Below are 57,671 nucleotides of genomic sequence, written 5' to 3'. Positions count from 1 at the left end.
AGGACTGACTCACCATAGGCCCCTGCACGACTATCTCGCCGATTTCACCGTTATTCAGCTGTAAGGCATCATCCCACTCGGGAATAACCTCTTCGCTGATAGCAATAATGCGAATCGTCACGCCATCGATAGCGCGACCGACACAGATACCACCGCCGTTATCTGTGATGTTAGTCGTGGCAAATAACGCATCGCTGGCAATCATACTAATAGGTAAAGATTCGGTCGCACCGTAGGAATTTAAAATCGGCACGCCTTGGCTCAGCATCTTGCTAAATCGGGCGATGGAAGCAATGGTGGCTGGCGCACCCGCAGAAATGACCCGCTGCACGCTAGGCAATTTATGCTGTTTTTGTTCACCTGCGCGGCCTAAACGTTCAAGCAAGGCGGGATTAACAAAGATGTTGCTGCATTGATATTTCTCAATCGCGGCAAATAGAAATTCAGGATTAGCAGTAATCGGTTTGCTGGCATCCATTTCTGGAACGATAGACGCCATGCCAAGTGCGGGGCCAAAGAGTGAAAACAGCGGAAAAGTGGCTAAATCGCGCTCGCCATGGCAAATGCCATAATCGTTTTTTAGCGCTTGAATTTGTGCCTCAAACATACCATGGCTATACACCACCCCCTTAGGCGTGCCAGTGCTGCCACTGGTAAATAAAATCGCCGCTATCTCATCAGATTTAAGCATCACCATGGGATATTCAGACTTTGGAGCAGAAGATTGCACTGAGGTGCTTTGCAGCAGAGTCGATAAACTTATCGCACCAGTACCGATACGGATTAACTTTGCCGCTAAGCCTGTTTTGCCGTCATCAACATTGAGTAATGACTTAATACTGCCCTTTCCCCAACCAAATAGACGTCTAGCAATATGAGCCTTGGGAATACCGATAAAGGCATCGGGTGCGGCTTCAGCAAAACACTGTTTAAGATTGCGGATCCCCATGCCGGGATCAACTAAGATAGGAATAATCCCCGCTTTAAACAGCGCAAAAGTAAGTGCAAAAAAATCCAAACTCGGCGTGACCATAAGCACAGCCTTCATGCCGCGCTCAATGCCATGGGCGTTAAGCGCAAAAGCTATCGCATCGCTTTGTCTATCCAGATTAAGGAAGTCCAACTCGCTGTAACGCAAATTCGCCACAGAAGCGCCCTGAGCGCTTTGTACTGCTACAGCAAGATGATGGGGAATGGCATGGGCGGCTTGCTTGAGATGACGACAAATATTGGCATCATTGATTGTTGCTGACGCAGAAGTGCCACTTAAAAGTGACTTTTCCAACTGCGTCACTAAAGGAGCAACTTCAGTCTCAAGCAAGGTCGACATTAACCTGCGGCCTGTTCGGACTGCGCCGCTTCTACGTGGTCGTCAGCCATAAAATCTTTGATATGGGCAATCACTTCATCGCTGGCATCTTCCAAAATGTAGTGACCACAATCGGCAAATTCGTGCACTGTCGCATGGGGCATGTGCTGACGCCATTTTGCTAAAAAGTGCTTATCGAATACAAAGTCCTTGAGGCCCCAGCAAATCAGGGTCGGCACTTTAGCAAATTTAGGTAAACTCGCAGCAATATCAGAGACTAATTGATAATTTCTATCGCCTTCACGCAGTGGAATATCCTGCACAAAACGCAGCGTCGAAATGCGATTGGCCCAAGAGTTAAACGGCGCGACATACGCCTCACGAATGTATTTCGACATCGGCTGACGCTTAACTCCCACATAGGAAGCAATAGACGAAAAGGCATTGAAACCGCGTACCAACACTGTGCCTAGCAGGGTATTACGACAGATCCACAGCGGCCAAGGAAACGGTTTAGTCTCGGGCAAATGGAAAGCGCCCGTGTTCAATATCACTAGGCGTTTAATGCGCTCAGGATAACGCGCCGCATAACCCATACCTATCATGCCACCCCAATCGTGTACGACTAAGGTAATGTTTTCTTTCACATTCAGGCTATCGAGCAGGGCTTCGAGATCGTCGATACGGTTCTTAAGGGTATAGTCATAACCACTGTCGTCTGGCTTATCCGACAGGCCACAGCCGATATGATCCGGCACTATGCATTGGTGAGTGTCTTTTAAGGCGCTAACAAGATTGCGGTAGTAAAACGACCAGCTAGGATTACCGTGAACCATCACCACAGGCTCGCCTTGACCCTCGTTGATATAATGTAGCTTGTTGCCATTACGGCTAAGAAAATGACGTTTAAAAGGCAACAGAGTGTCTAACATGACGCTTCCTATCTTGATTCTTTATGAGAGCGAATAACGGGTTATGTACAGCTGGCTTAGCTTATCGACTGAACTAAAGACTGAGCTATCAACTGAATCATGGACTTACTGGGTTGACTCGAATGTATTCCAGCCATCAAGCAAAGGCGTGAAAAGGTGCAATGCACCCTACCACTTAATACCTAACATCATGCAATTCAATCCACTGCCTATGCCTAAAAAGCTCACTTGATCGCCCGCTTGTAAAAAGCCTTGATCGTGCGCCATCGCAGCGGTCACAGGTAACGACACTGTGCCCATATTGCCCAGTAGCTGATACGTTGGAAATTCTTTTTCGGGGGGAATATTGAGCGCACTCAGTACTTGCTTACGATTTGAAGCGCCTACTTGATGGCAAATCACTTTGTCCACTTGCTCAACCAGCCAATTACGCTGCTCAAGGAAATGCTCCCAAGTGTGCTTCGCCAATTCAACGCCTTCTTTAAGCAAGGTAACGGCATCGGTACGCATAAACTCGCGGTACAGATTGTGCCCCACTTCCTGCAGACCCCATTGACACAACTGGTGATGCTCAGGCGCCGATAAGTGCGATGCACCCAGCAATTGATGCTGACGCACATTTGTCAGCGGCAAGCTGCCGTCGGTAAGGATCACCGCCACGGCACCAGAACCACCGGTTAAGGTCGCCAGTGACTGGGCAAAATTCTGCATGGTCGGATCGGCCAGCATGTTATCGATAGTGACATCGACAATATCCCGCGCCGACTCACAGGACACCACCATACCCGCCTTGATTTGACCCAACTCAATACGGTTTGCGATATCTAAAATGCCCGATAACACCCCAAGGCAAGCATTGCTGATATCGTAAATCGCAGTGTCTTTTGACACCCCCAATTCGGCAGCAATACGACACGCGGTCGCGGGCTCATGTTGGTCTCGGCACACGCCGGTATAGACAACAGCACCTAAATCGGCGACATCAATCCCAGTTTCAACCATGGCTTTACGGGCAGCTTTAATCGCACCGTCGGACAATTGATGTCCTTTTGGCCACCAGCGGCGTTCGGTAATCCCAGTCAATGCGGCAAGCTGTCCCATAGGAATACGGAACTTTTGATACAAAGGAGCAAGACGAGACTCTAGCTCACTACTGGAAACCACAACAGGCGCCAGTTCATAGGCCAGGCTATTAATAAATACGCGGGAATATTTCATGAAACTGTTTTATTCGCTCACTAGAATGACTGACCAGCAGGTCAGCTTTCAGTTGTTATTCGTCATTAATGCGACATTTGAACAAGAAAAGCCCGATGATTCAATAAAAAACCATCTTGAGTGTAAGACTTGTCTCACAGCGCAGGTTCCAAACACGACGGCCCTGAATTCACTATCACTAAACTTAAATGCGCTAATATAGAAATAATTCATAAAAAACATCACAGTACAGCATATTTTTAGACGCGCAAAATTATACCGCCATTTTTTGCGCTAAAATCAGCGTATTTCTTGGTGTGACGCTGTTTGGACAAAATTCACCCACGCAAACACCATATCCTTGTTCCTGCAAAAAACAAGCGCGATCTAAGATCAGCCACTGCTCCAGTGCGCTGCGGAATAAATGCGCGACTAAATCAATACGGCGAGTTAATTGTTGTCTTTGTCGCCCAACGTCAAGCCAAGCTTCAAAATCCCTGTTTTTTGCAAGATTAACGGCCTTAGTCTCGGCCGCCCACAGGCAAAAATCCGTAAAACTGCCGCTCAACTGGCTCTGTTTTAACGAGGGTAAAGGCAAATATTCGTCGATTTGTCGACATTCACGTTGCAGTGCATCAAAGCCTAAGCGCCACGCGATTTCTTGATGGCGTAGCGCCTGCTGTTTGGGATTAGCTATCACACTCTGCTGCAGCGGTAACTGTAAATCATGGCGACTGAGCTTTAGGCTGCTCTGCTGAGCAAGAGCCGATAACGGCTGATAATGGCTCGCTTGAATTAAATGATAGCAACAAGGAGAAATCGCCAATGCCTGCGTGCCCGCCTCGGCCGCCAATGTTAACAGCCGAACATGCAAATCTCCGCAGGCATGCAAAGCAACCGCTTGCTGCCGTGCAGTTAACGGATTGGCATTTGAGGCATGTTCAGCTTGTGCTTCAACTGTAGTTGTAGATGTGTTTGTCACAGCATGTTCTGCACCAATAGCAAAGGCATCGGCGCAAATAAAGGTCTGCGATAACTGCCACTTATCAGCAAAGGCCTGTCCTGCTTCACACAGCGGCGCCTGCCACTCTAAACTCAGCACATCGGCGCCGCGGGCTTTAGCAATCAAGCGGCCCAAATGCCCTTTACCCGCACACCATTCCAGCACAGGTAAATTAAGCTGGGGTAAATGCTGCACAAAGGCGGTAATTTGCTGCCATTTTCGGCCTTTAATGTGAGCACTAAAGTGCGCTTCATCATCAAAGGACAAACCGCGGTCCTGCGCTGTATCTACCTTTGTGGTATCGGTAATCGCAATATCAGCAATGGCTGCGGTAAGTAATGACAAGTCCCAATCTTGGCCTAATGCCCTAAGATCTTGGCTTAATGCCGGTGACAGTGCCTTGACCAGCAAAGATTGTTCGGCATCGAGTCCATCAAGCTCATCGTCAGCCAGCGCCCACACAGCTTCGGCCAACTGCGGAAAATCCTGTGCCCAAGGCAAAGCGTTCACTTCAAATGCACGCACTAGCCACAGGGCAGCACTCTTTTCAAGCAACTGATTAAGCTTGCTAAATTGCTGTGAGTAAGTGAATTGTTGCTGCAGATTATCTTGGTTCACGTCATGCCCAGTGTAAAAAATACTTGTCTCGTATTAGGCTGAGCAAATCTGCCCTACGGATGACTTTATGCGAAAAAATGTTAGTATCGCGGCCTTTAAACACTCAATCATATCGGCAACTGAGAAGACTCGGTTAACTAGCCATAAGGCTCCAGAGGACACCTATGCTTTCACCTTGCGTCGCACGCTGCGGTTTAAATAACGAAGACTACTGCATGGGCTGCTTTCGACATATCGATGAAATCGTCAGTTGGCGTACGAGCAGCGAAGCACAACAAGCAGCCATTTGTCAGCAACTTCCCGCCCGTAAAACGTTATTTGAAGGCAGTGAAAACCAGCATATTTTAAGTCGTGATAAATGGTTAGCTGCCGAAGCGCGTTTAACCGACAAAGACTAAACCCCATCCGCTAACGCCACCCTCTGCGCAAGCTCATCCTGCTAACAGCCTACAAGACTATTTTTTCAGCATTGATTTCAAGTCAGCAAAGGGATTGTAGGTCGCCGCCGCTTGCTTGGTTTCTGTGGTGCTACCGTAACGGATCAATTCTTCAAAGCGAGAATGTTCGTTGTCATGGCAATAAAGACATAATAATTCCCAGTTTGAACCGTCTGACGGGTTGTTATCGTGGTTATGATCCCTATGATGCACAGTCAGTTCACTTAAGTTTTTTGGGGTAAATTCGCGTGTACAGCGGCCACACACCCAAGGATAGAGTTTTAACGCTTGTTCACGGTAACCGCTCTCACGCTTAGCTTTGTACTCCCGCGCATCGGCTAATACTTTATCTAACTTACTCTGGCCTGGCACTGATGACATAGTGTAATCCCTAAAACAAACCCTAAAAAAATTGCCCCAAGGATAATCCGAGTTATCACTTGGGGCAATATCTCCCGCACTTTGCGGGTTAATGGTGCGCGATTTGTAGACGTAAATGGTTAAGCCGACCTAGGTTACTGGCTTAGTTTACTTAACTTACGTTACTTAGCTTACGTGGGCATGATCGGCATTCGACAGATGCAAATAATGTAAGTATTTTTCATACTGAGTCACCACATCCGCGAGGATTTGCTCTTCGGTATAACCCATCACATCGTAATGCTGACCACCTTGTTCAAGGTACACTTCGGCGCGGTAATACAAGGTATTGCCCTGCTCGATTTCAGTCCCTATTGGGTTAGTGATGTCAAAACAACGCGTTCGTACACCGTAAACAAAGGGCAAATTCACCTCATTGCTGATCACTAATCGCACGCGGCCATCTAAGTATTCAAGATCGGCCACTATGCCTTTAGCCATAAAGTGTTGACACACCTTAGATAAAGCTGGCGTAGCCACATTATTCAAGAACACTTGCGCTTCTTCATGGGTAGGATGCGAGACTAAAACCCCAATACGCTCTTCCCAGCTCATATTAGTTTTGGCGTATTGCACACTGGTATTGTGTAACTGCACGCTATTAATCTTAAGCCAATCATTTTTCAGGGCTTTAAATAGGCCCAGACACATGAATAGCATCACCACTAAGAACGGCATGGCACTGGCGATTGCCGCCGTTTGCAGCGCCTGTAACCCACCCGCTAACAACAATACCGAAGCCACAACCCCTTGCAACAGTGCCCAAAAGATCCTCTGCCATACGGGGGCATTGTTATCACCACCCGAGGTTAGATTATCAATCACTAAGGATCCCGAATCAGACGAGGTCACAAAGAAAGTGACGACTAAACAAATCGCAATCCCGGAAAGTAACGTAGGAAACGGCATGTGCTCGAAAAACACAAACAAGGCCACTGACACATCGGTATTCACCGCCTCGGCAAGATAGGTCGCGCCGTGATTCATAATCGAATCAATCGCCGAATTACCAAATACCGTCATCCACAGAAAGGTCAGCGCCGATGGCACAAATAACACACCAATCAAAAACTCACGGATGGTACGACCGCGACTCACACGTGCAATAAAGGTACCGACAAAAGGAGACCAGGAAATCCACCAGCCCCAATAGAGCAAGGTCCAGCCTCCGAGCCAATCTTCCTTATGTTCATAAGCGTACAAGTTAAAGGTTTTGCCCACTAAATCACTTAAGTAACTACCGGTATTCTGCACAAAAGCCTGCAACAGCATAACCGTAGGGCCAAGGATCAAGACGATAAGCAATAAAATAATCGCGAGACCCAGATTGAGTTCGCTTAAGCGCTTCACGCCTTTATCGAGACCAGAAAATACCGACAGGGTCGCGAGCAAGGTAATGCCAATAATCAAACACACCTGCACTACAGCATTATTGGGTAAGCCTTCGAATAAATAACTCAACCCAGAATTGACCTGCAACACCCCAAAGCCCAGTGAGGTCGCCACCCCAAACATAGTGCCAAGCACAGCAAAGGTATCCACTGTATGGCCAATAGGACCATAAATGCGTTCACCAATTAAGGGATAAAGCGCACTTCGCGGCAATAACGGTAACTTATGTCGATAAGAGAAATAGGCCAGACTCAATGCCACCACAGCGTAAATCGCCCAAGCATGCAGTCCCCAATGGAAGAAAGTGATCTTCATTGCCTCTTTTGCGGCAATAAGACTCTCTGGAGTTGCATCCGGCGGCGCCAGATAGTGCATCACAGGTTCGGCTACCCCAAAAAACATCAAACCTATGCCCATACCCGCCGAAAACAACATGGCGATCCAGCTTTTATAGCTGTAGTCAGGCACTGAATGATCTGGTCCTAGTTTGATATCGCCGAAGCGACTGACCATGACAAATATGATAAAAATCAGGAAAAACGCCACACTTAGAATGTAAAGCCAACCGGCTTTCATTTCTATCCATGACTGCATTGATCTAAAAAAGGTGTTTGCCTCTGTGGGCCATACTGCGCAAATCATCACCATCAAGATGATGAAAAAGACCGACGAATAAAATACCGGCGGATTAATACTAGACTTGATTGACATTGACTCTCCCTATTTCTAGCGGGTTCACACTCCAAATATCTCAACATACCAACGGCGAGATAGGACAAAACTTATACTTAAAATTTGGTTAATACTGCGTGGCTCATCTATGACCAGTATGGGGGAAATCCCAAAGATCATGGCAACGACTCGCTATGGCTAAACGCGACAGGATCTGAACAACGGGATTAACAACACTCGACTTTTTTAAGCCAATGATTGATGGATAAACAGAATTAACACCACTAAGGCAGCTAACGTCCACCTTTAGCATAAAACAAATATATTACTAGAATATTCAGCATAAAAAATGGCGACCATATTGGTCGCCAAAAAATTATACCACAAAAATCATCAAATTTAATTTTAAACGCTAAAACGCACAAACCTTCATCAGATTACTTAGTCGGTGACTGCGAGATACCAGCAGTTAAATTGAAGCGCATCGCCTCCTCAAACGACCAATCAACCATAATTAAATCATCCCGCTTAACTAAGCTCGTCACGCCCGCCATTTGATAGCTCAATTGGAACAACACAGGCACCCAATCGCCCTCAGGCAACGCATCTAACAAGGGCTGCGGCGGCGTATCTGTCATGATAAATCCCACCACAAAACTGCCATTCGCCTGTTTCACTAACACTGTCTTTTGGCTTGTTGGCTTACCGTCACGATTCATCAAAGAGGCGATATCACGGATACTGCCATAAACTGATTTAAACAATGGGAAACGCATCAACTGGCGCTCAAGCCAACCATAAAGCCACACAATCGGGCTGACCGAAAACAGCAGGCCCACGGCAAAAACTAATGCCACCACCAGCATAAATCCCGCGCCGACAAAGTGTTGGTTAATCCCTACCAACTCTAAAATTACAATTCCCAAACCATCTAACGATACAAACAACGACCAAAACAGCCACAAACTCAAGGCCATAGGTAATAGATTCATTAAGCCGCGGGCTAAGGTTTTTTTCATCACACTCTCATTAAGTCATAGGGATACAGAAGGCACAAAATATTTACGTAAAAAAACGCCACAAATGCTACCACAGAGTCACTTTTGCACCAGCACATGATGTAAGGTATCTGGCAGTAATAGTCTCAAGCATAGAGACAGCGTTCAAATTCAGGGCCCACTCTGAGCCATTCTAAGGAAAGTAAAATGCGCGTAACCCGCTTAGATCATTTGGTCTTAACCGTAAAAGACATCGCTATCAGCGTCGAATTTTATCAAACCGTGCTCGGGATGAAGAAAGTGGTATTTGGCAATCAGCGTATTGCGTTAAGTTTTGGCGACCAAAAGATTAACTTGCACCAAGCGGGCGCAGAATTTGAACCTAAAGCCGCAGCAGCCACACCCGGCAGTGCCGATCTGTGTTTTGTGGTCAGCCACAACATAGAAGAAGTGATCGCCCATTTAAACGCACTTCAGATTGAAATCATTGAAGGCCCAGTGCTACGAACCGGCGCCACAGGCCGGATAAACTCTGTCTATATCCGCGACCCAGATTATAACCTGCTTGAGTTATCAGAATATCTGCCCGCCTGCACGGGATAAGCGAAGTTAAAAACTTCATTTGAATTTTTTAATCAAAGTCAAAGTCGTGGGGCTTCACCCCACACCCGACCAAGGAGGACTGCTCGTCATATCCTCCTTGGATGCTCCAAGACGCCCCTAACGGAGTTGAAAGCCCCTTGTGCTCATAGCCCAAATTGCTATCGCTTCCGAAGGATGCGTCCCTGCACCAGCTAAAGCTAGTCGGTCATCCATGACCGAACTCACGCACTCTTTATTAAATCAAGAGCTCTATTCGCCCTGCGGCAACTCCGAGGGGATGGCGTATTCCTTAGAATTTTGAGTCATTAGATCACAATTCATCAGCAAAAAATAAGCGAGAGAAATAATAAAGCTAAAACGATATCAAGTGATTACCCATCAAACTGTATAAAAAACTGCTACCGCAAAAAAGCAAATTCCTATAGCATCATTTTACCAATTGACTCGGATGTGGCAGCGGCCAAGTCCAACAAGCGATTTATGCCCTGCAAACAGCACAGCGCATAAATACTAAGACGTTATGAGCCATCAGTAAGCATGATTGAGCAAACTATTAGACATATCTACTCACTTCTATTAAGTGAAAATTATGATGAATTAGAGCGGTTTACCAACGGATCTCGTATGTCTTCAAATGAAATTTGTGAGGCGATTTTAGAATACGGTTATCAGCTGGTTTCGTATCCAGACAACCTGAAACTAGACATCGTAGAAGTAAAAAATAGTAGCCCAAGAGAATGGAGTGTAGTTGCACCAATCTACACCTCTGAGGAGGGTTTATCCGATTTGAGTATTGAGCTGTCACTAATAGAAAATGGCAAAGAACTTTATAAATCAGAGCTAGACAATATTCGTGTGCGTTAGTCAAGCTCATAACAAGTCAAAGCACTCGGACTTGGTAAAGCAGTCACCTTTTTTGTTCCCAAAAAGCCGCCAACTTCACCAAGCTAGTGTTTTAGGCGTTATAAGCCATAGGAAGGTATGGAGTTTTTAATTAAGCCTCATGATGGAATTGGGCCCATCAAACTTGGAATGTCTAGAAAACAAGTCAAAGTGCTATTCGCTGCTTTTTTTACTTTGTCCGATGGGGCTAGCGATTTCTATTTTGATAGTTGCCTTCAAATTGAATTTGAAAACGATTTAGTAGACTTTATCGGTGTATCTCAAAACGATAATTACCAACTTATGTTTGGTGGTATCGACGCATTTGATGTTGAAGGTATAACTTTGTTTAATGCAATTTCCGCTAATGAATCGGAGAGTCACTCGTTTAATGAGTCGGAGTATATTTTCCCTGAACAAATAGTTACTCTCTGGGACATGGACGAACAATACGATAACCTTGGCGATCACAAACGTAAAGTTTGGGCACAGGTTGGTATTGGTACTAAGTCCTACCTTAAAGTGGCAAATGGCTTATAACAAGTCGCTTAAAATGGACGCAAAACAGTTGGCTTGCGCTAATTTTAGCAAACAATTTAGCACCCGTTAGCGAGGCGTTATCCATAGAAATTTTAATCCGGAACTGACGAGTTCGAGTTAAGGCTTTAACTCAAAAATGTCCAAAAGTGTGTTGCGTATGTCTTTTAAATCTACAGATTACACGAATGCACAAAAGGTGAGCCATGGTGATTAGCGAGACGACCGTCCGCCCCATGGACGGGGCGGTCGAGCATCCAAGGACGGACTTGAACAACATCCCTATTTAACAGCCAGTTCGCCGTCCATGGCTCTCGTTCATAAACTCAGAAACCCTAGGTTTCTATTCACCGTGTCGGTGAGTAAGTACCATGGCAAGCCTATATGTGTGGATACCAGCCAACGCCTAGCAACTAAAATTACAGCTCACTCAGCTATACTAGCCTGCAGAATTTTCCAATGCGTTTTTACCAAATTGAATTGACTCATCATTGCTATTAGTCCTGTCAAATCAGTCTATAAAAGTAGTCGGCATTTATTAAACCGCATTTAAAAGCCCTAAAAGCAAAACGCTCCACAGAGACTGCGGAGCGTTTTATTCAGGCATTAAAACTGCAGATTAATGCGTGTGTTAGCCTTTCATGTCCTTTTCCATATCTTCGTAGGAAGTATGGCGAACGTCTTTGCCTTTCACGTAGTAGATGATGTATTCACAAATATTTTTGCAGCGGTCGCCGACACGCTCAACTGCGCGTGCTGCCCATAATACGTCGAGTATGTCTGGGATTGAACGCGGATCTTCCATCATATAGGTCATTAACTGGCGAATGATGCCTTCATATTCACGGTCAAGCTTAGCATCTTCTTTATGCAGCTCTAACGCGGTATCGGCATCCATACGGGCCAAGGCATCTAAAGTCGCATGTAACATCCGAGTCGCATGACGCCCCATATTTTCAATGCTAACTAACAAAGGCTGCTGATTATTCAAACGTTTATCTAATGCCGCTTTTGCAATCCGCACACAGGCATCACCAATACGCTCAAGATCTGCGATGGTTTTTGAAATAGCGATAATCAAGCGTAAATCGCTGGCCGCAGGTTGACGCTTAGCAATAATACGTGTGCATTCTTCGTCAATGGAAACTTCCATCGCATTGACCTTATGATCGCCTGCAATCACCCGCTGGGCTAACTCGGCATCGAGGGCACTTAAGGCATCAATCGCTTGCTCTAGCTGACGTTCAACCAAGCCACCCATGGCGAGCACTCGATTACGGATATCATCCAGCTCAGCGGTGAACTGACCCGAAATGTGCTTACTTAAATTCATGTTTTCCATTGCGTTCCAACCTGTTACTTAACTGTTGACCCATACCAAGCCGTGGTGGCCTTATCCGATACTCAAGCGATTAACCGTAACGTCCTGTGATGTAATCTTCAGTCTTACGTTTTTTCGGCGTGGTGAAAATCGTATTAGTATCAGCATATTCAACTAATTCACCCATATACATAAAGGCCGTTTGATCCGATACTCGCGCCGCCTGTTGCATGTTGTGAGTCACGATAACCACAGTGTATTTCGTCTTAAGCTCAGTGATTAACTCTTCAATCGTCAGCGTCGAAATCGGATCGAGTGCCGATGTTGGTTCGTCGAGTAATAACACTTCTGGCTCAATGGCTATCGCACGGGCAATCACCAGTCGTTGCTGTTGACCGCCAGATAAACCAAAGGCGTTATCGTGCAATCTGTCTTTAACTTCGTCCCAAATCGCCGCGCCGCGCAATGAACGCTCAGCCGCTTCGTCGAGTTCACGACGGTTATTCAGCCCTTGCAATCTCAAGCCATAAACAACGTTTTCGTAAATCGACTTAGGGAAAGGATTTGGGCGTTGGAACACCATACCGACATTACGGCGCAGAGCCGCGACGTCGATTTTCTTGTCGTAAATATTCTGGCCGTGCAGCAAGATCTCGCCGCCAATATGACAATTATCAACTAAGTCATTCATGCGGTTAATACAGCGCAATAGTGTCGATTTACCACAACCACTGGGGCCGATAAAGGCAGTGACTTGCTTCTTGGGGATCTTCATCGATACATTAAACAGCGCTTGCTTATCGCCATAGCGCAAATCTAAGTTACGGATCTCCAGCGCGGTGTCGTTCTGGCTTAAGTTAGCTAAATCAAAGTTATTGGTTTTCATTGCTGTCGAATCTATAGAAATCATATTTAGTCCTAATACTTTCAGGATAATCGCTGATTAGTGCTCAAGCGAACGATATTTTTCACGTAAGTGGTTACGCACGCTAATGGCCGTCAAGTTGAGTGCCACAATCACAGACACCAGCAAGAAAGAGGTCGCATACACCAGAGGACGTGCCGCTTCAACGTTAGGACTCTGGAAGCCCACATCATATATATGGAACCCTAAGTGCATAAACTTACGTTCTAAATGCACAAACGGGAAGTTAAAGTCCAGTGGTAATGTTGGCGCTAATTTAACGACACCCACCAACATCAGCGGTGCCACTTCACCAGCAGCACGAGCGACCGCTAAAATCAAACCCGTCATGATCGCTGGACTCGCCATCGGGATCACAATCCGCCACAGGGTTTCAGCCTTAGTTGCGCCCAATGCCAAACTACCTTGACGCACCGCGCTTGGAATACGACTTAACCCTTCTTCAGTCGACACAATAACCACTGGCAGCGTCAAAATCGCGAGGGTTAATGCCGACCAAATCACCCCTGGTGAACCAAAGGTAGGAGCAGGCAAAGCTTCAGCGTAAAACAATTGGTCGATGGAACCGCCCATCATGTACACGAAGAAACCTAAACCGAATACACCATACACAATCGAGGGCACACCCGCTAAATTGATTACCGCAATGCGGATCATCTTAGTAATAGGGCCTTTCTTAGCATATTCATGTAGATAAACCGCCGCGACCACGCCAAATGGCGTCACGATAACCGCCATCAACATCACCATAAATACAGTGCCGAAAATCGCGGGGAACACGCCGCCCTCAGTGTTGGCTTCACGCGGATCGTCACTCATAAAGCGTCCAATACCGACAAACCACTTACCAATTTTGCCTATGAGTCCTAAGTGATTCACATAGGTCACATCGAGAACGGTATCAAGCTTCAGTTCAACTTCTTCGCCGCGCATATCTCGGACGATAACCGAGTCACGCGCCGCATCATCACGCAGGGCAAATAACGCTTTTTCAAGCACTAAGTAATCTTCTTGCAGTTGAGCTCTCTTGGCGACCAACTCAGCTTTAATACTGTCGGTCAGTTCCCCATCCAGCTCGAAACGACGCTCCTGCAAACGCAATTTTTCAATGGCGTAGTTAATCAAGCCAATATCTTGCTTCTGCAAATCAACTGCTTTGTCCGATAAGGCCACAGCGCGTTCGATGTGCTCCATTAAGGAGGATTCAATCGCATCATTCACTAAATCGAGACGCTTGCCATTTTCAATCACGGCTATCGGATAACCGTAGAAGTTACCGTTTTTAGCCCGCTCAATCAGTGCAACCTCGCTTGGCACAGAACGACTAACAATGTCCGTACCTAATATCCAGCGGAAATCCAAACCCACAAATTCACGGTTACCGGTTTTCACTAAGTAACGGGTCACAAACTCGCCCGGATGTTGCTTAAACACATGGCCAGCAGCAATCAAACGCTCAGTCGGTACTTCTTCCCTATCGTAAACCTCACCAATTAAGGTCGAACGTACGCCCGTGTTATCTTCAAGCTCCCACTGGTAAACGGTTGCAGGCCAAAAGTAACTTAAGCCGCGCCATGCGATTAACAATAATAAGCCTAAGACGGCAATCAAACTGATGCTCACAGCACCGCCCGTCATCCATATCCATGGCGAGCCTGATTTTACCCACTTACCCATTGCACAAACCTCTCAAGGTCACTGGCGAAATAGTATTTAATGTCATTGTCTTATCCCCGTTACAGCGAGCTATAGCGTTCACGTAGACGCTGTCTCACCACTTCTGCAATGGTGTTAAAGAAGAATGTAAAGATGAATAGTACGAACGCAGCAAGGAAGAGCACACGGTAATGCGAACTACCGATAGCCGATTCAGGCATTTCAACCGCAATGTTTGCCGCCAAGGTTCGCATCCCTTCGAACACACTCCATTCCATGATGGCAGTGTTACCTGTGGCCATCAGTACGATCATGGTCTCGCCAACGGCACGGCCAAGGCCCATCATAATGGCCGAGAAAATACCCGGACTGGCGGTTAACAACACCACGCGTGTCAATGTCTGCCAAGGCGTCGCACCTAAGGCTAAGCTGCCGTTAGATAAATGACGCGGTACAGAGAAAATGGCATCTTCAGCGATGGAGAAAATCGTTGGGATCACCGCAAAGCCCATGGCAATACCGACCACCAGCGCGTTACGTTGGTCGAAGGTGATCCCCAGTTCGTTAGTGATGAATTGACGGGTATTACCATCAAACAGCGCCACTTCGATGATAGGGCTAACCGCAAAAGAGAACCACCCCACGAAACAGACCACAGGGATTAACATCAGCTCTTGGTACACTTCGGGTAAACGTTGTTTCCACTTACCCGGCAACCTACTCCAGCCATAGGCAGATGTGAGTATCGAGGTCGGCAATAAGATCAGTAGAATTAAAATGCCGGGGAGATGTTCTTCAATCAGTGGCGCTAACCACAGACCCGCCAAGAAGCCTAAAATCACCGTTGGTAATGCTTCCATGATTTCAATGGTCGGTTTCACGAAACCGCGCACCTTAGGCGACATAAAGTAAGCAGTGTAAATCGCACCAGCAACGGATAAAGGCACGGCAAATAACATGGCATAAAATGCCGCTTTCATTGTGCCGTAGGCCAATGGCATTAAGCTCAACTTAGCTTCGAAATCGTCAGAACCTGAGGTCGATTGCCATACATATTTAGGCTCTGGATAACCTTCATACCACACCTTGTCCCACATAGCGCTCCATGACACTTCTGGGTGGGAGTTTTCCACACTGAAGATATGCAGCTTTTTGTCCGCCTCAACGACTATGCCATTTGAGCGTGGGGTAAAGCCCATTTTACCGGGGTTTTTAAGGTCAAACTTTGCATCAAACAGTTCACGATGACTCGTGGTATAGAGTAGTGTTAGCTCACCCTCAGGGCTCACAGTCGCGAAACTCTTACGATAGAATTCAGAGGTAATCGAGCTGATGGGCGGTAAGTCATCAAACTGACGAATCTCTTGATATAAACGCCCTTTTTCACCATTAACTTGGAAGTACTGCGCCACAATACCTGTGTCATAACTGACCAGTAATGAACTCGCTCCCGCCAGCAAAGCCACGTTATTGACTTGTGCCTTAGCCCGTTCAACATCAATCACCTGCAGCAGATCTAAGCTGTCAGTATCACGGATGTCGTACACGAAAATTTTATTGCCAGTTTGCAACATCAATTGACGTTGATCGGGCGTCATCAGCTCGTGGGAGACTTTCTTCGGCGCATCTTGAATTTGTGACGTCGTAGAAACCCACTCCACTTCTTCAGTCATCATGTTCTCTTGCCCTTCGAGACGAGTGAGGCGCCAAACACCACTTTCATCTTGATAAGCAAAACTCATTTTGTCTGAGCTATAAGTGAAGGTCAGCTTATGAATCGCGCTGCCCGTCTCATCGACGGTAATGGGGGTTTCACCTGCGGGATAACGCAGTTTAGGTGTGATTAAACGTTTGTTATTGGGGTACGTTAAACCAAACTCTAGGCCCGCCACTATGACCTGACCATTACTTAATCCCAGCGCAAAACGTTGTTCGCTCGGTACAGCAACGGCGGCGCTGGTGACGGTAACACCCGCAGGTAACGTCGGGGTAAAGCTAGAAAGTAAGCTACCGTCGGCAACAGTATAGAAGTCCACTTGACCATGAACGCTCACACGGTACATCACCTCATTTTGCTCTTCAGCACCCACCATTAAGGTCGGCACATCCGCGTGTTGATAGCTCACACTCTTAACGGGTGTGACATCAGCACTGTCGAAAATGGGTTTAATCACATACAACAGATAAAAGAAGATCAACAATAAGGCGACAAATACCATAGTGCCGCCGATAGTGACGCTGATTTGCGCCGCTTTATCCTTAAATGCCCTGCGATTCGAGCGTCCGCCTTTAAGCATACTGTGCGATGCAGAACCAGGTTGAGTGACCTGACTTTCCATTAAGAACCTCTATTATTAATAGCTAGCGAGTTTTTTCGCTAGGATTTGCCGAGTGCTATGCTTACACTGTTTGAACGTAAACTGAGCAATAACAACATCCTTTATTCTAAGTGCGTTGGATTATATGACGCAAAGATGACAGTTGTGTTACACCCCGTTTTAAAACAGGTGCCTTTTACAAAAAATAGGAGTCAGTCACTATGCTACGATACTTAATCACACTACAAGCACCTGATAGAAAAGGATTAGTAGAACAAATCGCCCATGCTGTGAGTCGTCATGGCGGCAACTGGCTCGACTCAGAATTACGCCATATTGACGGTGTCTTTGCCGCGATATTGTTACTCGAAGTGCCGTCACTGCGCATGGACGAGCTCATTGAGGCCCTAGAATGCATCGATAGCCTGTCCCTCACCTACTCCAAAACCTCGGTCGCCCTTAAGCCCATCAAACGCTTAAGTTACAACCTAGTGGCCTATGACAGACCCGGACTCGTGCTCGATATATCCAATAAAATCAATGCAATTGGCATCAATATTGAGCAGTTTAGTAGTCAATATGAAACCGCAGGCCACACAGGTATAGCTTTGTTTCGGGCAACCATTGGCCTTGGACTCACAGATCTAGCCCAAGAAGATCAATTAGTTGAATCCCTCTATGCTCTTGGGGATGATCTCGTGCTCGATAGATTAAGCCGTTAATCTTGTTTACTTTTACGGCGAGCTAACACTTAGCACACCAATACATTTAGAGAGCGCACTCGCAATAGCACTTTCAAACAGCACTTAAAGTGCGCTTAAAAACCGACATTCGCGGCAAGGTGTTCAAATTAAGTTAAGCCAGTGCAGTGCAATCAATACTGGATAGTTGGAATCGTTAGAATGCGCATAGGAATCAGGCAAGTGGGTTTGTAAGTTGATGTCATCATTTAAAATTTATTAACCATATAATAATGTTTAATATTTTTACTATAAAAAACCCACAAAACCCGATTACTGAATCATAAATACACTAACACCAACAAAATTTAATGTTGTAACTGCCTTTCGATTCATGCTCCCTTGGTAGAATAACCCACGAAACACCATAGCTCCGGTTCAGAATGACCACTTTGCCGCTTTCGAGCTTTTCCATCTTTATGTTTTATCAATTATTTTAGGGAGTAGTACGTATGGAGCAGTTATACGAACTGGCCCAAGCCATGATACACAATGATCTGGCGGTTTTAGCCAATCCTAAAATCGCCCTCATGGTCAGCGCATTAATTTGTGGCTTTTTAGTGTTAGAAAATGGCTTTATTCCCACCGCATTTTTACCCGGAGATAGCCTACTCTTTCTCACTGGAGTGCTGATTTATCAAGATATTCTTCATATCGGTATTATGCCGTTATTGGTTCTAGCAACCTTTACAGGTACAGCTATAGGTTATTTACAGGGGCGATTTTTAGGGCATACCCAAATTTACCAAAAACTGCTGTCGAATATTGATATCAAACATCAGGAAAAAGCGACCCACCTTATTGATAACTATGGAGTGATAACCCTGCTACTCGCACGTTATATTCCTTTTGTTCGTACCGTTTACCCCTATATTTTAGGTGCAACGGGTATTTCTTCCCGTCGTTTTTTACTCATTAACTTCATCAGTTCAATGGTGTGGATTTTTTCCGTTGTTGGTTTTGGGTATCTCATTAGCCATACCCAATTAGCAACAAAATACCAAACACAATTTATGAGCATAATCACTTACTTACCTGTAGCCTTGCTTACTTTCGGTATTATTGCCTTAGTGTACAAATGGTTAAGTAAAACAAAAGAGGTTTAGGTGCACTCAGTCAATCGACTTACTTATCGAAAATTCCTATCTAAACTGACTTGGATAATCTTGTATACTGGCGGCCACGCTATGACGATATAACGAAAGCGTGCAGTTAGATGACGCGCAACAAGTGCAATATCAACTCGTTGTTGGTGATGAGTTACTCCCGCTCAATCCATTGATAGGCAAGCAATTAACCTTGACCCACACGGGCAATATCTTCTGCTGCAACTGCGGTAAAAAGAGCAATATTACCCAGCCGCGTGAGACTTGCCCAAACATGTTGCAACTATGTAGTTAAACCCTCTCTGAGAACGATTACTTTTTCCCTTGCAACTGCAAGCGCTTAGCTTGACTGAGGATCTCATTCAAAAACACTGAATCTGTTTGTTTTGCTAATAGCACGGCTTTGTCGGAGGCTCTTATCGCCTGTTCAAGTTGTCCATCCAGATCATAGGCGGTCGCTAAACTGTCCCATAACACCTCTGAATGAGGAAACGCACGCGTCCCCTCTGCGAGAATTTCAACGCCCCAAGCCGTTTTTTGTTCATAAGTGGCCTTGAGCCCATAAACATTATATTGCTGAGCAAAGAGTGGAAATTCATAGCCAAACTCAGCGCTCTTTTGCCGATAGAACTGTTTTATATCCTTAAGTGGCATAATGGCAATTTCAGGCACGGCATTCCAATCGGCAAAAAGTGTCTTTAACGCCTCAATATTGCCTACAAGCGGCGTACTGTCGTGAGTTTCATCGGGGAAATGCTTGTAAAACCAATGTAATTGCTTTGATGTGTTATCCGTGGGGCTTGTACCTAAGCCGTCTTGCAACTGCTTAATTTGTGCCGCAAACGCGCTCGCCATCTCATTGGGCTCACTTGCCATACTCAAAAACCAGCGCAGTGGTTTCGCACGCTTAGCTTGTAATAACTCGGCCGACTTAAGCACTAGCCAATCACTGTCCCACCATAAACTGGGACTGATTGAAATCACCGCATCAAATTGGCTATTTGGCGTCAAGGCGACATAACTGCTAAACAGCCCCGCGAAGGAGTGACCCGTGAGTATTTGGTAATCTGAGGTGCGGTATTTTTTGCCTAATTCACTGAGCAGCTCTTGCTCTAAAAACTGCCTGAACCTTTCAGCACCACCGGAGCTGTCTTTAAATTTATCGATTTGAGTCGGCGTGAAATACTTCATCCGTTGATCCGAACTCACGCCAACGGTAATCATTTCCGGAATAATGGCATAAGTACTTAAAAAACCGACATTCGCAGCCACATGCTCAAATTGGCTAGAGCCATCTAATACGATTAATACCGGATAGTTAAAATTGTTGGAATGCGCATAGGTATCTGGCAAATGGATTTGTAAGTTGATGTCATCATTCAAGATTTCTGAATGAATTACCGTCTTATCCATCTGTGCGAAGACACCCGTCGAAAAGAAAAATATCAGCACTAAAACCAACCGCATAAGTACACCTCCATTTGTAATGCAGGGTAACTTACTGGTTTTCATCATAAGACTCAAATCATTACCCTCAAAAAGTCCGTCTAAGCCTATGGGGTTAAGCGCAGTTTACAAAAACTCACTTAGCAAAAAATCCTATCTAAACTGACTTGGATAATCTTGTATACTGACGGCCACGCAATGACGATATAACGAAAGCGTGCACTAGAACGCATGATGAGCGACTAAGCTGCACCAGAACGCAACACATTAGGATGACCATGTTAGGAACGCTAAAAAAGATGCGCGTGCAGTTAGATGACGCGCAACAAGTGCAATATCAACTCGTTGTTGGTGATGAGTTACTCCCGCTCAATCCATTGATAGGCAAGCAATTAACCTTGACCCACACGGGTAATATCTTCTGCTGCAACTGCGGTAAAAAGAGCAAGAAGAGTTACTCGCAGGGCCATTGTTTTGTCTGTATGCAAAAGTTGGCGAGTTGCGATATGTGCATCATGAAGCCGGAAACTTGTCATTACGACCAAGGCACTTGCCGCGAACCAGAGTGGGCCCAGAGCCACTGTTTTGTGCCGCATTATGTATATCTGTCGAATACTTCGGGCGTTAAAGTCGGCATTACCCGCCACACTCAACTGCCCACTCGTTGGATTGACCAAGGTGCTACCCAAGGTTTACCGATTTTTAAAGTCTCAACAAGGCAGCTCTCAGGCTTAGTCGAAGTAGAATTGGCAAAACTGGTTAATGATAAAACCCATTGGCAAGCCATGTTAAAAGGCCATGCCGACGATATTGATTTAAATGCTAAGGCTGCGGAACTGATCCCGCAAATTGAGGCTAAGTTGCACGAAATCGGCATGCAAAAAGGCGATTACAGTATCGAGCGTTTGCACGAAACGATTCAGCCAATTCATTATCCAATTGACACCTTTCCGAAGAAGATAACTTCGCACAATTTCGATAAAGATGTGGTCGTCAGCGGAATTTTGCAGGGGATCAAGGGGCAGTATTTAATGTTTGATACGGGCGTGATTAACATTCGTAAGTTTTCATCCTACGAGATCACAGTCGAGCACGACTGAAACAGTCTGAAATCAAAATGGAACTTCCATCCATTAAAATGAAAAAGCGCGGCAGTTTTCACTGTCGCGCCCTTTATTGAGATGGCTGTCACTAAAGTACCATGTCCCACAGTTCAAAAATGGGATCTAGCACCACAAACATGGGACCAAGACACCTCAATTAAGCACTAATCCCGTTTATCTGGCGAATGCTCCAACCAAAATGCTGACTCAATTCACTTAGAACTGAACTAAAGCTCAAACGCTGACTAAGGAGCCACATTAACCGACGGCATATTGGCCAACATACTGGCAATGAGACTGTCGAAATTTTCGGTTAGCTCATCCATCTTTTTAATGTTGCCAAAACCTTGGGCAAGCACTCGCCAAATTGGCTCATCAACGCCCTGTATTTTAGTGGGTTTAAAGAGCGCTATCACCACGGTACCTTTATCATACTTTTGGGTATTCACACCGTCGGTTGACAGCCCAGCGACTAACCCTGTCACTGCCAAAATTTGTTCATCACTCATTTCAGTTCCCATCGCGACGCCAAAGCCAACCTGAAAATCCGCCAGTAGTGGATCTTCGACCCAGCGATATCCCTTACTCTGCAAAGTTTGCTTTAATACGGCTTGCATGTGTTGCAACACTGACTGCGGATCTAAGCGTTTATCTGTGATGATTTTTTGAAATTTAGGATGCCAAGTGAATGTCATTGCCGTTGACGGTAATTCACTGAGATCGCCAGACATCACAATTGTGGTTCGCAACGGCTGCGCCGCGTTATCCGTCACAGTTACGCACCCAGTAAGACCTAAAACGCTGCTAAAAAGCAGTATTAACACTCTCAAATACCGACTTAACACTCGGTCGGGAACCCAGCAAGGAACTCGACTGAACTGTCGATTTAGCACTCCACTTAGCTCACTATGTAATGATGGATTCATCATGCCCTGTTACCTCAATCTATAAAATGCTGTCTAAGGATAGTTGCTATTACTAAAACTGAAAGCTGATATCCATCATAGTGTTAAATCAGCATATTCCAATATATCTTGATATTCGTGCTAACACAGAGAACCATCAAACTCGCGAGCCTTATTCTCACGCCATTAATCCCATCGAGGCATGTACATATTTTGTTATTCTTTTTAGTTTATAAACTCGCTATGTCGTATAGGCGCGGCAACATTTAATCGCTAGAATGCCTCGCCTGCGTTGCAATCAAATGTCGCAATTTTAAATAATAGCAACACAGTATTGCGTACCGGCCGATGAGTAAATCGCAGGCTCAATGCCGCAAATAATCACAATGCCATAAAACTAAAATAAAGGTGTGGATCTATCTATGGAGTTAATACTCGCTATCGCGTTGTTTGCCTTTTCATCGGGGATCACCCCTGGGCCTAACAATATTATGCTGATGACCTCAGGGGTAAACTTTGGCGTAAAACGCAGTATTCCGCATCTTATGGGAATAAGCCTTGGCTTCCCGACCATGATCCTCGCGATAGGTTTGGGCTTGAGCGCCCTATTCCAAAGCTATCCTATCATCCATCAAGTGATTAAAGTCGTCGGCATAGGTTACCTTTTGTATCTGTCTTGGTTGATTGCCAACAGCAGTAGCAAGATGGAAGGCAAAGCCATTGCTAAACCCTTCAGTTTTATCCAAGCCGCGGCCTTTCAATGGGTCAACCCTAAGGGCTGGATCATGGCCGTGGGCGCGATTGCGACGTTCACGTCAGTACAGCAGGATTTGACCCCGCAGGTCATCACTATTGCAACGGTATTTTTGTGCGTCGCCTTTCCCTGCGCTATCGTCTGGCTCGGCTTTGGTGTGGCCCTTAAACGCATTTTAAAAAATGAGCGCCAACAGAAGATTTTTAATATCAGCATGGCGCTCTTGCTTGTGGCGTCTATCATCCCTATGATCGCCCCCTAATTTTTAAGCACGAGCAAACGACCGCCATGAACGAAATTGACATGATCACTCAACAAACCGACGACTGGGTGAAAAAAGTGATCATGAAATACAATATTTGCCCCTTCGCCAGACAAGAAGTCGAGCGCGGCAGTATTCGGTATCTGGTGGTGGAACAAACCAAAGTCAAACTCGTACTCAAGGCATTGATTGAAGAATGCCAATACCTCGACGCCCACCCCGAAGCCGAAACCACACTGTTTATTCTACCCCGTGGTTTTGAGGGGTTTTATGCTTATCTCGACCTCATCGACATGGCAACCGATACGCTTATCGAACACGAGTACGAAGGCACTTACCAACTCGCCACCTTTCACCCAGACTATTGTTTCGATGGTGAACCACAGGACGGGGCAGCCAACTTCACCAACCGCGCGCCCTACCCAACCCTGCACATCATCCGCGAAGCCAGCATGGAGTTAGCCCTTGCTAACTACAACGATCCCGAAACCATCCCAGAGCGCAATATCGCCTTTTGCGAACGCAAAGGCAGCGACTTTTTCGTCAAACTGTTAGCAGAGTGCATGGGGAAATAGCTTAAGCGCCTCAGAAATAACTGAGAGAGATAGTAAATATAGGAAGTTGTAGAGCAATCACTTAACCTTGGTATCCAAAAATTAAGCACTGTCACTCCAGTGACACGCCGTAAACTCGTCCCTGAGGGCTCGACGACGGCATCCATGCCGCCAACGGTCACTTTCATGCAAGTGCTGAACTTTGTTGTAACTTTACAGCTTCGTATTATCTAGTATGCGATATCAGCTAAATTTAAACTAAAAACATGCAATAGAGTTGATTACATAACTGTTTTATATAACCATATGATAAATTTTCATCACATACAGGCTTTCCATGGAAGAAAATAAAATTTGGGAACAGAAATTACATTCAAAGGTTTTAACATTATATGAAAGTGGAATTAAAAACTTGAATGAATTAGTTCACCATTGCGAGGGGGCTCAGCCAAAGGACATTGATGCGATTTTAAGTGTAATATCAAACAGTCCAAGAAATATTACCAGAGACTCAATATACAAAAATAAATTTTTCTTCCAGTTACCAGCGTCAAATCCATTATTTTATCAATGGTGGTTCACTCTTGAAACACAAGATAAATTATCAAATTTATTGTTAGAAAAAGGTAATGAACAACATATTGCTTGCCTTGGCACACCAACTATTGCGGCAGCAATGGCATCATATAAAAGAAATGTATTTTTTTTAGATATTGATAGTGATCTAACAGATCTATTCAAACAGTGCTATGATGACATGAATTTTTTCAATGCATTAAAATACAACGCTTTTGATGATATACCTCAAGATCTTAAAGGAAAATTTTCAAGTGTTATTATTGATCCCCCTTGGTATCCTAATTACTTTTCTTTATTTATAAGCAGAGCTATTCAATTAGCAAAGAATGGAGGAACTATATATTGTTCGATCCCTCAAGTTTTAACTCGCCCAGGAATAGAGCGTGAGCGTGAACAGCTAATAAAATTAATAACTGATGCAGGTCATGAACTCAAGTATATTGAGAAGTCATTTTTCAAGTACATAGTTCCAAATTTTGAAGATACTGCAACAAAAAACAATGGGCAGAATATAGGTTCTCAGCCATGGAGAAGCTCTGACCTTTTGGCAATAAAAGTCAATGGGACACAAAAAATTGACTTCGAAAACATTGATAGCGCCACAATTCACTCATTTTCAAGAAAAAACAGGAATTCTATTTTTAGAGTATTTGTCGAAGAAAAAATATACATATTGGTACTTTTTTCCAAGAAAACTCATTATTTAGTAAATCTATTAGCAATAGAGACCCAGTGGGAAACTTAAATGTTTGGACTTCAGAAAAATCTGGCTTCGAATGTGAAGATATTCAATTTTTTATATTAACACTTGAGTGCTGGAAAGAAGGTCTATCCATTGAAAAAACTATTGCAAAAATTGTACTAGAAACCACTCATAATGAGACTATTGTACGTAACAGAATAAATATTATTGAAAGTAATATGAAACTTTGGTCTATTCATGCCGATGGTACATCTAGAAGAACTGATGAGGAAATTAAGACTATAAATGAAATGATGCATGGTGAATTCGCATCTAAAGCATCAAAAAGGGAGCATCCTAGTGAGGGGGATGGTTTCAGAATTGAATTCCAACGCGATCGAGACAGAATTATTTGGTCATCTGGTTTTAGAAAACTATCCGATAAAACACAATTATTTCCATTAGATGAAGACGATCATTTACGTCAACGTCTTGCACACAGTATAGAAGTGATGCAACTTGCAACAACAATAGCTGTGAGCTTTGGATTAAATAAAGACCTAGTTGAAGCTGGCGCACTAGCACATGATATAGGTCACACACCATTTGGTCATGCTGGCGAAAACGCATTACATCAGTTATTTTTAAAACTAGGATTTGAATGTGGTTTTAACCACTATGAGCATGGAGTAGATGTTGTAAGATATCTCGAAGGCGCATATCAAAGTAGTATCTTTTCTCCGCATGCAGGCTTAAACCTTACTCCAGAAGTATGTGATTGTATTCTAAAGCATACTTATTGCCACTCTGGTGAAGGACAAAGTCATGAAAATATATGGAAATATACTAAACATCAAAATTATCTGTGCGCTGGACACAGTCATTTAGAAGGTCAAGCAGTTAGAGCTGCAGACAAAATCTCATATTTATTGTCAGATTTAGAAGATGGAATAAAATTAGGAGCCATAAATATTTCTGATATTTTGTCATGTAGACTATTCCATCGAACCCCTATCGACTTTCGAATTAGAGAGGGTGATTCACTATATATTAAATTTATAGAGCAAAGAGGCTCCATAATTAAACTTTTAATGGAGGACATTATATTGGAATCTTCAAAAAGAATTTCAAAATTATCCTCAATTAATGAAGCAATCAACTCAACAGAATACACTATATTTCATAGCACACAAATTAATATCGACATGAGTGAGGTGTGGAATAAAATTCAAGTTAAAAGGCAACACTCTGATACTCGCGTATTATCAGCAAACATGAAAGCATCAAAAAAAATATGCGAGTTGACTTTACTTTTTACATTATACCCAAACCATATAGAAGAAAAATTTCGAATAGAGCATGAAAGACTTAGAGAGAATGATTATATATTATTTTACAATCAACTTCATAGAACGTTTGAAATACCTATAGAGCTTTTAAGATTTTTACCGCTGGATTTAATGATTGGATTCAAAGAAGAAAGAAGGAAAAAAGTTGATACGTATAATCTTGTATTGGCAAAAGATTACGTTGCCAGTTTCTCTGACAAAAAAATTAATCGTATTCATAAATCACTTCTGGGAGAAGGCTAAATTTCAAAGCATAACAGCAGCATGCTAGTAAAGTATTATGGTCAAAATAACACCCGAGCTAAAAGAATGTGCTCTTGGAGTTGCCGCAGGGCGAATAGGGAAATTACGTGAGTCTCGGCATGCATACCGATCTAGCTTACGTAGGTGCAGGGGCGAATGAAAATCGATGATTCTCAAGCTTATGAGCGAGTGGCAAGCATTGCCGAACTGGATTGCTTTACAGGAATGTGAAGCGAAGACTTCGGAAGCGATAGCAAATTTGGCAATGAGCACAAGGGGCTTTCAACTCCGTTGGGGGCGTCTTGGAGCATCCAAGGGCGAAGGCCCACGGCCGCTTTGAGGGCGAGATAGGGATATCGAGCTGGCTATTTAACATGGACGTTTTTGATAGGACGAGCAGTCCTCCTTGGTAGGGTGTGGGGTGAAGCCCCACGACTTTGACTTTGAAAATCAATAAAAAAACAAAGTTTAAAAGAAAAATCCATTGATAAATAAAGAGAATTAAACCCTTAATCCCCACACCTCAAAGGCATCACGACTTAATTGTTCCCTAAAATCTGGGTGAGCGATGGCGATCAGCGCCTGTGCCCGTTCGCGCAGTGAACGGCCGCGTAGATTGGCGGCGCCGTATTCGGTCACAATGTAATGCACATGGGCCCGAGTGGTGACAACCCCTGCGCCAGGTGATAACACGCTGGCAATGCGAGAAAGCGTTCCTCCCGCGGCAGTGCTGGGCAGCGCAATAACAGAACGACCACCTTCAGATAACCCTGCTCCGCGGATGAAATCCATCTGGCCGCCGACACCAGAATAGATTTTAGTGCCAATGGAATCGGCGCACACTTGCCCTGAAAGGTCGACCTGCAGCGCCGAGTTAATCGCCATCACATTGGGATTTTTACGGATAATGGCCGTGTCGTTAACTTGTTCTATGTCCATAAAGATGACCGCAGGATTATCATCAACATAGTCGTATAATTTCTGGCTACCCAGGGCGAAACCTGTGACGAGTTTTCCCGGATAAAAACGCTTCTTGCTGTTGTTAATCACGCCCTTTTCAACCAGTTGTAATATACCGTCAGAAAATAGCTCTGTGTGGACACCTAAGTCTTTATGTTCGGTTAAGCAAGACAGCACGGCATCAGGGATCGCACCTATACCCATTTGCAAACAATCGCCATCACGCACCAATTGGGCAACATTTTTACCGATCGCCAAACTCACCGCATCCCCCGTCGCGAAGGAATGAATAGGTAACGCCGCGCTCTGCTCATACACAGCGGCAAAACGGTCGATATGGATAAAGCTGTCGCCATGGGTTCGCGGCATTTGTGGATTAATATGAGCGATGATCTTACCCGCGACTTGGCAAGCTGCGAGCGTTGCTTCAACCGAAATGCCTAAGGAACACATGCCATGCTTATCGGGTGGCGACACTTGGATAATTGCGGTATCAATTTTTTGCTCGCCGGAACGAAATAACTTAGGCACTTCAGACAGGAAAATCGGCACATAATCCGCGTCACCACTTTGCAGTAATGCCCGCGTTGGCAGCCCACCGAAAAAACATCGATGGCGTAAATGCCCCTGTAAACTGGGATGGCTTAAGGATTCGGCGCCTTCAGTATGTAACTGTAACAGGGTGAGATTTTCTTTGGTGAGTGCATGCTGCGCCAACGCATCTAATAAAATGCGCGGAGTGGCGCCCATGGAATGAGTCCACAGCGTCTCGCCGCTTTGAATTAAAGCAACCGCATCGAGCGCGCTATGACAAATGATTGGAGGCATAATGAATTCCCTTCGCTAAGCATGATGGCGGCAATCGCCCTAGCGGCAGTGTAAGGGATATCCTAATTAAGCAACATCGATTTCAATGGCTTAGCGCGACTGTTTATCTATAGTTTGCGCTATATCAAACTCTAGATTATTAATTGGATCGCAAAATACACATTCAACCTGTTTTGGCACTAGAGGGTAATAAAGCCTCTGGCTAAAATGCTTTGCAGAAATTTGATTAGGGATAACACCAATAAGCCCGTATTGGTTATCCCCATCAGCGCTCAGCCTTACCAAATATATATTACTTTACCAATAATCAAGTCTTGAGGAATAAACCCAAAATATCGACTATCTAAGCTATTGTCTCTGTTATCACCTAAGACGAAATACTGACCAGCGGGAACTAACCATTCATCCCTTAATGTGTTTTCCTGCACATAATAGCGATCAACCAGTTCTTTCTGATGGCGGAGTAATAATACCTGATAGCGAATATCATCCAGCGACTCTTGGTAAACAGCTTGAGTCTCAGTACTCAACTCGGGTAATAAGATTTTATCGATAAGATCGTATTGAGAGTCCAATCCTGCACACGCTTCCCTCGATACATTGCAGGCTTTCTGCACAAAAATGGTTTTGTCGCGATAGATAATCCTATCGCCGGGTAGACCAATTACACGTTTTACATAGTCAATCGTCGGGTTTGCAGGGTATTGAAATACCAATATATCCCCTCTTGCGGGTGTTACCGATGGCGTCGACTTAGCCAGTTGAAAACCTAAATATCGATAGTTACCAAAACCATACTTGCTCACCAACACATGATTGCCAGGTGCTAACGTCGGCTTCATGGAAGAGGCCGGAATACTAAAAGGCTCAAAGAAAAAACCTCGTAACACAATCAGCGGTAACATCATCAAAGCGTAACTCGCTAACACTATCCACCAGCGAGCATACCAGCGGCGGGGTTGAGTAATATCGTAACGACGGGCGATCATAAACCCGTGAATGGGACAAATAACAATAAATAACCAAGAGAGGTAAATATTTTGAAGCCAAGCCATATTTCCCGATTTAAATGGGAAATAGTTTGAGTGTAAAAATACATCAACGGCCGCGATAATCAGCGCACCAATAAAATATCGAATAAAATATTTAAATTGATTAACGTATAAAAATACAAACGGCTGAAAAAATAGACCTAATAATATTGCGAGCCAAGCTTTTGGCTTCCATTGAATATCCAATTGAACTCCGTTTCACCCTAGATTTGGAAAACGGCATCATAATTCACTGCCTAACCTAGCACAACCTCATTCCCAGTTGCAGATAGCCTGCCATGCGACTATCAGCATACTGATGATAATATTAATCTAGACGCTTAGAGAATCTCATACTGGCGATAAATAGCCCGATACAGGTAAAACCTATCATCCACAGGGCATCAAATTGCAGATCCACCACTTGGGCATCGCGCAGCACTATGGCCCGTGACATGCGCATAAAATGGGTTGCGGGTAAAGCTTCGGCAATCCATTGCGCCGCGATAGGCATGGCTTCGTAGGGGAACATAAATCCCGACAAGAGAATCGATGGCAGCAGGATAAATACCGTCATCTGCATCGATTGCAACTGGGTTTTCGCTATGGTCGAAATCACTAATCCTAAGGTTAAACTGGCGCAAATGAACAACATAGCAGCAAGGGCGATAGAATCAAGCCCGCCGCGAATGGGCACATCGAACAACAGATGCCCTGCGCTCAGGATAATGGTCACTTGCACAAAGCCAACCATCACATAGGGCACGATTTTACCCAGCATCAACTCCAGTGGCCGCACAGGCGTAGTGATCAAAAACTCCATATTGCCCTGCTCACGCTCACGCACTATGGCGGCGGAAGTAAACATCACCATGGTCATAGTCAAAATCACTCCCAACAGGCCGGGTACTATGTTGACCACAGAACGTTGTTCTGGGTTGAAATATTGCACCACTTCAAAACTCGGCATCGCCGTTTTTAGTGCTCTTCCTGCGACTTCATCCAGTGGCATTTGCCTTAGGCTACGAATAGTTGAAGCGACAACCGTATCTGAACCATCCACTAGCCATTGGCCAGCGGGTTGTGCGATATAGGACTGCGCTAAATATTGCTGACCCACAAAGCTTGGGTGACGCACTAAGCGCTCATCAAGATCGGCGGGCAAATACAGCACAGCTTTGACTTCGCCGCGAGTGATCGCCGCCTCAGCCTCGGCGGCACTTAAATAACGCTGTTTAAAATCTACGACCTGCGTTGCTTCCACCGCCTTAACCAGTGCGCGACTGTAGGCAGAATCACTCAAATTAACTAACCCAGCAGGCAGATGGCGAGCATCGATATTGATGGCATAACCAAACAACATCAGTTGCACCAGCGGGATCATGACTATCATGCCAAAGGTCATGCGATCCCGCGACAACTGCCGCAGCTCTTTGACCACAATCGCAAAAATCCTACGCCACATGGTCAGTCTCTCCCTTGGAAACCCCAGCCAAGCGCTCGCCAGTACAAGTGACAAACACATCTTCTAAGCTAGCGCGCACTTCTTCCATCGTCCGGCTGGCAACTCTTGGTTTAAGCCAAGCAAGCGGATCTTCAATATCGCTGCGCACTAACACCCGCAAACGACTGCCGATTTGCGCCGCTGACAATACCGCAGACTCGCTGACCAATGATTGTTTTAAAGTGCGTAAGTCGTCCCCTGAGATCTCAACCACCCGAGCCCCCATCGCCGCCATCAGCTGCTGGGGTGAACCGTCGGCGCGTTTTATCCCCCGCTCTAAAATCGCAAGACCATGGCAACGCTCGGCCTCATCCATATAGTGAGTCGACACAAGTATCGTAGTGCCTTGGGCACAGAGATCGAATAAGCGCTCCCAAAACTCGCGTCGATTTTCAGGATCGACCGCCGATGTCGGCTCATCGAGAAACAATAATTCGGGGTGATGTAAGGTCGCTGCCGCTAAGGCCAAACGCTGTTTCTGGCCGCCACTCATGGAGCCCGCCATTTGTTTCTCGCGGCCGACTAAATCGTATAGCGTGACTAACTCGGCTATTCGCAGCTTTGATGCTCGGCGGTTAAGGCCATAAATTTGCGCGACAAACTCTAAGTTTTCCCGCACCGAAAGATTGTCGTACAGGGAGAATTTTTGCGTCATATAGCCAATACGGCGACGCAGTTTTTCCTCGGCGCCGGGTAAGGTTTCACCCAATACGCGGATATTCCCCGATGTGGGACTCAGTAACCCAGTCAACATACGAATTGAAGTCGATTTTCCGCAGCCATTGGGGCCGAGAAACCCATAAATTGTGCCCTTGGGAATGGCGAGGTCGAGGTTTTCCACCGCATTAACACCACCAAAGGCGCGGGTCATCCCTTGGGTCTCGATAGCAAAATCAGCGCTTTTCATGGCTGCTGCACTCCTTGCAGCACATCGAGTTCAACTTCTAATGCCATGCCAGTAGGTAGGTCCTGATCTGTGGCGGAAATCGTGATATCGGTCAAATACATCAGCCGCGCTCGATCACGTTCATTTAGCGCATAAAATGGCGTGTAAGCAGGTTGACTGCGAATATTGCGCACAGTGCCAGCAATCGGTATCTCGCGGCCATCCACAAGAATATTGACGCTATCGCCCGCCTTCACTCTGTCTAACCAAGTCGCGGGCAGGTAAACCCGTACATAGGGATCCTCGCTCGCCAGTAAACCAATCAACTGAGTGCCTGCGGCAATGCGATCGCCGACTCGCCAAGGCAACGTATCGACAACGGCATCACGCGCCGCTACCAAGCTCAAGTCTGCTAAGGCTTTTTGTTCGATGGCTACACTGGCGCGAGCTGCAGCCACCGCGGCTTTGGCTTGTTCAAGCTGCTCACTACGGGTGCCATTTTCTAGTAGTCGCAGGCTTTGCTGCGCCTCAGCTTGCTTGGCTAAACTGGTATCCCGCGCCGCACGGGCCGTATCTAAATCCGCTTGGCTAAGTACTTTAGTGACAAATAAACGGTTTGTTCGTTCAAAGGCTCGCTGAGCCTCTTTCACACTGGCATTCGCCCCGTCGAGCACGGCCTTGGCGCGTTCTATATCCTCTAAACGCGCACCTGTGACCGCCTCAGAAAGTTTAGCTTTAGCCTGTTCAAGCTCGGCTTGGCGCAGGGCGAGGCGCGCATTAGCAGAGGTTGTATCGAGCTGAATTAACACCTCACCCGCCTTAACCTGTTGACCTTCAACCACATTAACTTGAGTAATCAACTCACCTACGGGCGCGGTAAGCGTCAGCCTGTCCCGCTCGACAGTGCCAAGTACTCTGGGCGGCGCTTCAGTGCAGCCGACTAATAGCAAGATCACACAACCCACACTCACGTGCGTAAGAATTTTAAAATTCACACTCATTACGACTTCCTCGGTTCACGCAGTACACCTTGGGTAAAAACCTGCATATTGTGCAGCGCTAAACGCTGTAAACCATCAGCATCGGCACTAAAAAAACCGAACTGACGCATTAACACCGGTGGCGCAATAAGCGGAAAAACCATCAGACTCACAAAACTGAGGCGTACTAAATCGGGATCTAATCCCTCCTTCAATAGCCCCGCATTGACTAATGTGGATTCGAGCCATTGCCGTGAGAGGGATAAAATTTGCTCAAAAACAGACAACATAATGCGATAGGGTTCTGAGCCATCGCCTTCCTGTAACACCCGTATAATCAACCGTGGCAATCCCAGGTTAGGTGCCATAACGCGATAATATGTCTGCATAAGTTCACCCAAGTTATTAGGGGCATCCGCAGCGGATATTTCGCGAAAACGCGCTAATACGGGCTCAAGGGTTTCCCGCACCATTTGTTCGAACAAGCCCGCTTTTGAACCAAAATAATAACGAATAAGTGCGGCATCAACCTCGGCTTCGCGGGCAATTTCACGGGTAGAAACGCTGGGATAACTGCGATGACTGAAGAGACTTAGGGCTGCGATAATTAAGCGTTGACGGGCATCGGAATCCCCTTTCGGACGACCAGGAGTCTGCGGCTGTGATTCAGGTTGGGCGGTAAATGGCACAACCCCCTTTGGGCGACCGGGAATAAGAGACATGGCAAGCTCCAGCAAAATTCATCTATTGATGAATATACTGAAAAACCGCGTAAAAAGGCAGCAGTTAAATTCCTCATTTTCATTGATATTGAGGAATTTAACCCTAGGACTGCATGGTTAAAATTTAGATACCGTTCAATCGAAAAATTAAGCGGCCTTCTATTAAAGATTTATACAGTAAAAGCTTATGCGCCTTTCACTATCGCACTCAAACGGGTAATGAATTGCTGTACGGCTTCAACCGTGTCAAAACTAAAGGCAAGGCCATAGTGGGTTTCGGTCAAACTCTTATGCAAACGTTTGGGGAAACGTGTCATCTCGGCATTGTGGAAATAGTCGTATTTGGCATGCACGCCTGCAATAGTGGCAAGTTCGCCGGAAAAGACTTCGAATGCAGGGCGAATAATCAAGTTTGGTGATTTACCGTCGAGGTGTAAATAGAAAGCCTCTTTGGTTTCTGGGAGCATGTATTCAGTAATGTTTTTTATGGTGAAATTAGTGCGACATTGCAGTCCACTTAAGCAACTCACCATCTTATTATGTTCTATCGCCAAACTTATTCTCCCTTGTTTGTTGTCTATTTAGATTAAACCTGCCCATATCGCGCTACTTTTTCTACTCCCAGTCAATCCATGGCTCAGATGACTGATTCAGATGAGAAGAATGTCATCTCGGCAATGTTGGTTTTTATCCTGTTTATCCCACTTTACCTCAGCTCAGCCTAATCGGTTTAGTCTTTAAATGCACTAAAGTGATACCCATATCCCAGAGTAAATGGGCGAGTTTGAATTATTTATCACAAAAAACCTTTATATACAGAACGATAAACCTATTAACTCAAACGCTAAGTGGGTGTCACAGAAAATTCTTTTGTGTAAGCAAATCGATATTTCAAACACGATAAAACACAACTTGGTTTATTAGGTATTACTTATCATCAGGTTATCAGCCTTTAGTTTGACATTAAAACGAACCGTTCAAAATGCGACCCAGCGATTGCATTTTATGATGATTGTTTTACTTGCCAGCTTAAAATGTTGCGTCTAGGTTAATAAGCTTGAGTTAAGTCCTGTTGATAATAGCTAAGTTACGGCAATCACATTTGATGCCAACGTAAACTAGCGCATTCACGCTATCCCGTCGTATTCAGGCCTTAAGTCATGTTTTACCCAAAGTGAGTAACCCGCGCTTAAGCGCCTATAAACCGAGCCATGCCAGCCGATTTCAAGCTTATTTACGGCAAATCCTGCATTAACTGACTTGCCCTAAACTGTCGCAACGGACTGGCGGCCACAATCAACAAGACCAACAACACGAGATATAGCCATGAAGATCAAAAAAGCCCTCATGCTCTTGGGTCTGTTCGCTGTCAGCCCAGTAACGTTAGCCGCAACCGGAGTCGCCTTTATCCATGGTACGGGTCACCAGACCAATGCCTTAGCCGATTACTGGACGCCCGAATTTGTTAACTCAGTGCGCCAAGGCATCCCAGTGCCAAACAATTACACAGTGATCAACTGCGACTTTGACCAATATATGTGGGAAGAAAGCGCCGCAGGTTGTCTGGCCACGCAGCTCAATAGCTTTATCCAAGCCAAAAATATCGACGACTTAATTCTGCTGACCCACTCCAATGGTGGCAACGTAGTGCGGTGGATTTTATCTAACCCTACGTGGGATAGCCGTTATCCTGCAGTGATCAACGCCACCTCAAAGGTTATCGCCATCGCGCCTTCCAGTGCTGGTACGCCGCTGGCCGATGCGGTGAACCAAGGTAATGTGTTCGAAACCAGCTTAGGCTGGCTCTTAGGCTATGGCAGCAATGCGGTGAAACAACAGCAAGTCGGTTGGATGGCAAACTACAACAACGCTTGGCTTAATGGCACAGCGGGTCGCCCATCGCTGGGTAAACCCTTCGAAGTCGTGGTGGGCTCAGATGTTGATTCCGCCATTTGGGACAGCGACAGTTACTGCGCGGGTTATCAATACCAAGTCGCGCTCGAAACCACCCAAAACTGGCTCGATAGCTGCTCCGACGGCTTCTTAAATTGCAGCTCACAAAAGGCGGCTGGCACTGTCTGGTTTACTGATAAACAAAAGACCCGTGGCCAAGAGCCCTTAAGCCATCAGCAGAGCCGTCGTACGTGTTTCAACTTAGACACGCTGATCCGCAACCACATTTAAGGAGCACTAAGATGCACACACTCAGCAAACTTGCCAGTGTCTTGGCGCTAAGCGGACTGCTTGCAGCCTGCCAAGATGAAGCCACACCCATAGATCCCAAAACCAATGCCAGCCCAATGTACGCCAAAGGGTTAACCCTAGCCGCGCCGAGCGATACCGATTTAGTCGATAGCAATATTGCCAGCCCAACACTCACGCCCATCAACACCAGTACGGATTACATTAGCTTTATCACCCCGCTGTACGGCGAGTATCAGGCAAGTGCGCCGCAGCTTGAGCAAGCCAGCCAAAGTGACGAGTATTGGGTCAATGTAACAGGCGCACAGCTTAATGCGGGCGTGGGCCTCACCATGAGCCAAGCGTCTAGCTTAGTGCGCATTGCACCTCGGGGCGATACCCGCTCTGGCGCCTTAATGCATGCAGAGGCTATTGCCCCTGAGCGCGTACAAATTCAGCGCGTTACCCCTAATCAGTCACCCCAAGGCAAAGCAGCCAACAGCAGTGGGATAAACACCAATGAGTCACTGGTCAAATCGATGGTCAACGCCGATGCTTTGGCTAGCGCAGGGTTAACCGATGATTCCAGTGCGCTGCAAATGTCGGCGAAGGCCACACCGGGCGAATATCGCCTGCAGGTCAGCCAGCCGTTAACACCGAGCGCCAGCTACTTAGTCAATGTGAAGGAAAAAGGCTCGCCCTATCAACTAAGCGTCAAAGCCCCCACCGCCATCGCGGCGGATGCGCAAACCCTTGGGCTTGAACTCGCACTCAGCCAAAGTGATAACGCCTTTGTGCCACAGGCAAAACTCAAGCAAGCCGATGGCAATATGCAACCGCTGGCGATGGTAAAACAAGGGGAGACATGGCAAGCGGTGATCCCCGCGGGCGTTGCACTTTCGAGCAGCAATGCAGGTTTCAGTGAAATTGAAATCACAGTGCAAACCCAAGTCGATGGCCGTCCTGTGCAGCGCACGGTCAAATCTGTCTTTAAGTCCTATGTCAATTCGGCGAGCATCAAGCCCGAAGTGCTCACGGTTTGGGATAAAGGCCTGCCTAACCAAATCAACTTTGAGTTATTGGTCGCCGAGGCGGGACGTTTTGGCTTAAGTGGCACGTTAACGGGCACCAATGCCGAAGGTCAAAAGGTGGCGATTCTACGCACCCAAGCAGCCAATTGGCTGACCCCAGAGTCGCCGAAGTTAAAGCTGATGTTAGATCCTAAGCTTATTCAAGCCTCGGGTTTACAGCCGCCCTTCGAACTCAATGAATTAGAACTGCAAGATCAAGGTCAAATGGCCAGATTAAGCTATCAAGCCAAGGCACTAACCTTAACGCGCTAATTCAAAGGGACCAATGTTAAGGGGCTAACGTTAAGATACTTAGCTTAACGTGCTGATAAGTCAGGCTTGTTAGCCTTAAGTTCCTCTCTAATACAAAGTGCCCAATCACGGGCACTTTTTTATTGTTGATCTTTTGCAATCGACACCTAAAAGCCATCACCTTATTTAACATCTAGCGCAAATCACAAACTGTTGACATAAAAATGACAAGCTAAAGACTATTTACCACACCTCACCCTGATAAAATTTACATTGATTATCAAGGGTTATTCCTTTTAAATAACAATCATCAACGGCATAATGTCAAGGTCTTGACGTCAAACCTTTGAATGACAAGCACAGATCTTTATAACAATACGTATAACAATAAGAGTGACTCACAGCGCAAGTTTTTACCGTGCCATGGTCAATACTCAATAAATGGACATCGTTATGAGTGACAGCACATTTTTCTTTGGTGAATGGCAAATCAATCCCAGCGCCAATAGTCTGCTCCTTGGCAAACAAGTCAAACAACTTGAGCCCAAGGCGATGGATGTGCTGCTGTTTCTCTGTCAACGGGCGGGCGAAGTCGTCAGCAGTGATGAAATAGTCAGCCACTGCTGGCCAGGTGTAGATACCGGCGACAATCCGCTACACAAGATTATCAATCAGTTACGTCGAGCATTAGGCGATAGCGCCACAGAACCCACCTATATCGAAACCATACGCAAACGCGGCTATCGCACCTTAGCCGAAGTGCGTTTTCCTATCGGACACCAAGCCACCGCCAGCCCACAGAGTTGGCAAGGCGGCTCACCCTTTCCGGGACTGCAAGCCTATAGCGCTAATTATGCCGAGGTGTTTTTTGGCCGCAGTGAACAAATCAGCACTTTGCTTAACCGGATAAGCCAACAAATCCTGTTTGGCCGTGCCTTCTGCCTGATCTTAGGTCCAAGTGGCAGCGGTAAATCCTCCCTGATTAATGCGGGTGTTGTGCCCAATTTAATGAAGGGCGATGGCTATAACGGCATTGGTGTTGCGTCATTCAGCAGCTTAGATTTTGCCGATGTGAGTAAAGGGCAACTACTCACCGATCTTGCCAGTGCTATGCTCGACTGGGAAATCAACGACATCCCAGTATTCGAAGGCATGAGCGCTGAGACTCTGGCGATTAAACTTATCGAAGATATCCAAAGCGTGATCAATCAGTGTACCCAAGCGCTCAAGGCTAAACCCTTTTCCAATCCGTTTTTTGCCTTGTTTATCGACCGATTAGAAGTGTTACTCTCATCACCGCTATTTAGCGATACCGAACGAACCCAGTTCATAGAATTATTGGAACAACTCGCCACCTCAAAAGCCGTGATTATCATCAGTGCCTGTCGCAACGATTTTTATCCTTTATTGGTCAATTACCCAAGCTTAATGGCGGGTAAAGCCCGCGGTGCCCACTTTGACTTAGCGCCGCCAACACGCACTGAGCTATTACAAATGATCCGCCTGCCCGCGGTGGCTGCCAACTTAAGCTGGGAAGTTGACAGCGACACCGCGATGCCACTCGACGAAATGCTCTGCAGCGATGCCGCCAGTAACCCAGATGCGTTGCCCATGTTGCAATACACGCTGCAGGCCTTGTATTTACAGCGCAGCGCCGACAATAAGTTATTAGTCTCTGTTTATCATGCACTTGGCGGTATTGAAGGGGCGATTGGTAAAAATGCCGAGCAGGCGATTTCCCATTTAAGCGATGCTGAAAAAGCCAGCCTACCACGGATTTTATCCCTGCTAGTGACCCTGCGCGAAGATGAAAAGTCCATCACCAGCCGCACCGCTCGCTGGTCGCAACTGCAAAGCACGGCCGAAACCGCCCTAGTGCAAGCCATGGTCGATAGCCGCTTATTCGTGTCACATCTGCAAAATGGTGAACCCTGTTTTAGCATCGCCCACGAAGCCCTGCTGCGCCGCTGGCCACGGGCGACGGCTTGGATTAGCGAACATAGCGACAGTTTGAGTATTAAGAGTCGCCTACAGCATTTATCTAAGCGTTGGCTCAGCGAAGCCAAACACAGCGCTTATCTGCTCGCCGAAGGCAAGCCGTTAAAAGAGGCCCAAAGCCTCAGCCAAAATCCGTTATTCGATTTAGACGATCCCGAAACCGCCTTTATCGCAGCCTCCAGCAAACGCGCCAATATGCTGCGCTGGACGAGGCGCCTAACCGTCGCCCTACTGTGCGTCCTCACCTTAACCTCCGTCATTATGAGCGTGCGCAGCATAGAAGCCGAAAAACTTGCCCTGCAAAAACGCCTTGCCGCCGAAGATTTGCTCGGCTTTATGGTGGGTGACTTCGCCGACAAGATGCGCGGCATCGGCCGTATGGACTTACTCGACGGGATCAGCAATAAGGCACTGGAATATTTCAGTGATTTTTCTAATGACAACGGCGATCAACATCTGAGCCTTGAAGCTCGCCTACAACATGGACAAACACTGGAGGCAATGGGTGAAGTCGCGTATTCACGCGATAAGCTAGATGAGGCCAAGACAGCGCTTCTCGCCGCTCAAACTAAGCTAACCAATCTCTATACTGAGCAACCGACAAACCTAGAGTTATTAAAAACCTTAGGCGCAAATGCATTTTGGCTTGGGCAGATAAAATACGATATGAGTGATTGGGAAAGCGCTAAGCCCTACTTTGAGCAGTATCTAAGTTATAGCCAGGTCATGTATAAGCTAGCTTCCGACGATAAAAATGCGCTCATGGAACTATCCTACGCTAACAATACGCTAGGTTCGCTAGCAATGAAGCAACAGCAATTTGATAAAGCTACAAGCTACTTCGATGAGTCACTCAGACTAAAATTATTAGCTCTGACTCAGGATCCTAGCAATAAGCAATTACAAGCTGACATAGCAAACGCCCGCTCTTGGTTAGCCAGTGCTTTTCGTTCAAGAGGTGATCTGAACTCCGCCATAGCAATACATCGTCAACTTCAAACTGAATTAGAAGTATTACGAAAAACAAACGACACTGATGGTTATATATTGGATAGATTAGCTAGCAGCTTAAGAATTAGTTCGACTTTATATGAATTTCAAGGCCAGATGCAAAAGGCTTTTGATGATGCATTGTTGGGAGAGCAACTCATTCAACAAGCCACAGTCCTAGATCCCAAAAATACTGCTTGGAAGACACAATTGTATTATCTTAAGTTTCAATTGATGTTACTAAATACTAACCTAAAAGATCCACGTAGCTCCCATATTCCAGAAACTTTGCTGGCCGAGCTTGGACTAGAAAAAGAGGCATTTATAAAGAGCCCCCGCTATTTACCACTCAAAGCTATTTTACTTAAAAATGCGGCTCAATATTACCAACTTAAAGGGCTAAATGAACTGAGCATAGACTCAGTCGCAGAAGCATCAACTCTTTTAACTGAAATAATCAAAGTTACTCCCGATGACTTTAAATACATTGCCAGCTTGGCAGAAATAGAGCTCTTGAGAGCCAGATTATCCAAACAACAGCAAGATATGCAAACCGTTAAAAAATCCTGCACTAAAGTCAAAATAATGCTGGCACCAATCCAAGTGAAAAATAGGGATCCACAGTATTTACAGCCATATGCAAGAGCCCTCGATTGTTTAGGTGAACTAGATATACAGCACAAACTGATCGAGCAGTTAACACAAGCAGGAATAGAAGATATTAGATTTTAACCACCAACAAAATAGGAAACACTCAATGTCAGACATTTATGGACAGGCTCAATATATTAAAGTCACAGTAAAGCTTGAAAATGGAGAACCCGTATTCACTTACACTGATGCAGAAGGTACAGAATGCCCCGGTGATATGACTATTACTGTTGCCAGTACTATTACTTATTTACTCGATGACCAAACAGGTAAGGGACTTAAATTCGTAGGCGCAGGTTTTTTAACTCCCTTTGATGGCATCATAGATGCGATGACCCTTAGCAGCGATGGAACCCTATTACAGATGGTTGATATGAACCATACTCCGGGCACAACTAAGTTTCAGTTTGTACTAACAAATACTAGCAATACCCTAATGCTCCTCAGCCCTGACCCAGAGATTATCAATCGAGAAGATTAGTAGAAGCGGGAAAAAAGATTTTTCTCCGAAGCGAAAAAGCTGGGAGAAAAGCTGGGAAAAGCTGGAAAAGCTGGAAAAGCTGGGACAGCCATATCTTTTCGAGATAAGAGCCTCCTGAAATGTGCTATAAATGCTCTGCCGCTACGGCAGAGCATTTCTCCCAAGACATCCGCTTATCCTCCGTTTTCCCATGAAAAGCGGGGACAGCCATGTCTTTTTGTGCTTTATCCCATCTTATACTAGCCTTTACATTATCTTGATTGCGTCTGTTTGGAGCGGATGATGACCTCGGCCAGAAGAATGCTTATCGATGCCAATACAACGCCCTTCTATCATGTGATAAATCGCTGTGTCAGAAGGGCTTTTCTGTGCGGTGAGGATAAACTCACAGGCCGCAGTTATGAGCATAGACGTGGCTGGATTGTCGATAAAATCAAAGCATTATCCACCATCTTTAGACACTAAAATCCTTTGCGCTTGACGCTTAATACCCAAAAATCCACTCATGGGTGCCACTTTTTTAACTTAGCCATGCCCCAAAACCTCGCACGTTTCAGCTAAACCTGAGAATTTACCGTGAGAAGATTAAATTTAAAACCTTTATAAACAATAGATTAAATCGGAAGGTAAGCAGAAGGTATCTTTTCTTTGCGAAGAATAAAGTCATCATCAGAAAAGCGCTTAGCGCAGATGGCATTAGGTTCACGGAGAATGATAACAATGACAAGCTCACCTAAACTGACACGTTCACAACATCCATTATCACTTGTGGGTGAAGGCAATGGTTCACAGTGTACTGCGCAGCAAGGCTTGGTGGAAAAGCGGGGACAGCCATGTCTTTTTGTGCTTTGTTCCCTCTTATACTAGCCTTTACATTATCTTGATTGCGTCTGTTTGGAGCGGATGATGACCTCGGCCAGAAGAATGCTTATCGATGCTAATACAACTCCCTTCTATCATGTGATAAATCGCTGTGTCAGAAGGGCTTTTCTGTGCGGTGAGGATAAACTCACAGGCCGCAGTTATGAGCATAGACGTGGCTGGATTGTCGATAAAATCAAAGCATTATCCACCATCTTTTGTATCGATATCTGCGCCTATGCGGTGATGAGCAATCACTATCATTTAGTGCTTAAGATTGACGTGGAGAAGGCTAAATTGTTAACGCAAAGAGACATTATCAGTCGCTGGTGTCAAATCACCAAAGGCCATGCTATTGCCACTAAATATATGAATGGTGATGCCTTAATCGACGGTGAACGCATGTTACTCGATGCCTTAATTGCCGAGTGGCAAGAGCGATTAAGCAGTATTTCTTGGTTTATGCGATGCCTAAATGAAGATATTGCCCGTAAAGCAAATCGAGAAGATGAGTGCAAAGGTGCCTTCTGGGAAGGCCGTTTCAAATCCCAAGCTTTGCTAGATGAGCAAGCCTTACTAGCCTGCATGATGTACGTGGATTTAAACCCTATTCGAGCAGGGATTGCCGACTCTTTGCAATCCTCTGATTTTACATCAATTCAAGAACGTCTAAATGCACTTTCCCCTAACAGCATCACACCACTGATAATCAAAACCCCAGTAGATAACTCTCAGCCAACACTACATAAATCCCTCGCAAAATTTGATGGTGCAACGCACCTTCATCGGCAAACGGGCATCCCTTTTCATTTTGCGGATTATCTGGAACTTATCGATTGGACTGGCCGCGCCATTCGCCATGATAAAAAAGGCTTTATCGATAATCAGCGACCAAAACTGCTTAATGAGTTAGGGATTGCATCCGATGCATGGTTACTTTCAGCCAAAGAGTTTCGCCGACAGTTCAGTGGCATAAGCGGTCGATGGGATGCGATGTGTGCATTTAAACACAAGCAAGGTGGCAAATGGTGTCGAGGGAAATCCCATAGCCAAGCACTACATCCGGAGCAAATTAATGGACTTACATTGCGTTAAATTGCCCTAACAACAAATATTCGACTCAGTCGTAATGCTTAAGACTTGTGGCTATTTAGCCCAAATTTTGTGAGATGTAAGCAAGCGCCCAACTAACTATCCTACCTAATCGCTGACAAAACGACTCAGAAGGTAAAATTTAAAACATTTAAAATCAACAAATTACACCAGAAGGTAAGCAGAAGGTATCTTTTCTTTGCGAAGAATAAAGTCATCATCAGAAAAGCGCTTAGCGCAGATGACATTAGGTTCACGGAGAATGATAACAATGACAAGCTCACCTAAACTGACACGTTCACAACATCCATTATCACTTGTGGGTGAAGACAATGGCTTCCAGTGTACTGCGCAGCAAGGCTTGGTCGAGCCCGCATTGCCGTTAACCTTCTTCGAGCATGCCTCGATTGAAACGATTCAACAGTTTATTCAGCATCTAACTGAGCCTGTGATTATCGTCAATGCCCAAGGTTACATTTACTTTAGCAATAGCAAAGGTGCTGACTTGCTGACATGCCCGCAGGCCAGTTTGAAGGGACAAGATTGGCGCAACTTTTTGACCGAACACCATCAAGCTCGCTACGACAATCTGCTGAGCAATGATATTAAGCTAGGCAAAAACTGCGGCATTCCAGTGCAGCACTCCGCCGAAGAAATCACCCTCATTACCGCCTCAGGCAAAGCAAAAGATGTCGAACTCTCCATTTCCTACATCCCAAGTCATGAACCTCTGTTTGTGATGATGATGCACGATTTGACGCAGCACAAAGCGGAAAATCAAAAACTACGTAAATTGGCCGCCACAGATTCACTGACTGGGCTGGCGAACCGCCGATATTTTGATGAAATGCTGCATCACTATTGGGAAGAATGCACAGGTAAGCTGCGCCCTATCAGCGTGGTGATTATCGATGTGGATTATTTCAAAGTGTTCAACGACCAATTCGGCCATATCCAAGGCGACGAATGCCTACGTAAGATTGCCAAAGTGATTGCTGACATAGTGCCGATAGAAATTGGCCTGGCAGCGCGTTACGGCGGTGAAGAATTCGCGCTAATTCTGCCAAGCCACAATGCCAAAATGGCACTCACCATTGCCCAAAAAGTGCAGCAAGGGATTAATGACCTGCGCTTTACTGAGCAAGGCTTGCGCGACTATGTCTCTGTGAGCGCGAGTCAAGGGATTGCGAGCGAAATCAATGGCCAGTTCCGTACCTCACTCGCCATGCTATGCGCCGCCGATACCGCATTGTATCGCGCCAAAGCCGATGGCCGTGACAGGATCAATACATCGCTTTAATACCTATTAATTGGCGACTTGTTTGCCCGCAACTGATTTACCCAAAACTGATTGACCCAAAACATAGTTACCCGCGGCTTAGTTACCCGCAATTGATTAACAACGGGATGAATGACCTCAGTAGGCGCTTTAGCGCATTGAGGAAAACACGCAAAGCACACGAAAGGACGCATGAATATGGACAAGCTTGAGGCATCAAGAAATATACGGGCAGTGATTGAAAAAAGCTTACCCGTGAGCACGTCACCCCTTGCCATATTCACTTACCAGTGTTGGTTGAAAACCAGCGCAGGTGGGCGTGTGTTCCATTATAAAACTGATAGGGAAGATACCTATTTCGCGGTGGATATTAATTCACTAGGGCATATTGAATGCGTGATTAATACCACCTTGCTGCGGGTTGAAGCAATATCAACCTTAGGTGGACTCAACGACGGTCAGTGGCACTTATTGTCTATCTGCCATGAATACCATGAAATCAGTTGTTATGTGGATGGTGAAATTACCCATACACAACTCAATAATCTGTCACTGGTTGCCGACAATGAATTTTTAATTGAAAACGTGTCTTTACCGAATCATCGCGATACACATTTCGATGGTGAAATATTTGGCATCACCTTACTCAATCGATTATTAACCCGAACTGAAATCGTTGACTATTACCGTAATCCAGCGCAACAAAGATCGATTAGCGAAAATAACCTTTACATTTATCAGCATCAAGATGCACATAATATTCGTGGTGAAAACTTTATTCCACTTAAAAGACAAAAAGTGCTGCTGGTCATATTTAATGATACTGAACATCAATTCATAAAAACCACTACGGATAGCAACACCTATAATCAACAACTGCCTAAGATTATTCCGCCCCACGAACGCCGAGCCTATATTATTGAATGTAACTATAACACTTGGCCTAATTTTAGTTATTTAGTGAATTACACGGCGAGTAATCAAGCGGATATTACACTCAATATTGAAGTGTTTAAATCGCTGACGGCCTATCGCTCTAATATTAAAGTCACCGTCGCAAATGAACTGGAACGGGATTGTTTGATTATTCAATCAACCGAAGAAGAATTAAGTGCTGAAGTGCGGATCAGTGAAAACTTAGTGATCACTCAAGCCAAAAACTTTGTTAATTTCATCAATGAAGTTCGCGCACACATTCCGGCCGACAATATTATTACCGGTGGCCATTATTATAGTGAGCAGCAACTCTCGGTCAGCACAGGTAAGCAAATGATTGCCTATCAACAGGCTTGCCAACTGTTCAACCGCAGATTACAAAAAAAACCACTGGCGATAATCAAATGCACGTCAACTGAAGAAGTCAAAATCGCCTATAAGGCGGCCATCGATTATAACTTGCCAATCAGCGTGCGCTCAGGTGGGAATGATCACGAAGGTGAAAGCACTGAAACCAATACCATAGTGTTGGATCTGCTGAAGATGGATAGCCTCACTTTAGATCCCATCACAGGTATTGCGGCCATTGGCCCAGGCAATCGCTTTATCAATCTCACCACTGCGCTTGCCAAACAAGGCGTGATGATCCCCCATAGCACCTGTGGCAGTGTTGCCATAGCGGGATTTATTATGGGCGGTGGCTCAGGACCTTGGACCCGCAAACACGGCATGTGCTGCGAATCCCTATTACAGGCAGAAATCGTCCTCGGCATTGGTGAAACTCAAGTCGTCTCTGTTGCCAATAAACCTGAGTTACTCTGGGCGCTTAAGGGTGGTGGTGGGTTAAGTTATGGCATTGTGACCCGCTTTTTTGTGCAAACCTTTCCACTACCGCCTTGCCTTATCAAGTTTGAATTAGAATGGAATTGCTACGATAAACAAACCCATGAACTTATTGAGCACACCCCAACTAAAGACATTTTACAGCGCTGGGAAGCCATCATAAATGCCGACAGCACTGGCTGTTTGATTGGCACTAATCTCAAGATTAATGCCAAAAATTTACCCGTAGAACAACACAAAACACTCGACATAGACACTGACTCAATTACGCATAACTGCTTGATGTATGGTTTTTGGGAGGGCAATTCCGCCAGCCTAAACCACTTTATCCAGACACAATTTAATGAATTTGGCCTAGTCCCCAATGATATTCGCATCGAGGGTATGGGCGGACTCACCAAAGCCTATGGTGAAAACCTAATGCCCAGTTGGGAAAGGGAATCTTTTCATCATCTGCAAGCTGACTTACAAGGCATAAACCGCTCACCTAATCCAACCGATGTGGATGAACCCGCGCCCCATAAAGTCACCTCGCGCTTAGTGAATCAAACGGGGCTCAGGGACGGTTATAAGCCACTGCTCGAAAGCTTAACCTCTCGCTATGTGCTTGAAGGTAATCGCCAATTGGGGCTATTTACCTATGTTACCCTTGGCGCTATAACTGGTGATTATTATCGCACTATGGGCGAAGAGCAAAAGAGTCGCAGCGCCTTCCCCTACAAGGACAGACAATACACGATTCAATATCAAACTTGGTGGAATAACGCCCTGCAAGAGAAGCAACAATTGCAGGATAGCCAAGTGTTTACCCGCATTAATCGTGCGCTCGATTGGATTGATGCCAGCCGAAACTATGACATCCCCAACACCTCGGGCGCTTTTATCAGTTTCAAAGATAAGGCCATTCCAACAGATGTGTACTTTGACCACAATTACGCTGCGTTAAAACGGATTAAGGCGGCCTACAGCCAAGATAGCTTTAACCATTTCCGTTCACGTAAAAGCATTATCTAAGTTAATACATCGGCATAGCCTAGGGTGAGTTTTTAAGGCAAAATCGACGCCGTCCACGGACGGTGTCGCCCTTAAATTCTTCAGTTACAGGTTGTCTATGCCAAGCTCAGCTTTAGCTATCATTTTTGCCCTATTGGCGGCCATTCTTATGGGCACAATCGGTGTATTAGCGCGCTTTGCCGCCCTGCCCGCCGAACATATTACCTTCTACCGCTTACTGCTCGGTGCCCTATTTCTATTGGCTTATATGCTGCTCATAGGTAAAGGCCATCAGATTCGCCATAGACCCAGTAAACGTACCTTAGTGAATGGCATTATGCTCGCGGGTTTTATGGCGTTTTACATTGAAGCCATTCAGTACACCCAAATGGCCAATGTGATCATGATTATTTACTTAGCCCCTGTGGTGTCGGCTATTTTCGCCCATTATTTCTTTGCCGAGAAACTCACCCGCTTAAGCATGGCAAGCGTGGTCGTCGCGCTGGTGGGCTTTATGTTAATGATCCCAACAGGGCCGCAGCAAGCGAGTAATCACACTGAATTATTAGGTTATTTTTATGCCCTACTCGCCTTATTAACCTACTGCGGTTTTATGTTAATCAATCGAAAACCTAGCCTGAGTTCGCCCTATCAAAGCACTTTAGTGCAGCTTAGTGTCGGCGCTTTGTGCCTACTGCCCTTAGTGATAAATGCACCGCTAACGCCAAGTTTGCCGCAAATGGGTTGGTTAATTGCGATTGGATTCTTCCCCGGATTTTTAGCAATATTACTGGCGGTAAAAGCCCTGCGGCAATTGCCAGCAGTCACCTTTGGCACCCTCGCCTATGTGGAACCCGTTATCGTAGTGACGCTGGCATGGTGGATATTTGGTGAAACCTTGAGCCCAATGCAATTAAGCGGTGTCGGCTTGATTATTCTGGCCGGCATTAGCCAAGGCTTTATCAGTCAACGCAAAGTATTGATTACGAGCAGCTAACCAACAACACTTTGCCAAGTAGCTGAAATAATGTGAAGAAAATAGTGTAAGCTCGACAGAGGATTGATTGAACATTGCACCGAAGACGTGCGACTAAGACTTAAGATCAGGAGGTCTAATTGAGAAAGCTACTGTTAGTCATTAGTATATTTTTGCTCAGCGGTTGCTTAGGCATGCCTAAACTGGTTCAACCCGTGAATGATTTTGAGCTAAATAAATACTTAGGTAAATGGTACGAAATTGCACGATTAGATCATTCATTCGAAAGAGGCTTAAGCCAAGTTAGCGCAGAATACAGCCTGAAAGAGGATGGCGGTGTTAGGGTCATTAACCGTGGATTTTCAGCGGCTAAAAACGAATGGAAAGAAGCCGAAGGAAAAGCCTATTTTGTGAATGGGGACTCAGAAGGCTATTTGAAAGTCTCCTTCTTTGGGCCATTTTATGGATCGTATGTGGTCTTCGAATTAGACCATAAAAACTATCAATACGCTTTTATATCAGGACCCGACACGGATTATTTGTGGCTACTGGCTAAAACCCCGACTGTGCCACCCGAGGTACTGCAAAAGTTTGTTGAAATGTCTAAAGCCCGCGGCTTTGATACCGACAATTTGATTTATGTGCAGCAAGAGTCAGCGCCCTAACGAGTGCCGCCAATGCGCTAAAATCGAGTGCGCGAAAAGCTAATCGCTAGATAAAAGACAGCCAATGGATACAAAAACGCCGCAATACATTGCGGCGTTTTTATTGATGCTGCATTTAGCTGCACTGTATTTAAATGCATGTATTTAAATGCATGTATTTACACATGCAGCTATAGCGTTAGACTTCAATGCCTTTGCTGGCAAGGAACTCATCGTAAGTGCCTCTGAAATCATTCACGCCTGAGTGAGTGACTTCAAGGATACGGTTTGCCAGCGATGATACAAATGCACGGTCATGACTCACGAAAATCAAGGTCCCTTCGTACATTTCCAGCGCGTTGTTCAGTGATTCAATCGATTCCATATCCATGTGGTTGGTCGGTTCGTCGAGCACTAAAATGTTGGCTTTTTGCATGATGAGCTTGCCGAATAACATACGACCTTTCTCACCACCAGACAGCACTTTGACTGACTTTTTAATGTCGTCAGAGCCAAATAACATACGGCCTAAGATGCCACGTACCGATTGGTCGTCATCTTCTGGCTTGCGCCATTGGCTCATCCACTCGAACAGCGTCATTTCGTTAGCGAAATCAGACTCATGGTCCTGTGCATAGTAACCAATGTTAGCGTTTTCAGACCATTGGATAGTACCTGCATCCTGCGGGATATCATGGATTAGGGTACGTAACAGGGTTGTTTTACCGACGCCGTTTTCACCCAATACCGCAATGCGCTCGCCCACTTCAACAATTAAGTTTAAGTCTTTGAATAACGGAGTGTCGTAGCCTTTAGTTAGGTTTTCAATCACTAAGGCATTACGGAACAATTTCTTCTCTTGCTCGAAACGAATGAAGGGGTTCACACGGCTAGAGGCTTTTACTTCATCTAACTTAATCTTGTCGATTTGACGGGCACGTGATGTGGCTTGTTTCGCTTTAGAAGCGTTAGCCGAGAAGCGTGCGACGAAGGTTTGCAGTTCAGAGATCTGGGCTTTTTTCTTCGCATTATCAGACAATAAACGCTCGCGAGCTTGAGTCGCTGCTTGCATGTATTCGTCGTAGTTACCTGGGTAAACGCGCAGTTCGCCGTAGTCTAAGTCAGCCATGTGCGTACAGACTGAGTTTAAGAAATATCTATCATGCGAAATGATAACCATAGTACTGCTACGTTGGTTCAACATGTCTTGTAACCAACGGATTGTGTCGATGTCCAAGTTGTTGGTAGGTTCGTCAAGCAGCAGCACGTCTGGATCAGAGAACAGGGCTTGTGCTAACAATACACGCAGTTTTAAACCCGGTGCGATTTCAGACATCAAACCAAAATGGCTGTCGATACCGATACCTACACCTAACAGCAATTCACCGGCACGAGATTCGGCGGTATAACCGTCCATCTCAGCAAAATCCATCTCTAGGTTGGCAACGGTAATGCCGTCTTCTTCACTCATTTCAGGCAAAGAATAAATACGGTCACGTTCTTGCTTTACCTTCCACAGTTCGCGGTGGCCCATGATCACGGTATCGATCAGGTTGAATTCTTCATAACCGAACTGGTTCTGGCTTAATTTACCCAGACGCTCATTCACATCTAACGAGACGTTACCGCTGCTAGGGTCTAGATCACCACACAGGATCTTCATGAAGGTCGATTTACCACAGCCATTCGCGCCGATAAGACCGTAACGGTTACCACCGCCAAATTTAACTGAGATGTTTTCAAACAGTGGCTTAGCGCCGAACTGCATGGTGATATTTGCTGTTGTGATCAAAATGAACTTCCAAATCGAGTAATGTTGGCCGAGCCCGCTGGCGCCGCTTTAAATAAGCATAAACCAAATAACGCTATGCCGAAGGGGTAAAAATAAACGTGGCACTATAGCAGTTTGGGCTAAATTATCAACTACCAAGGCGGATCAAAAGCCAGAGGGAATGCCGAAATCGCCGCACTATGCCTGTATGAGAAGCGTAATTAATTTTACCCTATTGGCTTAGCTTTCAATGTATTCGAGCAGAATGACAATCGGATGACCCTTAGCGTCGTAAAGCTTGCCGACGCTAAGGACTTATGTGGTAAGTGCTAATGTGGACATAGCCCTAAGCTAACTCAAGATACCCATTTCAACATTTTAAGTTAGCTTAGGTATCGACAACTTATAACTTCTGTCGTCTTAAGCGGTTGGCGTTCGTGACGACAGTAAGTGAAGACAAAGCCATGGCTGCACCCGCAATCACAGGGCTTAATAACATGCCCGTAAGTGGATAAAGCACGCCCGCCGCAACCGGAATACCCAAACTGTTATACACAAAGGCGCCGAACAGATTCTGCTTAATATTGGTAATCGTCGCCCGCGACAATGCCAATAAGTTAGCAATCACTATCAATTGCTGCGACAACAAGGTGATATCCGCACTTTCAATCGCCACCTCAGTGCCCGATCCCATCGCGATCCCCACATCCGCGCTCATTAGAGCTGGCGCATCATTAATGCCATCCCCAACCATAGCCACCATATGCCCTTGCTTTTGTAAATCCAGCACATGTTGTTGTTTTTGCTCGGGCAGTACGCCGGCAATCACTTCGGTGATGCCCACTTGGTCGGCCACCGCCTGCGCCGTTTGTGGGTTATCCCCCGTTAACAACACCACGCGAATACCCCTTTGCAGCATGGCCGCGATGGCTTCTTTGGCATCGGGTTTAATCGGATCAGCCAGCGCGATAGTGGCCACTAACTTGCCCGCTTTAGCGACATAAATCGGAGTTTTACCTTGATTTGCAAAGCTTAATGTCGCTTTTGGATCTAAGGCACTGCCATCGGAATTGACAATCTCCAATGCAGTCATCAAGGCAAGATTACCAATCGCCAGCGATACGCCATCGACCTTGCCCTCAATCCCCTTTCCTTGATGGTTCGTAAATGCCTGTGTGTCGGGTAATTGTGGGAGTGATTCCTTGGCATAACTGACAATCGCCCCCGCTAACGGATGCTCAGAGTGCTGCTCAAGGCTTGCGATTTCGCCCAGCAAGGTTTCTTTATCGGCATCACTCAGTGTTTGTACTAATACAAAGTCAGTGACTTGCGGCTTACCTAAGGTGACCGTACCGGTTTTATCCAGCACCACACAATCAACTTTACTGGCGGTTTGCAGTGCCTCGCCATTTTTGACTAACACGCCCATTTGGGCTGCGCGGCCCACAGCCACCATGATAGACATAGGCGTAGCCAGCCCCAGCGCACAGGGACACGCTATGATAAGCACACTCGTCAGCACCACTAACGCATGGCTTAAGGCGGGCGCTGGACCTGCAAAATACCAAATTGCCGCCGCCAACAGCGCTATCGCGACCACAGTCGGGACAAATACCGCTGAGATTCTGTCAGCCAATCGACCTATGGGTAATTTCGAGGTTTGCGCTTGCTGCACCAGTGCGATGATTTTGGCGAGCTTAGTATCTTGTTGCCCAGCCGTCACTCGGTAAACTAGGCTGCCATTGCCGTTGACTGTGCCCGCGCTCAGACTGTCTCCCCGATTTTTAAGCACGGGAATAGGCTCACCTGTGAGCATGGCTTCATCGAGTAGGGATTGCCCTGTTTCGACCTCACCATCAAGGGCAACTCGGTCACCGGGGCGCAAACGCAGCTTATCGCCCAGTTTCAACTGACTTATCTCAACCTTTTCATCACCCTTATCCGTGATACGAATCGCAGTAGTGGATTGCAACCCGAGCAGTCGCTGCACCGCTTCGCTGGTTTTGCCCCGCGCTTTGAGTTCGAGTCCATGACCTAAGTTAATCAAACCTAGAATCATCACACTCGCCTCAAAGTACACATGGCGGGTATCCATAGGGAATGCGCTCGGCATAATGACCACCAACATGGAATAGGCCCACGCGGTACTGGTACCCAGCACAATCAGCGTATCCATGTTAGTGGTTTTGGCTTTGAGCGCCCGCCACATGCCTTGGTAGAAATGTCCACCTGTGGTGATGAGTAAAGCCAAAGTGACCAGTCCCATTATGCCCCAGCCTAGTTGCAGATTTGGGCTGTTGATCATCATTTCACCACCCAGTAATCCCCACAGCATCATGGGCACACCCACAACGAGCGCAGCGATAGCTTGGCGCATTCGCAGTCGATACTCGGCGGCATCTTCAAGGCGTTTTTCTTCGGCGGCGGCTTTAGCATCAATAACGACCTGCGCCGGATAACCCGCATTTGCCATCACAGCCAAGGCGGTATCGGCGCTCATCTTGCCTTCTACCGTCACTTGTTTATCGGCGAGATTAACACGCGCTTCGACGCCCGCTTGGGCGGCAAACGCCTTTTCAATTTTCGCGACGCAGCCAGCGCAATTCATATTGGCGACATAGAGTCTGGTCATAGACATGGGAGATCCCTCACTTGATGTTTTACACTATAGGTCTAAGATAAAGTCTCCCATTGCGGGAGAGTCAAGGATGAATTTGCTCAATGTGATCACATCGACAATTAATTGCTGGGCGAAATGGGTAAGACCATTCAGTTACTCAAAGAAGAGGTCAAGATGAAGATAGGCGAAGTGGCGAAACAAACAGGCTTGAGCGTTAAGAGTATCCGTTATTACCATGATATTGGCTTAGTGTGCGGCGAGCGCAATGGGGCGGGTTATCGGGTTTATCGCCATCAAGATATTGAAGCGCTTAAGTTTGTGCATCAATGTCGCGACTTAGGTTTTAGCCTAGAAGATTGCAAATCCTTGCTTGGCCTTAAGGGCAATGAAAGCCGTAATGCCGAAGACGTCAAACAACTTACCCGTACTCACCTTGCCTATGTCGAAGAGCAAATCAATAAGTTGCAACAGCTTAGGGCGCAATTACAACACATGGTAACCCAATGCCAAGGCGGCGATCAGCCCCACTGCGCGATTATCGACAGCCTAAGTCACGAGACTCATGGCAGCCATAAAAATCACAAGAGCCAGCAAAATGCTGGCTCTGAGTGTTGCAGTAAAAGCCAATCGCAATAGTGATGGCCAAGTTCAATAACGGTAAATACCGCGTTATTGACTTCTCACTATGGTTGGCTTTAGCGCCGCGGCGTTATCCAATACCAGTGTTGCAAGCTTACCCGCAGGGGTAAAGTTAAACACTTGCCCATAAAATGCCAGCTCAGTTTCTAATCCTGCGGCCTTGTGCTCAGGTTTCCAACCGCCGTGGGGTTCATCCTGATAGGCGATATAAGCCGTGGGTACGCCTCTCACTTTCAACGCCTCATAAATCTGCCGCGACTGCTGTGGTGGTACGATTTGGTCGCGTAATCCTTGAAAAATTAATAAAGGCTCATTCAATCCTTCAAGGTGATGCAGGGGCGACAGTTCCCTATAGCGGGCTTGATTTTCACCATAGGGGCCGATGAGCAGATCTAAGTAGCCAGTCTCGAATTTATGGGTACTCTTGGCGAGCTGTTCAAAGTCACTGATCCCCGCATAGCTCACCCCCGCTTGAAATACATCATAAAATGCCAATGACGACATCACAGTTAACCCACCAGCGCTGACACCTCGAATCGCCAGCTTTTGTCCATCAACCCAGCCCTTATCGACTAAATAACGGGCCGCATTGACCGCATCCTCCACATCAACTTGGCCCCATTTTCCGTAGATACTTTGACGATAAGCACGGCCAAAACCACTGCTGCCACGGAAATTAACATCGAGAACCGCAAAGCCTCGGCTGGTCCAAAATTGAATATCACTGCGATAAGCCAGACTCGCCCGCGCCGTAGGACCGCCGTGTAACATTACAATCAAGGGCGGACGGGTATCATTAGGCGCAGTATAGTTGGGGTTAACCGGACCATAAAAATAACCGTAAGCTTGCTGGTTAGCACCTGTTTTAAAAGTAATATTTTTAGCACGGGAGATATAGTTGGGATTAAGTTTTGGTAAGTTAGGGGTATACACCAACTCAGTACCACGACCGATCACTTTATAAATGCCCTTCTCTGGCGTCGCCTTAGCGCCGACAAAATAAACAGCATCTTCCCCTCGGATCACTTGGGTGATTTCACCAAAGTCGACGGCCAAAGATTCGGTCAGGCCTGAATCTAGATGCAGTCGAATTAAAACGGCCTGACTACCAAGCATATAACTGGCAATAATCGTTTTTTCGGATTCAAAGGCATAGTTATGATTGCCTAAATACCAATCAGCCACCGCAAACTCGGCCTTTTTCTTTAGCACTGGGTCTAAGGTATTTTGTGCCGTGACTCGATAGATATTCCACCAGTTACTGATATCCGATACGACATACAATTGTCCATCGGGGCTAAATAACGGCTGCGACACCGAAGAATCTGCGGGCGTGTTTACCTTACGAATATTGTGTAATTGCCCTTTACGGTCCAGATCCCCAAGCCAGAGCACGCTATTATCCCATGGCATATAGGGATGTTCCCACGTGATCCACGCCAGTTGGCTGTTATCGGGCGAGATGGCTGGCGAAGAAATAAAGTCATGGCCCGAAACAAAGGTATCGCCTTCACCGGCAAAATTAAGATTAATGGTAACAAGACTCGCCTTAGGCTCACCCGCTTGACGATGATCTTCGCGCACACAGATAATCCTCGACCCTTTGGGGTAAGCAATACAATCTGCATGGCGAGTACCATTTGGCGTTAAAGGCAAAGGGGGTTGATTAGGGGCAAAACGATAAAACAGTTGGTCCTGTGCCTTAGTGGCAAACAGACTCTGACCAATCCCCAAAAAGGCGGCACCACCGTATTCATGAACGGCGGATTTAACATTAAACGCAGGCGGCACTATGTCGGTAATTTTTCCACGTTGATCGAGGCGTTTGATCCCGACTTGGCCTTGTTTTTCACCATCAGATTCAGAGAAATAAATAGCACCATCAACGCTTTGCAACTCAGCCACATTATCGGCCTGCTCAAAAACTTCAGTCGCCGATAGCGGAGACTGCCAACTACCATAGGGTGCAACTATGCGCGCGCCATTATCACTAAGATGCGGCGTCTCTTTGTTCGAGCGCTCGCAAGCACCTAAACAAAATAAGCCCCCCAGCATCCATAAATATCCATGTAGCTTCATTGTTTCTCCCCAATGTTTGCCAACTGCACAAACCGAAACAAAATATGAACTTGCAGAAATGAGTTATGTGTAAATTAGTTATTTTTTAAATTTTTTTAAGAACCAATTTACCACTTGCACTTGTTGTACTTGCGTTAAACCAAAATAAATACACACCCAAGGTGAGATAAGAAAAAACCATGGGATCACGGCCACAGAGCGGCCACTAAAGAGCAGAAAAAAGAAACCGCAATAAATCACAACCAACCCTAAGATACCCACGATCAACATCATGCGCTTAGTGATTTTCTCAAGCCAGTGGGCTTTTTCCTGCCAAGACATCCGGATTTCAAGCTCCATTACATGTGATCAACATGTTTGTAAAGTTATGTAAAAAAACGGGAGAGCGATTGTTGAAGGTTAACAACTAAATGTCAACTCCAACAGTGAAATCTAAATAAATCCGAAAGCTAGAGCATAATACCAAATATATTATTGACATGGTCTAATTGGTCAGGAATGTACTCTTTCATTTTCATTGCATTTATGGTTCAACGATATTTCTGCATTAGCTAAATCAGAGAAAAGGCTCGTAGACCATGCGTTATCTTACTTTGTTATACTTTACTGAAGCGATATTCGTGCACAACTACTATCACTAATGTGAGTCGCACAAGTGACAATAAGCGCATAGCTTTGTTTCCTAAATCGATTGAACTAAAACACTGGCTGCTGATCGGCATAATCCATTTTATTCCCTATCAATCGTGCCAAACCCTAACTACAAAATTACTCACTGAAAACGCTACAACCACACTTTGATAAACCTTGGTTCGCTTACCTTCTGGATTGATGAAGAGGCTATCGCAATGTGGAAAGCGAAAACTGAACGTTGCAAGAAAGACCGTCCCCGCTTGTTTAGTGACTTAACCATTGCCAACGCATTGATAGTTAAACGTGTTTTCTCTATGCCACTGCGAGCCCTGCAAGGCATTATCAATTCAGTGTTTAAACTAGGCGACATCTCAACTATCTTACCCTCATTACACCTGCATCGGTAAGCGAGCAAAAAGCGTCAATGTACTTTCATAACCAAGACCAGAGGCACCATTGAGCACTTAGCTATCGACTCGACGGGCTTGAAAGTCTATGGCAAAGACGAGTGGAAAGTTAAAAAGCATGACACGTATGGGAAGCGCCAGGTGTGGCGTAAACTGCATATCACAGTGGATATGTAGTGATGTGATGGACGCCTCAGCACCTAAGCTTGCAGTATTATGCCAAGCTTAAAGCTGACAAATAGTTCTGGAGGTTTCCATCATGGATATTAAAGTTATTGGTATCGATTTAGCCAAAAATGTTTTTCAAGTTTGTGTTTGTCTTATGGATAACTCTGTCATGAGTAACAAAAAGGTTAACAGAAACAAGCTGCTCGATAAAATTAGACAATTCCCCGAAGGTAGCCTTATTGCTATGGAGGCC

Annotated in this window: 46 protein-coding genes and 3 pseudogenes (1 of these 49 running past the window's edge); 25 read left to right on the top strand and 24 right to left on the bottom strand. The window is 45.7% G+C overall.

Annotated features, from left to right (window positions below; all coding sequences use genetic code 11):
* From oleC to L5M71_RS19575, 4 genes are all read right to left on the bottom strand, one after another.
* Nucleotides 1-1,330: the 5' portion of an olefin beta-lactone synthetase gene (gene oleC, locus L5M71_RS19590; RefSeq protein ID WP_263209278.1), read on the bottom strand. 515 nt of this gene lie to the left of the window's left edge; 1,330 of the gene's 1,845 nt are visible here — the first part of the coding sequence; the start codon lies at nt 1,328-1,330; its stop codon lies beyond the left edge, outside the window.
* The gene (locus L5M71_RS19585) at nt 1,330-2,241 is read right to left on the bottom strand and encodes an alpha/beta fold hydrolase (RefSeq protein WP_263209276.1); all 912 of its coding nucleotides are present in this window, start codon (nt 2,239-2,241) and stop codon (nt 1,330-1,332) included. Before L5M71_RS19585 ends, oleC begins: the two co-directional genes overlap by 1 nt.
* 168 nt (nt 2,242-2,409) lie before the next feature.
* Nucleotides 2,410-3,459: a 3-oxoacyl-ACP synthase III gene (locus L5M71_RS19580; RefSeq protein ID WP_028760522.1), complete on the bottom strand. Its 1,050-nt coding sequence runs from the start codon at nt 3,457-3,459 to the stop codon at nt 2,410-2,412.
* 253 nt (nt 3,460-3,712) lie between these two features.
* Complete coding sequence (locus tag L5M71_RS19575) at nt 3,713-5,059, bottom strand: SAM-dependent methyltransferase (protein WP_263209274.1); 1,347 nt, start codon at nt 5,057-5,059, stop codon at nt 3,713-3,715.
* A 164-nt stretch (nt 5,060-5,223) separates the two neighbouring features.
* Between L5M71_RS19575 and L5M71_RS19570 the strand changes: the two genes are divergently transcribed.
* Nucleotides 5,224-5,457 carry a DUF1289 domain-containing protein gene (locus tag L5M71_RS19570; RefSeq protein ID WP_263209272.1) on the top strand — a complete coding sequence of 78 codons (234 nt, stop codon included), beginning with the start codon at nt 5,224-5,226 and terminating at the stop codon, nt 5,455-5,457.
* Between the two features lie 57 nt (nt 5,458-5,514).
* On the opposite strand, the gene L5M71_RS19565 is transcribed toward L5M71_RS19570, so the two are convergent.
* From L5M71_RS19565 to L5M71_RS19555, 3 genes are all read right to left on the bottom strand, one after another.
* The gene (locus tag L5M71_RS19565; protein WP_028760525.1) at nt 5,515-5,877 is read right to left on the bottom strand and encodes a YajD family HNH nuclease; all 363 of its coding nucleotides are present in this window, start codon (nt 5,875-5,877) and stop codon (nt 5,515-5,517) included.
* A gap of 165 nt (nt 5,878-6,042) precedes the next feature.
* Nucleotides 6,043-8,019: a BCCT family transporter gene (locus L5M71_RS19560; RefSeq protein WP_263209270.1), complete on the bottom strand. Its 1,977-nt coding sequence runs from the start codon at nt 8,017-8,019 to the stop codon at nt 6,043-6,045.
* 398 nt (nt 8,020-8,417) lie between these two features.
* Nucleotides 8,418-8,999, bottom strand: coding sequence for a DUF502 domain-containing protein (locus L5M71_RS19555; protein WP_028760527.1), 582 nt, complete (start codon nt 8,997-8,999; stop codon nt 8,418-8,420).
* A 186-nt stretch (nt 9,000-9,185) separates the two neighbouring features.
* On the opposite strand from L5M71_RS19555, the gene L5M71_RS19550 reads away from it, so the two are divergent.
* The 3 genes from L5M71_RS19550 to L5M71_RS19540 all read left to right on the top strand — a co-directional run bounded on the left by L5M71_RS19550 (nt 9,186) and on the right by L5M71_RS19540 (nt 11,003).
* On the top strand, nt 9,186-9,581 hold the full coding sequence (locus L5M71_RS19550; RefSeq protein ID WP_263209268.1) for a VOC family protein: 396 nt from the start codon (nt 9,186-9,188) through the stop codon (nt 9,579-9,581).
* 537 nt (nt 9,582-10,118) lie between these two features.
* Nucleotides 10,119-10,445, top strand: a complete 327-nt coding sequence (locus L5M71_RS19545) for a hypothetical protein (protein ID WP_263209266.1) — start codon at nt 10,119-10,121, stop codon at nt 10,443-10,445.
* Between the two features lie 117 nt (nt 10,446-10,562).
* Nucleotides 10,563-11,003: a hypothetical protein gene (locus tag L5M71_RS19540; RefSeq protein ID WP_263163301.1), complete on the top strand. Its 441-nt coding sequence runs from the start codon at nt 10,563-10,565 to the stop codon at nt 11,001-11,003.
* A gap of 628 nt (nt 11,004-11,631) precedes the next feature.
* Here L5M71_RS19540 and phoU read toward each other — a convergent pair.
* The 4 genes from phoU to L5M71_RS19520 all read right to left on the bottom strand — a co-directional run bounded on the left by phoU (nt 11,632) and on the right by L5M71_RS19520 (nt 17,241).
* On the bottom strand, nt 11,632-12,342 hold the full coding sequence (phoU, locus tag L5M71_RS19535; RefSeq protein WP_028760530.1) for a phosphate signaling complex protein PhoU: 711 nt from the start codon (nt 12,340-12,342) through the stop codon (nt 11,632-11,634).
* Nucleotides 12,343-12,412: 70 nt separating this feature from the next.
* Nucleotides 12,413-13,231, bottom strand: coding sequence for a phosphate ABC transporter ATP-binding protein PstB (pstB, locus tag L5M71_RS19530; protein WP_028760531.1), 819 nt, complete (start codon nt 13,229-13,231; stop codon nt 12,413-12,415).
* Nucleotides 13,232-13,264: 33 nt separating this feature from the next.
* A complete protein-coding gene (gene pstA / locus L5M71_RS19525; RefSeq protein WP_263209264.1) occupies nt 13,265-14,923 on the bottom strand; it encodes a phosphate ABC transporter permease PstA in 1,659 nt (552 codons plus the stop codon).
* A gap of 59 nt (nt 14,924-14,982) precedes the next feature.
* A complete protein-coding gene (locus L5M71_RS19520; protein WP_105249675.1) occupies nt 14,983-17,241 on the bottom strand; it encodes an ABC transporter permease subunit in 2,259 nt (752 codons plus the stop codon).
* A gap of 200 nt (nt 17,242-17,441) precedes the next feature.
* On the opposite strand from L5M71_RS19520, the gene L5M71_RS19515 reads away from it, so the two are divergent.
* The 3 genes and pseudogenes from L5M71_RS19515 to L5M71_RS19505 form a co-directional block, all read left to right on the top strand.
* Nucleotides 17,442-17,942 carry a glycine cleavage system protein R gene (locus L5M71_RS19515; RefSeq protein WP_028760534.1) on the top strand — a complete coding sequence of 167 codons (501 nt, stop codon included), beginning with the start codon at nt 17,442-17,444 and terminating at the stop codon, nt 17,940-17,942.
* Nucleotides 17,943-18,412: 470 nt separating this feature from the next.
* Entirely contained in the window at nt 18,413-19,066 is a 654-nt protein-coding gene (locus L5M71_RS19510; RefSeq protein ID WP_263209262.1) for a DedA family protein, read from the top strand.
* A 100-nt stretch (nt 19,067-19,166) separates the two neighbouring features.
* A pseudogene (locus L5M71_RS19505) lies at nt 19,167-19,334 on the top strand (DUF2797 domain-containing protein); the annotation flags it as partial.
* A 44-nt stretch (nt 19,335-19,378) separates the two neighbouring features.
* Here L5M71_RS19505 and L5M71_RS19500 read toward each other — a convergent pair.
* Nucleotides 19,379-20,533 (bottom strand): alpha/beta hydrolase, encoded by a 1,155-nt coding sequence (locus L5M71_RS19500; protein WP_263209259.1) that lies wholly within the window; start codon nt 20,531-20,533, stop codon nt 19,379-19,381.
* A 257-nt stretch (nt 20,534-20,790) separates the two neighbouring features.
* Here L5M71_RS19500 and L5M71_RS19495 point away from each other — a divergent pair, with 257 nt between their 5' ends.
* Nucleotides 20,791-21,612, top strand: coding sequence for a DUF2797 domain-containing protein (locus tag L5M71_RS19495; RefSeq protein WP_105249677.1), 822 nt, complete (start codon nt 20,791-20,793; stop codon nt 21,610-21,612).
* A 248-nt stretch (nt 21,613-21,860) separates the two neighbouring features.
* Here L5M71_RS19495 and L5M71_RS19490 read toward each other — a convergent pair whose 3' ends face one another.
* Nucleotides 21,861-22,544, bottom strand: a complete 684-nt coding sequence (locus L5M71_RS19490; protein ID WP_317630055.1) for a DUF4136 domain-containing protein — start codon at nt 22,542-22,544, stop codon at nt 21,861-21,863.
* Nucleotides 22,545-22,942: 398 nt separating this feature from the next.
* Between L5M71_RS19490 and L5M71_RS19485 the strand changes: the two genes are divergently transcribed.
* The 4 genes from L5M71_RS19485 to L5M71_RS19470 all read left to right on the top strand — a co-directional run bounded on the left by L5M71_RS19485 (nt 22,943) and on the right by L5M71_RS19470 (nt 26,943).
* Nucleotides 22,943-23,536: a LysE family translocator gene (locus tag L5M71_RS19485; protein ID WP_113938904.1), complete on the top strand. Its 594-nt coding sequence runs from the start codon at nt 22,943-22,945 to the stop codon at nt 23,534-23,536.
* 26 nt (nt 23,537-23,562) lie between these two features.
* A complete protein-coding gene (locus L5M71_RS19480) occupies nt 23,563-24,111 on the top strand; it encodes a DUF1415 domain-containing protein (protein WP_113938905.1) in 549 nt (182 codons plus the stop codon).
* Nucleotides 24,112-24,427: 316 nt separating this feature from the next.
* Nucleotides 24,428-25,414, top strand: coding sequence for a protein-lysine N-methyltransferase (locus L5M71_RS19475; protein ID WP_263209255.1), 987 nt, complete (start codon nt 24,428-24,430; stop codon nt 25,412-25,414).
* Nucleotides 25,402-26,943 carry a deoxyguanosinetriphosphate triphosphohydrolase family protein gene (locus L5M71_RS19470; protein WP_263209253.1) on the top strand — a complete coding sequence of 514 codons (1,542 nt, stop codon included), beginning with the start codon at nt 25,402-25,404 and terminating at the stop codon, nt 26,941-26,943. Before L5M71_RS19475 ends, L5M71_RS19470 begins: the two co-directional genes overlap by 13 nt.
* 501 nt (nt 26,944-27,444) lie before the next feature.
* Here L5M71_RS19470 and L5M71_RS19465 read toward each other — a convergent pair.
* The 7 genes from L5M71_RS19465 to L5M71_RS19435 all read right to left on the bottom strand — a co-directional run bounded on the left by L5M71_RS19465 (nt 27,445) and on the right by L5M71_RS19435 (nt 34,387).
* Nucleotides 27,445-28,731: an acetyl-CoA hydrolase/transferase family protein gene (locus tag L5M71_RS19465; RefSeq protein ID WP_263209251.1), complete on the bottom strand. Its 1,287-nt coding sequence runs from the start codon at nt 28,729-28,731 to the stop codon at nt 27,445-27,447.
* Between the two features lie 278 nt (nt 28,732-29,009).
* A complete protein-coding gene (gene lepB, locus L5M71_RS19460; RefSeq protein ID WP_263138138.1) occupies nt 29,010-29,969 on the bottom strand; it encodes a signal peptidase I in 960 nt (319 codons plus the stop codon).
* 121 nt (nt 29,970-30,090) lie between these two features.
* Entirely contained in the window at nt 30,091-31,227 is a 1,137-nt protein-coding gene (locus L5M71_RS19455; protein WP_263209249.1) for an ABC transporter permease, read from the bottom strand.
* A complete protein-coding gene (locus tag L5M71_RS19450) occupies nt 31,217-32,173 on the bottom strand; it encodes an ATP-binding cassette domain-containing protein (protein ID WP_263209247.1) in 957 nt (318 codons plus the stop codon). Before L5M71_RS19450 ends, L5M71_RS19455 begins: the two co-directional genes overlap by 11 nt.
* Nucleotides 32,170-33,153 (bottom strand): HlyD family secretion protein, encoded by a 984-nt coding sequence (locus L5M71_RS19445; RefSeq protein WP_263209245.1) that lies wholly within the window; start codon nt 33,151-33,153, stop codon nt 32,170-32,172. The genes L5M71_RS19450 and L5M71_RS19445 overlap by 4 nt, the downstream gene beginning before the upstream one ends.
* Nucleotides 33,153-33,854 carry a TetR/AcrR family transcriptional regulator gene (locus L5M71_RS19440; RefSeq protein WP_263184632.1) on the bottom strand — a complete coding sequence of 234 codons (702 nt, stop codon included), beginning with the start codon at nt 33,852-33,854 and terminating at the stop codon, nt 33,153-33,155. The genes L5M71_RS19445 and L5M71_RS19440 overlap by 1 nt, the downstream gene beginning before the upstream one ends.
* 185 nt (nt 33,855-34,039) lie before the next feature.
* A complete protein-coding gene (locus L5M71_RS19435) occupies nt 34,040-34,387 on the bottom strand; it encodes a hypothetical protein (RefSeq protein WP_113938914.1) in 348 nt (115 codons plus the stop codon).
* A 793-nt stretch (nt 34,388-35,180) separates the two neighbouring features.
* Here L5M71_RS19435 and L5M71_RS19430 point away from each other — a divergent pair.
* The 10 genes from L5M71_RS19430 to L5M71_RS19385 all read left to right on the top strand — a co-directional run bounded on the left by L5M71_RS19430 (nt 35,181) and on the right by L5M71_RS19385 (nt 49,122).
* Nucleotides 35,181-36,038, top strand: a complete 858-nt coding sequence (locus tag L5M71_RS19430) for a hypothetical protein (RefSeq protein ID WP_028760548.1) — start codon at nt 35,181-35,183, stop codon at nt 36,036-36,038.
* 11 nt (nt 36,039-36,049) lie between these two features.
* The gene (locus tag L5M71_RS19425; protein WP_263209243.1) at nt 36,050-37,378 is read left to right on the top strand and encodes a DUF4785 domain-containing protein; all 1,329 of its coding nucleotides are present in this window, start codon (nt 36,050-36,052) and stop codon (nt 37,376-37,378) included.
* A gap of 432 nt (nt 37,379-37,810) precedes the next feature.
* Nucleotides 37,811-41,077 (top strand): winged helix-turn-helix domain-containing protein, encoded by a 3,267-nt coding sequence (locus L5M71_RS19420; RefSeq protein WP_263209241.1) that lies wholly within the window; start codon nt 37,811-37,813, stop codon nt 41,075-41,077.
* A 25-nt stretch (nt 41,078-41,102) separates the two neighbouring features.
* A complete protein-coding gene (locus tag L5M71_RS19415; protein ID WP_113938918.1) occupies nt 41,103-41,477 on the top strand; it encodes a DP-EP family protein in 375 nt (124 codons plus the stop codon).
* 282 nt (nt 41,478-41,759) lie between these two features.
* Entirely contained in the window at nt 41,760-41,942 is a 183-nt protein-coding gene (locus L5M71_RS19410) for a hypothetical protein (protein ID WP_371135022.1), read from the top strand.
* A gap of 441 nt (nt 41,943-42,383) precedes the next feature.
* Complete coding sequence (locus L5M71_RS19405; protein ID WP_263209238.1) at nt 42,384-43,433, top strand: transposase; 1,050 nt, start codon at nt 42,384-42,386, stop codon at nt 43,431-43,433.
* A gap of 268 nt (nt 43,434-43,701) precedes the next feature.
* Entirely contained in the window at nt 43,702-44,730 is a 1,029-nt protein-coding gene (locus L5M71_RS19400) for a diguanylate cyclase (protein ID WP_263209236.1), read from the top strand.
* Nucleotides 44,731-44,907: 177 nt separating this feature from the next.
* On the top strand, nt 44,908-47,502 hold the full coding sequence (locus L5M71_RS19395) for an FAD-binding protein (RefSeq protein ID WP_263209234.1): 2,595 nt from the start codon (nt 44,908-44,910) through the stop codon (nt 47,500-47,502).
* A gap of 97 nt (nt 47,503-47,599) precedes the next feature.
* Nucleotides 47,600-48,478, top strand: coding sequence for a DMT family transporter (locus tag L5M71_RS19390; RefSeq protein WP_263209232.1), 879 nt, complete (start codon nt 47,600-47,602; stop codon nt 48,476-48,478).
* Between the two features lie 119 nt (nt 48,479-48,597).
* Complete coding sequence (locus tag L5M71_RS19385) at nt 48,598-49,122, top strand: lipocalin family protein (RefSeq protein WP_263202044.1); 525 nt, start codon at nt 48,598-48,600, stop codon at nt 49,120-49,122.
* Nucleotides 49,123-49,300: 178 nt separating this feature from the next.
* Here the strand turns inward: L5M71_RS19385 and L5M71_RS19380 are convergent, their stop codons facing one another.
* Nucleotides 49,301-50,893, bottom strand: a complete 1,593-nt coding sequence (locus L5M71_RS19380; protein ID WP_219250205.1) for an ABC-F family ATPase — start codon at nt 50,891-50,893, stop codon at nt 49,301-49,303.
* 382 nt (nt 50,894-51,275) lie between these two features.
* Nucleotides 51,276-53,510 carry a heavy metal translocating P-type ATPase gene (locus L5M71_RS19375; protein WP_263209230.1) on the bottom strand — a complete coding sequence of 745 codons (2,235 nt, stop codon included), beginning with the start codon at nt 53,508-53,510 and terminating at the stop codon, nt 51,276-51,278.
* A 117-nt stretch (nt 53,511-53,627) separates the two neighbouring features.
* On the opposite strand from L5M71_RS19375, the gene L5M71_RS19370 reads away from it, so the two are divergent.
* The gene (locus L5M71_RS19370) at nt 53,628-54,128 is read left to right on the top strand and encodes a MerR family DNA-binding protein (RefSeq protein ID WP_263209228.1); all 501 of its coding nucleotides are present in this window, start codon (nt 53,628-53,630) and stop codon (nt 54,126-54,128) included.
* 33 nt (nt 54,129-54,161) lie between these two features.
* On the opposite strand, the gene L5M71_RS19365 is transcribed toward L5M71_RS19370, so the two are convergent.
* Nucleotides 54,162-56,210, bottom strand: coding sequence for an alpha/beta hydrolase family protein (locus tag L5M71_RS19365; protein ID WP_028760559.1), 2,049 nt, complete (start codon nt 56,208-56,210; stop codon nt 54,162-54,164).
* A 78-nt stretch (nt 56,211-56,288) separates the two neighbouring features.
* On the bottom strand, nt 56,289-56,531 hold the full coding sequence (locus tag L5M71_RS19360; protein WP_028760560.1) for a hypothetical protein: 243 nt from the start codon (nt 56,529-56,531) through the stop codon (nt 56,289-56,291).
* 476 nt (nt 56,532-57,007) lie between these two features.
* On the opposite strand from L5M71_RS19360, the pseudogene L5M71_RS19355 reads away from it, so the two are divergent.
* Both L5M71_RS19355 and L5M71_RS19350 read left to right on the top strand, forming a co-directional pair.
* A pseudogene (locus tag L5M71_RS19355) lies at nt 57,008-57,421 on the top strand (IS5 family transposase); the annotation flags it as partial.
* 88 nt (nt 57,422-57,509) lie between these two features.
* Nucleotides 57,510-57,671 (top strand): annotated as a pseudogene (locus L5M71_RS19350) (IS110 family transposase); the annotation flags it as partial.

It is taken from the genome of Shewanella sp. SW1, from assembly GCF_025653545.1.
GTDB classification, from domain to species: Bacteria; Pseudomonadota; Gammaproteobacteria; order Enterobacterales; family Shewanellaceae; genus Shewanella; species Shewanella oncorhynchi.
This window is presented reverse-complemented; position numbering and strand designations above follow the sequence as displayed.

Bases quoted from the DNA above. Each gene is read 5' to 3' on its own strand.
- L5M71_RS19585 (WP_263209276.1), bottom strand. From the start codon at position 2,241: ATGTTAGACACTCTGTTGCCTTTTAAACGTCATTTTCTTAGCCGTAAT.
- L5M71_RS19580 (WP_028760522.1), bottom strand. From the start codon at position 3,459: ATGAAATATTCCCGCGTATTTATTAATAGCCTGGCCTATGAACTGGCG.
- L5M71_RS19570 (WP_263209272.1), top strand. From the start codon at position 5,224: ATGCTTTCACCTTGCGTCGCACGCTGCGGTTTAAATAACGAAGACTAC.
- L5M71_RS19565 (WP_028760525.1), bottom strand. From the start codon at position 5,877: ATGTCATCAGTGCCAGGCCAGAGTAAGTTAGATAAAGTATTAGCCGAT.
- L5M71_RS19560 (WP_263209270.1), bottom strand. From the start codon at position 8,019: ATGTCAATCAAGTCTAGTATTAATCCGCCGGTATTTTATTCGTCGGTC.
- L5M71_RS19555 (WP_028760527.1), bottom strand. From the start codon at position 8,999: ATGAAAAAAACCTTAGCCCGCGGCTTAATGAATCTATTACCTATGGCC.
- L5M71_RS19550 (WP_263209268.1), top strand. From the start codon at position 9,186: ATGCGCGTAACCCGCTTAGATCATTTGGTCTTAACCGTAAAAGACATC.
- L5M71_RS19545 (WP_263209266.1), top strand. From the start codon at position 10,119: ATGATTGAGCAAACTATTAGACATATCTACTCACTTCTATTAAGTGAA.
- L5M71_RS19540 (WP_263163301.1), top strand. From the start codon at position 10,563: ATGGAGTTTTTAATTAAGCCTCATGATGGAATTGGGCCCATCAAACTT.
- phoU (WP_028760530.1), bottom strand. From the start codon at position 12,342: ATGGAAAACATGAATTTAAGTAAGCACATTTCGGGTCAGTTCACCGCT.
- pstB (WP_028760531.1), bottom strand. From the start codon at position 13,231: ATGATTTCTATAGATTCGACAGCAATGAAAACCAATAACTTTGATTTA.
- pstA (WP_263209264.1), bottom strand. From the start codon at position 14,923: ATGGGTAAGTGGGTAAAATCAGGCTCGCCATGGATATGGATGACGGGC.
- L5M71_RS19520 (WP_105249675.1), bottom strand. From the start codon at position 17,241: ATGGAAAGTCAGGTCACTCAACCTGGTTCTGCATCGCACAGTATGCTT.
- L5M71_RS19515 (WP_028760534.1), top strand. From the start codon at position 17,442: ATGCTACGATACTTAATCACACTACAAGCACCTGATAGAAAAGGATTA.
- L5M71_RS19510 (WP_263209262.1), top strand. From the start codon at position 18,413: ATGGAGCAGTTATACGAACTGGCCCAAGCCATGATACACAATGATCTG.
- L5M71_RS19500 (WP_263209259.1), bottom strand. From the start codon at position 20,533: ATGCGGTTGGTTTTAGTGCTGATATTTTTCTTTTCGACGGGTGTCTTC.
- L5M71_RS19495 (WP_105249677.1), top strand. From the start codon at position 20,791: ATGTTAGGAACGCTAAAAAAGATGCGCGTGCAGTTAGATGACGCGCAA.
- L5M71_RS19490 (WP_317630055.1), bottom strand. From the start codon at position 22,544: ATGATGAATCCATCATTACATAGTGAGCTAAGTGGAGTGCTAAATCGA.
- L5M71_RS19485 (WP_113938904.1), top strand. From the start codon at position 22,943: ATGGAGTTAATACTCGCTATCGCGTTGTTTGCCTTTTCATCGGGGATC.
- L5M71_RS19480 (WP_113938905.1), top strand. From the start codon at position 23,563: ATGAACGAAATTGACATGATCACTCAACAAACCGACGACTGGGTGAAA.
- L5M71_RS19475 (WP_263209255.1), top strand. From the start codon at position 24,428: ATGGAAGAAAATAAAATTTGGGAACAGAAATTACATTCAAAGGTTTTA.
- L5M71_RS19465 (WP_263209251.1), bottom strand. From the start codon at position 28,731: ATGCCTCCAATCATTTGTCATAGCGCGCTCGATGCGGTTGCTTTAATT.
- L5M71_RS19455 (WP_263209249.1), bottom strand. From the start codon at position 31,227: ATGTGGCGTAGGATTTTTGCGATTGTGGTCAAAGAGCTGCGGCAGTTG.
- L5M71_RS19450 (WP_263209247.1), bottom strand. From the start codon at position 32,173: ATGAAAAGCGCTGATTTTGCTATCGAGACCCAAGGGATGACCCGCGCC.
- L5M71_RS19445 (WP_263209245.1), bottom strand. From the start codon at position 33,153: ATGAGTGTGAATTTTAAAATTCTTACGCACGTGAGTGTGGGTTGTGTG.
- L5M71_RS19440 (WP_263184632.1), bottom strand. From the start codon at position 33,854: ATGTCTCTTATTCCCGGTCGCCCAAAGGGGGTTGTGCCATTTACCGCC.
- L5M71_RS19435 (WP_113938914.1), bottom strand. From the start codon at position 34,387: ATGGTGAGTTGCTTAAGTGGACTGCAATGTCGCACTAATTTCACCATA.
- L5M71_RS19430 (WP_028760548.1), top strand. From the start codon at position 35,181: ATGAAGATCAAAAAAGCCCTCATGCTCTTGGGTCTGTTCGCTGTCAGC.
- L5M71_RS19425 (WP_263209243.1), top strand. From the start codon at position 36,050: ATGCACACACTCAGCAAACTTGCCAGTGTCTTGGCGCTAAGCGGACTG.
- L5M71_RS19420 (WP_263209241.1), top strand. From the start codon at position 37,811: ATGAGTGACAGCACATTTTTCTTTGGTGAATGGCAAATCAATCCCAGC.
- L5M71_RS19415 (WP_113938918.1), top strand. From the start codon at position 41,103: ATGTCAGACATTTATGGACAGGCTCAATATATTAAAGTCACAGTAAAG.
- L5M71_RS19410 (WP_371135022.1), top strand. From the start codon at position 41,760: ATGACCTCGGCCAGAAGAATGCTTATCGATGCCAATACAACGCCCTTC.
- L5M71_RS19405 (WP_263209238.1), top strand. From the start codon at position 42,384: ATGACCTCGGCCAGAAGAATGCTTATCGATGCTAATACAACTCCCTTC.
- L5M71_RS19400 (WP_263209236.1), top strand. From the start codon at position 43,702: ATGACAAGCTCACCTAAACTGACACGTTCACAACATCCATTATCACTT.
- L5M71_RS19395 (WP_263209234.1), top strand. From the start codon at position 44,908: ATGGACAAGCTTGAGGCATCAAGAAATATACGGGCAGTGATTGAAAAA.
- L5M71_RS19390 (WP_263209232.1), top strand. From the start codon at position 47,600: ATGCCAAGCTCAGCTTTAGCTATCATTTTTGCCCTATTGGCGGCCATT.
- L5M71_RS19375 (WP_263209230.1), bottom strand. From the start codon at position 53,510: ATGTCTATGACCAGACTCTATGTCGCCAATATGAATTGCGCTGGCTGC.
- L5M71_RS19370 (WP_263209228.1), top strand. From the start codon at position 53,628: ATGGGTAAGACCATTCAGTTACTCAAAGAAGAGGTCAAGATGAAGATA.
- L5M71_RS19365 (WP_028760559.1), bottom strand. From the start codon at position 56,210: ATGAAGCTACATGGATATTTATGGATGCTGGGGGGCTTATTTTGTTTA.
- L5M71_RS19360 (WP_028760560.1), bottom strand. From the start codon at position 56,531: ATGTCTTGGCAGGAAAAAGCCCACTGGCTTGAGAAAATCACTAAGCGC.